Raw genomic sequence first — 57671 nt, forward strand, 5'->3', positions numbered from 1 at the left:
GCCTTCGTTTCTTGTAAGTAGTAAGTTCCTGGCTTTAGTTTATCTATAATAATTTGTCCGTTATTATTTGTTGTTAATTCTTTGTGTTCTGGAATTATTTTTTTGTCTTTATCAAGTAGTGTGAAAACGGCACCTTGCAGTGTTACGTTTTTATTCAGGTCATCAGACTTTGTTAAAACTACTTTCCCGACAAATTTCTTATTTGCAAGTGTATATGTTGTAGTCTCTTGTGAACCAAGTTCAACAATTTTCCCTTGTTTTAAATCCCAGCTAATTACATAGCCTTCAGGAGCTTTTGTTTCTTTTAATAAATATTTGTCGCGTTTTAAGTTATTAAACTTAGCGATACCGTCTTTGTCTGTTGTTATTTTACGGATAACAGTTTTCCCTGTACGATCGTATAAAGTAAATTCTGCTCCGGCCAATGGTGCGTTCTTATTGTCGTTATCTACCTTTATAATTTCAAGGTTTCCGCGGCCTTTAGTAGCAGACCCTCCGCCCGAACCGGAAGACATTCGTACTTCAATCGTTTCGGTAGTTTCTGTATTCTTTACAGTTAACTTATTGCCTGTGATTTTAGCTTTATTACTTACTTTTTCTCTATCGTCTGCATTAATAAATGAACGATATTCTAAAATATAAGCTCGATCAATTTTTTTCAAGAAGGCAATTTCGAAATGTTGCTTTCCAGTATTATTGTCTGTTGTGATCGTTAACTTATAATCTGTTCCTTGTTTTAATTCATTTGCTGTATCTTTTGTTAAATTTCCATATGGATCAACAGTTGTAGGATATAAGTGGAATGAATCTTCCACAAGTACTTGATTGTCTGTTGGATCGTCTGTTACAACTGCGTCTGCAATGGTTGATTGGCTTTCGTTAATTGCAATACTCCAATTAATATAGTTGTCGTCTTGCACAGCTTTTTTTGTAACGAAGCTGCCACCTTTATTTACTTGAGCATCACCTTTAAGATTGTTAACAATTTTAGAGCCATCTTTTAACTCCGCCTCGTTGTTGTAGGTACCTTGGATAAGCTCACCATCAAGGCTTGTTTTAAAGATAATATAATAAGGTGAATTAATTGATTGTTTGAAATGAACCTTTAGGGTGTTTTTATTTTTATCTGTAGGTTCTTCAAGTTCATATTTCTCAGTTGGTACAGCATTACCAGGTCTTGCATTATCAGGACTTCCATTTAAAATCATATCGCGCACTTCAATGGATCCTGGTACTAACTTTTGTTTATCTTTTATTTCGTCTATAACATAAGGGTCTTTAATCTCAACATTATTATAATTAAAGCCTATTATCCAAGTAATTTCTTTTGTTTGGGCGTTATAAGACCCGTATTTATATCCATTCGCCTTTGTGAAAGTATCAGGATCAAAATTTGCTTCATCTTTATTTGATTGTGGTTTGGAATCTGCATCTATCCAAGATATGTTACCTGTATTTTTAAAGGAAGTTTTACCACTTTCCAATTTTGTATAATCAAAGTCTGTCGTATATTTTACGACTAATGTCTTTGTCATATTAGACTGATATGTGCCTATAAGGGTAATTTTGAAACCTTTATCCGTCACATCTAAAACGTAGTCAGTCTCAGCTTGAAGAGTATAATCTCCGTCTTTAATTTCTAGTTTGTTATCTTTTAATTGCAATCCACCATGATCAAAGGCATCCGTAATGATCGCGTTGTTTAATGGATAGTTGTTATTATTTACTATAATTGTCCAAGTTGTTGTTTTGTCTTTATAGTTTGTTTCAGCTTTATTATTAGATTTAATAATATTTTGCTGCTTGAAGCCAGCTTCATTTTCTTTACTTGAGCCATTATCTGCTGTAACTGTATTTTTGACTTTTCCATCTTTTATGACGTTATCAGTTGGGTTTGTTTTATAAGTAATTACATAAGCACTGTTAATATCTTCATTAAACTGTAGGTCGAATCCATTTTTCTTTTTACTTACAGTGTAGTTAGTAACAGCTTCTCCTGTTACGAGCTTTCCTTTATCATCATAGGAAGCATTTTTCACGACAATAGAATTTTCATCTAGTACATGTGCATCGTCAAAAACATCTTTTAAAATCGCATCTGCTTTTTTGATACCTCTTTGATCACCATTGTAAGTAATTGTCCATTCAATCGTTTGCGTCTTTGGATCATATTTACTTGTTTTGTTTAAATGCGTACCACGAGAAACCGTTACAGTAGCACTTGTGTTTTGTTGCTTTTGATTATCACTCGTTATCGTAACGTTATTTTGGAATTTTGTTACATTTTCATCAGTGATTTTTGTGGCATATTCGATTTGGTATGCTTTACTGATGTTATCTTTAAAAGCAATCTCCAATTTTGAACTATCTGATGAAGTGATTTTATAATCTGCTGGATCAGCTTCTGCACCACGTGTTGCGTTCCCATTAACATCAACTTCTAAATAATAAACTTTAATAGAATCTTTATTTAAGCTTGTACCTTGTGGGATGTTATCTTTAAAAACAGCATTTTTAAGAGTATCTTTCGTTTTATTCATTTCTACTGTCCAATTAATTTCATTTGTATTAATTGGCCTATCAGGTAACCCCTTTTTATTCGTAGCTGTTTGTACATTAGGCTTAAAGTCAACTGTAATAGAAACATCTTTATCTTTAATTGGGAAAGGAATTTCTTGTGTTGTTGTACCTTTAATTTCAGCTTTATTAAATTCTGTCTTTAATTGTAGATTACCAACAACATCTGGATGTTCTTCAATATAATCGTTGAATGTCATCGTGACTTTTCCATCTTTTGTAACAGTAAAATTACCAATTGGATTGTTTTCACTATCGTATAAAGGACTGTTAATTGTATTGTAAATCTTAAAATGTTTAGGAAGATCAAAAATATAGTAATCTCCGTTTTTCACATTCATTGATTTTAAAAGTTCCCATGTAAACTCAATATTGGCAGGGGAATCTGTACTTGGACGGTTATCCTCTGTAAATGGTTTTCCGTCTTTGTCCGTCAACCTTACACCCGTTAAGATGTTTGTTGTTATTTGCTTTGGACCTGAATTTATATTCTCAGCAGGGTTGCTTGTTGCTTTTTGTTCTGGATTGTCAGTGGCTTGTTTTGCTACTGGGTTTTGCTCCGGATTGTCAGTAGCGGTTTTCGCTGCTAGGTTTTGCTCCGGATTGCCAGTAACAGGTTTAGCTGCTGGGTTTTGCTCCGGATTGTCAGTAACAGGTTTAGCTGCTGGATCTTGCTCTGGATTACTAGTAACAGGTTTAGCTGCTGGATCTTGCTCTAGATTACTAGTATCAAGTTTAGCTGCTGGATCTTGCTCTGGATTACTAGTATCAGGTTTAGCTACTGGATCTTGCACTTGTTTATTAGTATCCTGTTTGGCTTCATCTTCTTTAGAATCTTCTACTTGAACAGGAACTGATATAGGATGAACCATTGTTCCTAAAGGAAAAGTAATTTCAACTGATTTTTCTCCAGTTTTTAAAGTTGGATTAAACACAGTATCAAGTTTGATTTTTCCTTTAGCGCCTTTTAAATTTTCTACTTGATCATTAAACATTAGTTTTAATTTATTATCTTTAGCTGTTATAAAATATTGACCAATATTTTTTTGATCTGCTACTAAATCCCCTTGCAAATCTTTAGATACTTTTAATGCAAGTGGTATTTGAAGTACTGCTGTATCGTTTGCATGTACAACTTGTTGATCCTTTATTGACCAAGCGTATTCAACTTGAATGGTTGATCCTAATTGTATTAAGTTTTTAGGATTTAATGCTTCGTCAATAATATGATTCGTTGCATCTTTCATTTCAACAGTGTCAAATAATGAATTTCCCGTTAAGGATTCCGCTCTCACTTGATTGTATGGAAAACTAGCAAGCTGCGAAAATAGTACGAATACAATTAAACATAGATTGAAGAGTTTTTTCATTGTTCCTCCTTTATGAATCCTTTTATTGCATAAAAATGCTTTGTGAAGAGATTGTTTGTCATGGATCAATGTGCTTTACGTGATGCCTCCTTTACTACGTATACTCTTTAGGAAAGTGTCCATATTCGATGCTTTGTAACGTAAAACAAAATGTATATTCTAATAATATAGAGAATGAATATACAAATTTCGACAAAAAATGTCGAGTGAAATACTGATAAGGAATGATATCAGACCTTTATAGGGTATGACTGTTTGAGTGGATCTTCATAAAATAGGTGTATGCAAAAAATATGCAGTGAGATGCGTACACTATTTTTTGATTCATGCTCTGCAATGTGCAAAGAATCGTTATAAAGGTAAGTTTTACGATATATGCTAACCAAAATAATGTATCCATTGTAAAAAATTCTTTCGTATTGAGGTAGTAATAAAATGTAGCTTGAATTTGGTCAGGATGAAGAAAATATGTACTGTCTAAAAGAGTATACAATTCGTAGATTAAAGCGAAGACAGCGTTTTATGATAAATAGAACGCATTCCTTTAATCGGTGCTATTAAATAAAAAAAAGAAGGTACTCCCTTGATCATCTTTTATGAGAGATAATCATCAATAACCTTCGTTAAAAATTATATACGTAAATGAAAAAGAGTTCAACCGTATTACTTCTTTTCAAAAGAGCATAAAAAAAGAACCGCTTCCTACTAAGAAGCGGTTCTTTTTTATATTTCTGTTAAAATAATCGGTTCACCGCGTGTTACGACAACTGTATGTTCACATTGTGCAACAAGGCTTTTGTCTGGTGTAACGAATGTCCAACCATCATCACCGCGCTCAATAATATGATCAGCTTTCATAGAAATAAATGGTTCTACAGCGATAACAAGGCCGTCTTTTAGAAGCGCATTATCCATTGGATCATAGTAGCTTAAAATGTGGTTTGGAGCTTCGTGTAAGCTAAGACCAATACCGTGACCAGTTAAGTTTTGGATTACATTATATCCATTTTTATGTGCAAAGTTAGAAACAGCACGACCAATTTGATTTTGTTTTGAGCCAGCTTTTACTTTTTTCATTGCTTCCCAAAATGAGTCTACTGCTGCTTGGCAAAGTTTTTCTTTTTCTTCATCGTCGCCAAGAACAAATGAGATACCTGTATCTGCATAATATCCGTCAAGTGCTGCTGATACGTCTACGTTTACTAAATCGCCTTCTTTTAATACGCGATCGCTTGGAATGCCGTGAGCAACTTCTTCGTTTACACTAATGCAAGTTACACCTGGGAATTTATATTCTTTTTCAGGCGCTGAAATAGCACCGTGCTCATCTAATACTTTTTTACCAATTAAATCAAGCTCTTTCGTTGTCATACCTGGCTTCGCTTGCTTTTTCATTTCTTCGCGTGCAAGTGCAACGATGCGGCCGATTTTTCGTAAACCTTCTAAATCTTGTTCATTACGAATAATCATGAAAACCACTGTCCTTCCTCGAATATATGTCTTATCCGATTGTATCATGTTTATTTTTGTACTGCTACTCGCGTGCGGTATGCGGGTTGATTCCTCTCATAAAGAATACATGACAATTGTCATATTGATGTCATGACGCATCATACTGTTTCCTAACTTTTCCAGAGCATACAATGTAAATATAAGAAACGGCGGGGGTGGAGAGATGGAAAAGATTATTGAAGTAAATGGTGTTTCTAAAACATTTAAACATAAAAAAGCAGTAAATAACGTTTCATTTCATGTAAATAAAGGGCAAATAGTAGCATTACTCGGTCCAAATGGTGCGGGGAAAACAACGACAATTTCAATGATGCTCGGATTAAAAGATCCGACAGAGGGGAATGTCTCTATATTTGGAAAGAGTCCGAAGCATAGAGATGTTCGTAATAGCCTTGGTGCGATGCTACAAGAAGTAAGTGTGATTGATAGTATCACGGTAGAAGAGGCAATTGAGTTATTCCGTAGTTATTATACGAATCCTGTAGAGAAAGAAATATTACTGCAGTTGTCAAACTTAGAACCAGAAAGAAAGCAAAGATGTGAGAAATTATCGGGCGGTCAAAAAAGAAGGTTAAATTTTGCGCTGGCACTTGCAGGGAATCCAGACTTGTTATTTTTAGATGAACCAACTGTAGGGATGGACATAACATCTCGAAAAACGTTTTGGGAAACGATTAGAAAATTAGCAAGTGAAGGGAAAACGATTATTTTAACAACACATTATTTAGAAGAAGCGGATGCGCTAGCAGATCGAATTTTATTATTTGCGAACGGAAAGATTATCGCAGATGGCACACCAGATGAGATGAAAGCGACGATTTCCCGAAAAACAATCTCGTTTTATTCGAAAGAGAAAATTCCTAAGAGTTTACTAAAGGAATTACCGCATGTAACAGAAGTACAGTCAAATGAAGGGCGCTTCACTTTAACGACGGAAGATACAGATGCCACTTTACAAGCAATTTATCAGAGGAATCTACCTGTAACAGACGTTTCAGTTGAACGTGGAAGCCTCGATGAAGCATTTGAACAGTTTGTTGCAAATCAGAAGGAGGGAATCGCATGAGAGCATTATGGATGCAATGTAAAATAGAGGTTTTACGTACGTTCCGCAATAAATTATTCATCTTTTTCTCATTATTAATGCCAGTTATGTTTTATTACATCTTTACAAATGTTATTCAAGTCCCGCAAAACGGAGATGCATGGAAAGCACATTATTTAATTTCAATGGCGACTTTCAGTATTGTAGGGACTGCCCTTTTTAGTTTCGGTGTGAGACTTTCTCAGGAAAAAGGGCAAGGATGGACACATTTGTTAAAAATTACACCGCTTCCAGAGGGCGCATATTTAGCAGCTAAAATTATTGCTCAAACAGTAGTGAATGCTTTTTCAATCTTAGTTATTTTTATGGCAGGAATATTAATTAATAATGTTGAGTTAACGATAGGCCAATGGATTGGTGCAGGATTATGGTTATTATTAGGCGTGACACCATTTTTAGCCCTTGGAACAGTAATAGGTTCAATTAAGAAGGCGGATGCAGCAGCTGGATTAGCGAATATTTTAAATATGAGTCTAGCAGTAATTGGCGGGTTATGGATGCCAATTGAAGTATTCCCAAAAGTATTAAGATCTATCGGTGAATGGACACCGACATATCATTTTGGTAGCGGTGCATGGGATATTGTAGCTGGAAAATCAATTGGATGGGAAAATATCGCAGTACTAGGAGGTTATTTCTTTATATTTGTTGTAGTATCAATATATATAAGAAAGAGACAGGAAGCGGTATAAATGATAGAGAAGAAGAGGTTTGAGTTTTTTCCGAAACATATGGGTTTCTTCCCATATATGTGGTTAGTGTATTTATTATTTCCAATTTATAATTTAACACAAGTATCGGGATGGAAGCTTGTAATAGGGATCGGTATGTTGATAGTTTTCATTATCACATACCGTCAACTTTATTTTGTTCAGAGGACGTTCGTGTTGTGGGCGTGTATTCAAATGATACTAACCTGTTTATTTGCCGTATTTTATAATCCTTTCATGATATTCTTTGGCTTTTTTACGGCAAGTGCGATGGGATTTGCGCCAAGTAAGAAGGCATTTCGTGTGTTGTTATGTTTATTAGTTGTAATGCTTGGGGCTTTTATATTTATAAATGTTAATCAACTAACAATCCCGAGTTTAGTGAATATCGTTCCGATGTTTATTTTAATGCTTCTTACGCCATTTGGAATGCGTAATTTTAATCAGAAAAAGATGTTAAAAAATCAACTAAATGAAGCAAACGAACAAATTAAAGACTTAGTAAAACGTGAGGAACGGCAGCGAATTGCAAGAGATCTTCATGACACGTTAGGACACACATTATCTCTTATTACTTTGAAAAGTCAGCTCGTGGAGAAGTTAATTGTGAAAAATCCAGATCGTGCAAGTATGGAAGCGAAGGAAATTACACAAACATCTCGCACCGCTTTAAAACAGCTGAGAGAATTAATTTCTGATATGCGTATGATTACAGTGGAAGAAGAACTTGAGCAAATAAAAGCGATTTTGCAAGCTGCCAATATTGAATTAGAAGTAAAGCAGGAGGCTAATTCTAGCTCGTTATCACCAATTGAACAAAATATTTTAGGTATGTGTTTACGTGAGGCTGTTACGAATGTCGTGAAGCATAGTAAGGCAAAGGCATGTACAGTTTCTATATTAGAATCACAAGGTGAGTTGATTTTGAAAGTAGAAGATAATGGCATCGGTTTAGAGGAGCAAAATCATGATGGAAACGGTATTCGTGGTATGAAGGAGCGGATTTCCCTTATTGATGGAGTAGTTGAACTGGATACGATCAATCCAGGGACACTGTTAACGGTGAAAGTTCCAATTGTAATTAGAACAGGAAAAGATGAGGTGAGGGCATGATTCGAATTATTATTGCAGAAGATCAACGAATGCTTCGTGGTGCATTAGGAGCCCTGCTTGATCTGGAAGATGATATTGAAGTAGTTGGGCAAGCTGCGAATGGTGAAGAAGCGTTAAAATTAATCGAATCGTTAAAGCCAGATATAAGTATTATGGATATTGAAATGCCGATCCAAAGTGGTTTAGATGTTGCTGAAATTTTAAAGAAAGAACAATCATCTTGTAAAGTAATGATTTTAACAACATTTGCGCGTCCTGGTTATTTTGAAAGGGCAATGAAAACTGGTGTTCACGGGTATTTATTAAAGGATAGCCCGAGTGAAGATTTAGCTTCAGCAATTCGAAATGTTATGAAAGGGAAGCGAGAGATTTCGCAGGAGCTAATGTTTGGCTTATGGCAGGAACAAAATCCGCTATCAGATCGTGAAAAAGAAGTGCTGGTACTTGCGAAAGAAGGAAAGACTACAAATGAAATTGCTAAGATGCTCTATCTTTCGCCTGGTACAGTGCGTAATTATATTTCGGAAGTATTAGCAAAACTGGAAGCGAAAAATAGAATTGAGGCAATTACAATTGCGGAAGAAAAGGGATGGATATGAAAAGAAGTTTACCTACGAGTGGTAAACTTCTTTTTTCTTATAAACAAGTATTTCAATAGAAAGTTTCGTCGCAGTCGCATTGCTCAGAATTTGAAGTATATCGCGTAATTTAGATTTTACTTCATTTTTCGACAAAAAATTTGTTATAGTAAGATTAAGTTGTTGGTCTAAATTTTGGACAACTTTACCACTAACAGTTGTAATTACTCCATTTTTATCTACTTTTACAATAAGATCTTGGCCATATACTTTATAATTTTCGTAAGTTTGTGCAAGGCGAACTTCGGTTTGACTTTCTTTTGTTTCTTTATTTGTAGGTTGGGAATCTACATTCATTTCAGTTGTCACTCACTCTTGTTGAGCTTTAGCCTCGTTTATCTCATCTTTTAAATACTTTTTCGCCATATTTTTTTCGTATTATTTTGAGGTTGTGTTAATTTTTTTATCGTTAAACTAGGCTGAGCAATTTCAACTTTTACTTCATTTTTGTCTAATTCTTGGGTGTGAACAGCTTCTGCTGATAAAGGATAAAGAAGACCGAATGTAACGAAAAGCACGAGCAAGTTTTCTATAATTTATCTATAAAACTTCTAATCTATTATTGTATGTGAGATGAATTATATGAAGAATTTGCGGAATTTTATATATATTATGCATTATTTCATATCAAAAATTGTCGAATTCACATTATTGTAGTGGTATGACAACTTGAAAAAATTAGATTGTTATAATGGGACGGTGAGCAAGTATGCACGCAGAAAAACTAGGAAGCGAAATAAAGAAAATTAGGGGAATGAGAGGATTCACACAGAAACAACTCTCCGATAATGTATGTCATCAATCGGAGGTGAGCAGAATTGAGTCGGGCGCGGTATACCCAAGTATGGATATATTGCAAGGTATTGCAGCAAAGTTACAAGTTCCCATTATTCATTTTTATGAGGTACTCATTTATTCTGATATCGAGAGGAAAAAGCAGTTAAAAGATCAAATCATTATGCTTTGTAAGCAAAAGAAATATAAAGAAATATATAATAAAGTATGGAATGAACTGAAAAAGGAAGAATATCATCCTGAGTTTCAGCAGTTTCTTCAATGGCAATATCATGTATCTGCGTATGTGCTAAAGAAGATTGATTATGAATATTGTATTCTGGAGCTAAAAAAGCTACTAAATCAACAGTTAACTGGAATAGACGTGTATCAAAAACTTTATATAGAAAATGCAATTGCAAATATTTATGCTGAAAATGGTTATTTTAAGAAGGGTATGGAGTTATTTGAAGGTATATTAAAGCAATTAGAGGCATTGCCTGAAAATAAAGAGTTTGATGTGAAGGTAAGACATAATCATGCAAAAACATTATACTTAGATAATCAATATGAAGAAGCACTTTATCAAATAAATAAAGCCATTGAAATATCATGTCGAATTAATAGTATGGCATTGATTGGACAGTTATACTATCAAAAAGGTGAATGCTTAGAAAAGCTAGAGTATGATGGGGCAGAGATTGAAGATGCTTATGAAAAAGCTTGCTTCTTTTTCGATATATTAGAAATGCATGCGTATAAAGAAACGCTTATAAAAAAAATGAAGAAATAAAAACGACCTAAAAAATAGATATGCATAATTGCATACGATATGGATAAATTTTCATGATATATTAAAAGAAAAATGTGGGTGATGGAATATGAAAAAACTACTTATTGGTAGTCTATTAACGTTAGCGATGGCATGGGGTATTTCATTAGCAGATACAGCTTTAGAGAAAAGCCAAGTAATTTCTTATAATGATCAAGAGGTACAATTAGCTTCAGATATGCCTTTTGAGTATTAAAAAACAACCGTCTTACTTAGACGGTTGTTTTTTTATGGAGTAACATCCAAACATCTTTACTAGAAACAGGTTTGCTAAAGAGGAATCCTTGAACGTGGTCACAGTTTTGCTCGTGTAAAAACTTCCATTGTTCTTCTGTTTCTACACCTTCCGCAATAACCTCTAAATTTAATTCTTTCGATAGCGTAATAATGGAAGCGATAATCGCTTCTTCTAAAGGGCTATTTGTAATTCCACAAATAAATTCTCGAGCAATTTTTAATGTATTGATTGGATATTTCGTTAAATAAGCTAAAGAACTATAACCAGTTCCAAAGTCATCAATTGAAATTTGAATACCGAGATTTTGAAGTTCTTCTAGTTTAGCAACTACAGAATGATTTTGATTAATTGCGATACTTTCTGTAATCTCAATATCTAGCGCTTCCGGCTTTAGTTCTGTTTCTTCCAAGACTTTTGAAATAGTTGATATTAAATCTGCGTGATTAAATTGAACAACAGATAAATTTACACCAACCTTTAAGTGAGAAAATCCTTGGTTATGCCACTTTTTTGCTTCTAAGCAGGCGGTACGTAAAATCCAATTGCCAAGTTCAATAATAAATCCTGTTTCCTCTGCTAGAGGAATGAATTGGGCAGGCGATACAATTCCGAGTTTTGGATGTTTCCAGCGAATTAATGCCTCAAAACCGATAATTTGTTTTGTTTTTGTATTTACTTGTGGTTGATATTCAAGGAAAAATTCATTTTGTTGTAGAGCTTTTGAAAGTTCACCTTCTAGGAAGTGTATTTCATTTTGCGCAATACTCATTTCTTTTGAGAAGAAAATAAATCTATTTTTCCCATTAGCCTTTGCTCGATACATAGCCATATCTGCATTTTTCATTAATTCGGTTACATCGGTTCCGTAGTCAGGGTACATCGCAATTCCGATACTCGGTGTAACAGAAAGTTCTTCACCTTTAATAAAGTAAGGCTTATTTAAAATAGTTAAAATTTGTTCAGCGATAAAAGAAGCACTTTTTTCAGAGTACATATCGGGTAATAGAATCGTAAATTCATCTCCGCCTTGGCGGGCAACGATATCTTTTGAACGCAAACATCCACGTAATCTTTTTGCTACTTCAATTAATAATAAATCTCCGACATCATGGCCGAGTCTATCATTAATTTTTTTAAATCGATCTAAGTCGAGGAACATAACCGCAACGTCATTAGTGTTGTTTTGAGCTAGATTTAAAATCGTTTTTAAATCTTTTTCGAATTTCCGTCGATTCGGTAGTCCTGTAAGTGCATCATGGAAAGCCATATGCTCTACTTGCTTTTGTTTTTCATATAAAGTTGTAATATCACGTGCTATACCAAACATCCCAACAACTTCTCTATTTATAAAAATAGGGATGAATGTAATGTGAAGGTGATAATAATATCCTTCTTTTTCTTTTGTACGAATTTCTAGAGTTTGTGGTCTACCTTCTTTTGTAATTTGTAAAGATTTCTTCAATAATTCATGATCTTGTGGATCAATGAAGTGTTGAAGAGAATAGCTTGTTACTTCACAATAATAGGCTGTAAATAAACTTTCACAAGCCTTATTAGATTGTTGGAAAATCCCATTCATATTTAAAGAAAAAACAGCATCAGGATGATCTTCGAATAAAGATTTATAACGTTGTTCACTTTTTGATAGGGCAGATACGCCTTCTTCAACTTCACCTTCTAGTTGTGTAGTCAACTGTTCATACGTATCGATTAATACTTGATTATCTTTCCACATGAAAAGTTGTCGTAGGAATAATAAGACTAGTGATAATACTAGACCGATTAGCATGAACTTATCATCCCAAGGCTGAATAACAGCAAAGGAAAAAGTAATGATTATACTAAAATAAGGTAATATAAAGCGTACATAATCGAATCGATAATATTTCGTTTTCGTTTCATGTTGCATTGGTTTATCCAAAATGTACAGTATGGACGATAAACCGATTAGTAAAATCGAAGCAGTATGTATTAAATAAGAGACTTCAGAAGAAGTTCCCATTCCCGCGTTTAATTGGAATAGATGTATATATCCGTACACAAGTATGATAGTAAAGCCAATAATTAATGAGATTCTACTAGAAGAATACCGTTCTCTTCTATATAGGCTAATCACGGCGTAAATTACTAATGATTGTGCAATAAAATACCCAATCAAAATCCACGCTTCCTTCGTTAACATACGAAAGCTTGAAATATCTAAAATAAAGGTTAAGGTAAAATAAATATTCATAATAACAATAAAGATGCTGTCGAATGAAAATTGAGCAAGGCCTCTAATAGAGTAATGTTTTATAAACTTTATAGCAAAGCCAGAAAAGAGCAAAATATATTGTATGATGAAAAAAGGCAATGCCTTATATGAGAATATGACTTGATCATATATAGAAAGTGAATGAAGAAATAAAGTTATCTCCATAGCTAATCCACATATACAAGTGCATAGTACTAGAACCCAAAATAGTTTGTCACCGTGCTTCATCTTCTTAATTGCTTTATATAGGCAATAGCAAGAAAAGAGTGTAGCAAAACAAAATAAGAAGAGAATGCCAATTTCTTTTATATTCAAGCTCTTAGGAATAAGGAATATCCAAAGAGAAAATATAATTATATACATCATGACAAATTGTACATATTTTTTTTGATTAATCATATAATGGCTCCGTTTCAATAAAGTTGAATCACAGGTGGAAAATGCTAATTTAAATAATAGCATATAAAACAGGAGCTTTTTTACTATAAGAAATACTTTTTGAAAAAAATAGCGCAACGTTACAATTTACCATTGTAACGTTGCGCCATTTTTTCTGTTTATCCCTCTTATAGAAGAGATTTCATCTATTAACTGAAGAAGTGCTAAATCCTTTTGTTTACTTTCAATCATAATATCGAAATCATGATCAATTTTTTTTGTAATGTGTAAAAAAGGTTTAATAAACTCTAAATCAATATAATTTGCGTGAGCTCTAAATTCTTTTTCGGATTTAGGAGAAGAAATATGAACTTTAGGAAGGACATTTGTATGTGACCAAGTTTTAAATATCATAGGAAGTAATTCTTCTAGCGGTTCATTACAAAGGTTCGCTATGTGATGATGATAATCGAACACGAAAGGTATTTTTTCTTTTTGACAAATAGCCAAAGTTTCAGAAGTTGTATACGTTTTATCGTCATTTTCAAGAGTCATTTGTCTTTTTATATGGTAAGGGAGTTTTTGTATGTTTTCATGAAAACGTTCGATTGCCTTCTCCTTATTTCCATACGCACCACCTACATGGATATTAATGTAGGAAGAATCTGCAATTCCCATAGCATTTAACACATTATAATGATAGGTCATATCTGTAATAGCATTAGTTGTAATATGTGGTTTGTCGCTTGTAAATAGTGTGAATTGGTTGGGATGAAAACTTACGCGTAAATTGTGTTCTTGAATTAATGCTCCTATTTTACGCCATAGTGGAGCAAATAGTTGAATGTAATCAAATTCAACTTCAGGATGTGTTGCAAGCGGGACGATAGAAGATGATAAACGATATAATGGAATTTCGTGTGCAATATTGTAATGAAGGATGCGTATTGTGTGTTCTAGATTTTGCAGTGTAACATTATATAATTTATCTTCACGCTCTTGTTTTTTTAGCTTTTTCCAGCTTGTAAATGTCATTGTTTTGGCAGGCGAACAGTCCCATAATGCCGTAGCATGTGAGACATATCCAAATCGAATTATCATATGTGATGCACCTCCTTGGCTCTTGAAATTTCTCTATAAAAAGAACGCGAGTATCGTTCCTATCCATTCCTTTCCTCTATCGATAATGGAGAGAGGGCTGACATCTTCAAAGGAAAGTAATGAGGAGCATCCCAAATCTTCCTCGAATTTACGTTTTACTTCTTGTATGAAATGTTTATCGTATAAAAGGCAATTGATTTCATGGTTAATATATATACTTCTCATATCGAAATTAGCAGTTCCGATATCACAAGTATGATCGTCTACTATAATAATTTTTGCGTGGAAAAATCCTTGCTGAAAAGCGTAAATATTACAACCAGCTTGTATTAACTTTCGGCAATATGGGAATTTTGCTTCTCGAACGAGAGCGTGATCAGCCTTTTGTGGAACGAGAATAGTTATTTGAACCCCACGTTTTCGCGCTTTTAATAATGCATTCATAATTTTTTTTCCAGGAATAAAATATGGTGTACCGATAAAGAGTTCTTTTTTCGCGCTTTCGATTAAATGTAAAAATGTATTTTGTAAATAGGCACCATCAGTAGGGATGAAACGATGTAGAATGGTCCCTGGTTGTTGCGTAGGAAAATAAAGAGATGAATCTAATAAATTTTGGTCTGTATCGTCGAGCCAATCATGTAAAAATTGTTTTTGTAAATCTTGTATCCCTTCTCCTGTAAGACGTAAATGATAATCTCGCCATAACCCTAACCTTTGATTATGCCCTAAATATTCCTCGCCAATGTTAAATCCACCAATATAACCAATTTTCCCGTCAATAACTGTAATTTTTCTATGGTTTCTTTGATTTGCAGAAAAGAAAGGAAAAGGAAATTTCACTTTATGACAAAATGAAAAAGAGACACCATGTTTTTGTAGGGAGTAAATCGCTTCTTTTGATAAATAATGACTTCCAAACCGGTCGAGTAAAAGTCTTACTTCAATTCCTTCTTGTGCTTTATCGATAAGTAACTTTAAAAACGTACGACTTATATCATCGTTTTTTACAATGAAAAATAAAACGTGCACATGGTGTTTAGCTTGTTTTATATCAGTAAAGAGAGCATCGTATAGATCATTTCCATATGTATAAAGGCGAAAATCACTTTGACGTAAAGGGAAAGAACGAGAACGTACACGCTTTAAATGAACAATTCTCCCATATGAAAGGTCGATTGTAATCCAGAGAGCGCTGCCTAATAACAAGAGAGATAAGAAAAACATAAGTAAATTCCCTCCTTCACGGTCTTTTCACCATCAATTTTTTACAAATCAAAATTTCACTGTATCCCGCTATTTGCGGGCAGTAAGACGCCCACCTAAAGCAAAGAAGTTGGTTGGGATTTGGGCTGCCCGTAAAAGCCCGATTGATGAGGGCTAATACTCAGTGGGGATGAATAGCCCTCCGCCGATTAAAGTTTCACTTTATAGTTTCACCGAAATAAACAGCTTTATTAAAAAATGTGTTGTTGTATAACAAAAAACTGTTGACTGAATGCTCACTCATTATATAATGGGAATAGGGGATATAATTCAGAAAATTATATATTTTCGAAGATTCTAAAAAAGAAAGAGAGCTTACAAAGAGAGGGGTAGCATAAAATGAATAGCTTACTAATCATTAATTGGCTGGCTGCCATTGCTGTTATTGCTTATGCGGGGTATTTGTTTGTATATCTTATACGAACAAGGATGGCCTACATACAATTAGGAAAAAAGATCGAATTTGACCGTCGTTTTAAAGAGCGTTGGGATCTTCTTAAGGTCAATGTTTTCGGTCAGAAAAAGCTGCTGAAAGATAAAAAGAGCGGCATCATTCACGTTATGTTCTTTTACGGATTTATTCTTGTCCAATTTGGAGCAATTGACTTCGTTTGGAAAGGACTTGCACCAGGATCGCATCTTCCACTTGGACCACTATACCCTGCATTTACATTCTTCCAGGAAATTGTCACACTCGTTATTTTAATTGCAGTCTTTTGGGCTTTTCATAGACGCTATGTTGAAAAGCTTGTTCGTTTGAAACGTAATTTCAAATCAGGTCTTGTTCTTATCTTTATTGGTGGCTTAATGATTTCTGTGCTACTTGGTAATGGGATGGGAATTATATGGCACGGCGAAGAGCTTTCGTGGAGTGAACCAATCGCTTCTGCAATCGCTTACGTTTTCTCAGGGATAAATGAAACCGTAGCCATTTCAGTGTTCTATTTCTCTTGGTGGGTGCATCTATTAATCTTGTTAACGTTTTTAGTTTATGTTCCACAATCAAAACATGCGCATTTAATTGCTGGACCAGTTAACGTATTTTTTGGTCGTCTTTCAAATCCAGGAAAACTTGAAAAAATCGATTTTGAAGATGAAACGCAAGAAACATTCGGTGTTGGTAAAATTGAAGACTTTAGACAAAATCAACTTATCGACTTATATTCCTGCGTCGAATGTGGTCGTTGTACAAATATGTGTCCGGCAACAGGAACAGGGAAAATGTTATCACCGATGGATTTAATTTTAAAACTTCGTGATCATTTAACTGATAAAGGAGCAGCGGTAACATCAAAAGCACCGTGGGTTCCAGTTGTTGCTTTTAATAATACACAAGGAAATCAGTTAGCGATGATGGCAGCTGGAAAAGGACAACAAGAATCAGCGGCTACAGCGCTAGCGTACGACCCAAGTTTAATCGGAGACGTTATTACAGAAGAAGAGATTTGGGCATGTACAACGTGTCGTAACTGTGAGGACCAGTGCCCAGTTATGAATGAGCATGTTGACAAAATTATTGATTTACGCCGCTATCTCGTTTTAACAGAAGGAAAAATGGACGCGGAAGCGCAACGTGCAATGACAAACATTGAGCGTCAAGGTAATCCGTGGGGACTGAACCGTAAAGAGCGTGAAACATGGCGCCAAGGTGACGATGAAGTAACAGTTCCAACTGTAAAGGAGAAATCAAAAGCTGGCGAAGAGTTTGAATACTTATTCTGGGTTGGATCAATGGGTTCGTATGACAATCGCAGTCAGAAGATTGCGATATCATTTGCGAAGCTAATGAACGAAGCAGGCATTTCATTCGCAATTCTTGGTAATAAGGAAAAGAACTCTGGTGATACACCGCGCCGCCTTGGAAATGAATTTGTATTCCAGGAAATGGCGACTAAAAATATTGAAGAATTTGAAAAAGCAGGAGTGAAGAAAATCGTTACGATTGACCCTCATGCTTATAACACTTTTAAAAATGAGTACCCGGACTTTGGCTTACAAGCAGAAGTCTATCATCATACAGAATTACTAGCCCAGTGGGTAAAGGAAGGTCGTTTAAAACCTGTCCATTCTATTGAAGAGACAGTTACGTACCATGATTCCTGTTACTTAGGAAGATACAACGAAGTATACGAAGCGCCGCGCGATATTCTAAAAGCAATTCCAGGTGTAAACCTTGTAGAAATGGCGCGTAACCGTGAAACGGGAATGTGCTGTGGTGCGGGTGGCGGCCTAATGTGGATGGAAGAAACGACAGGTTCTCGTATTAACGTTGCTCGTACAGAACAAGCGCTAGCTGTACAGCCGTCAATTATCGGTACAGGATGCCCGTATTGCTTAACGATGATTAGTGACGGTACGAAAGCGAAAGAAGTTGAAGAAACAGTTCAAACTTTGGACGTAACAGAGATTTTAGAACGCTCAGTTATCGGACAGAAGAAAGAAGCAATGTAGTTTGTAGGAATGCATTCAAATTTAGAAAGAGGTGCAATAATTGCACCTCTTCTAGGCGCAAGGATACCGAGCGAGCGCTCGGTGCTAAAAAAAGAAATGGGGGAAAGAAACATGAGTAAAACAGTTATTTTAAGTGCTGCAAGAACACCGGTTGGAAAATTTGGAGGAACTTTAAAAGACGTGAAAGCAACAGAACTTGGAGGAATCGCAATTAAGGCAGCGCTTGAAAGAGCGAATGTTTCCGCTAGTGATGTTGAAGAAGTTATATTCGGAACGGTTATCCAAGGAGGGCAAGGACAAATTCCATCACGCCAAGCAGCAAGAGCGGCCGGCATTCCTTGGGAAGTGCAGACAGAAACAGTAAATAAAGTTTGTGCATCAGGGCTTCGCGCAGTTACGTTAGCAGATCAAATTATTCGTACTGGTGATCAATCACTGATTGTAGCTGGTGGAATGGAATCGATGAGTAACAGCCCTTACATTTTACGAGGGGCAAGATGGGGATACAGAATGGGTAACAACGAAGTTATCGATTTAAACGTTGCAGACGGTTTAACATGCGCATTTTCAGGTATACACATGGGTGTTTATGGCGGAGAAGTTGCGAAGGAAGATGGAATCTCTCGCGAAGCACAAGATGAATGGGCATATCGTAGCCATCAACGTGCGGTTTCGGCACATAAAGAAGGGCGTTTTGAAGAGGAGATTGTACCAGTAACAATTCAGCAAAGAAAAGGCGATCCTATCGTCGTGGCTAAGGATGAGGCGCCACGCGCGGATACAACGATTGAAAAATTAGCGAAATTAAAGCCTGTATTTGATAAGACGTCAGCGGTGACAGCAGGTAATGCTCCGGGACTAAATGATGGCGGTGCTGCACTTGTATTAATGAGCGAGGACAGAGCGAAGCAAGAAGGAAGAAAACCATTAGCGACAATTTTGGCGCATACGGCGATTGCGGTAGAATCGAAGGATTTCCCAAGAACACCAGGTTATGCAATTAATGAATTGCTGAAAAAGACAGGTAAGACAATTGAAGACATAGATCTATTTGAAATCAATGAGGCATTTGCGGCTGTAGCAATTGCAAGTACAGAAATCGCAGGGATCGATCCGGAAAAATTGAATGTAAATGGAGGTGCTGTAGCAATGGGGCATCCAATTGGAGCGAGCGGAGCACGTATTATCGTTACACTTATCCATGCACTGAAGCAGCGCGGCGGCGGAATTGGAATTGCTTCTATTTGTAGCGGTGGCGGTCAAGGTGATGCAGTGATGATTGAAGTTCACTAATTAAGATTAGAAGATATATAGTTTATTAAGAATTAAGGGGGAAGAAAAAATGAGTGTACAAAAGATTGTTGTAATTGGTGCAGGGCAAATGGGTTCAGGTATCGCACAAGTGTGTGCAATGGCAGGCTATGATGTGAAAGTGCAAGATTTAAAGCAAGAGCAATTAGATAGAGGGCTAGCTGTTATTTCGAAAAATTTAGCCCGCCAAGTAGAAAAAGGCCGTATGAAGGAAGAAGAGAAAGATGCGACTTTAAATCGTCTTACATGGACGCTCGATTTAAATAGTGTCAAAGAAGCTGATCTTATTATTGAAGCAGCTGTTGAAAAAATGGATATTAAAAAGAAAATTTTTGCGAATTTAGATGAAATCGCTCCAGAACACGCAATTTTAGCGACGAATACGTCATCGTTACCAATTACGGAAATTGCAGCGGTAACGAAACGTCCTGAGAAAGTAATCGGCATGCACTTTATGAATCCGGTTCCAGTTATGAAACTCGTTGAAATTATTCGTGGTTTAGCTACAGATGATGCAGTGTATGAAACGATTGAGGATATTACGAAAAAAATCGGGAAAGTGCCAGTTGAAGTAAATGATTTCCCAGGGTTTGTATCGAACCGTATTTTATTACCGATGATTAACGAAGCGATTTATACGTTATACGAAGGAGTAGCGACGAAAGAAGCGATTGATGACGTAATGAAGCTCGGTATGAACCATCCGATGGGACCACTTACGTTAGCTGACTTTATCGGTTTAGATACGTGTTTATACATTATGGAAGTGTTGCATGAAGGATTAGGAGATAGTAAATATCGCCCATGTCCATTATTACGTAAGTATGTGAATGCAGGATGGTTAGGACGTAAAACGGGTCGTGGTTTCTACGTTTACGAATAAAGGCCTCCCTTTATTGAAGTAGTGGTCTTACCAGATTGTTAAAAAGATATATAGCAAACGGAGGCGAAGTACATGAATTTTCATTTTACTGAAGAGCAACAAATGATGAGGAAAATGGTTCGAGATTTTGCACAGAAGGAAATAGCTCCCTTTGTTCCTAGTATGGAACAAGGGGTGTTCCCGAAAGAGATTTTACAAAAGATGGGTGAGCTTGGACTAATGGGTATTCCAGCGCCTGCAAAATATGGCGGGGCAGAAATGGATTTTATTTCTTACATTCTAGCAATTGAGGAAATTTCAAAGGTAAGTGCAACGGTTGGTGTAATTTTAGCTGTACATACGTCAGTTGGAATGAATCCGATTTTATACTTTGGAACAGAAGAACAGAAGCAGAAATATGTTTCTAAATTGGCGACTGGTGAGTATTTAGGCGCATTTGCTCTAACAGAACCGAATGCAGGATCAGATGCAGGTAGTTTGAAATCAAGAGCTGTAAAGAAGGGCGATCACTACATCATTAATGGATCGAAAGTCTTTATTACAAATGGTGGTGAAGCAAGTACATATATCGTCTTCGCGTCTACAAATCCAGAGGCGGGGAAAAGTGGTATTTCAGCATTTATAGTAGAGAAAGATACACCAGGCTTAATCATTGGAAAAGATGAGCATAAGATGGGTCTTCTTGGTTCTCGTACAGTGCAACTTACGTTTGAAGATATGAAAGTGCCGGCCGAGAATTTACTTGGTGAAGAAGGACAAGGATTTAAGGTGGCAATGGCGAATTTAGATGTTGGGCGAATTGGAATCGGAGCGCAAGCATTAGGAATCGCGGAAGCGGCGCTTGCATGTGCGATTGATTATGCGAAAGAGCGTGAGCAATTCGGAAAGCCAATTGCGGCGCAGCAAGGACTCGGATTCAAACTTGCAGATATGGCAACAAGTGTAGAAGCATCGCGATTACTTGTATACAGAGCAGCATCGCTAAGAGCACAAGGATTACCATGCGGTAAAGAGGCTTCTATTGCGAAATTATTTGCTTCTAAGACGGCTGTTGAAGTTGCGATTGAAGCGGTGCAAGTATTTGGTGGTTATGGTTATACGAAAGATTATCCAGTCGAAAGATTTTTCCGTGATGCGAAGATCACGCAAATATATGAAGGAACGAGCGAAATACAAAAGCTTGTAATTAGTCGAGCTTTATAAAAAGGCAGAGGGGGAGATGGGAATGCATTTTAAATTATCAGAAGAACATGAAATGATAAGAAAAATGGTTCGGGATTTTGCAAGGAATGAAGTAGCACCGACAGCAGCTGAACGTGATGAGGAAGAAAGGTTTGATCGCGCTTTATTTGATCAAATGGCAGAGCTTGGTTTAACCGGTATTCCGTGGCCTGAAGAATACGGCGGAATTGGAAGCGATTACTTGGCGTATGTAATTGCCGTTGAAGAATTATCCCGCGTTTGTGCTTCTACAGGTGTAACGTTGTCTGCACATACTTCACTTGCTGGATGGCCAATTTTTAAATTTGGAACGGAAGAGCAAAAACAAAAGTTTTTGCGCCCAATGGCTGAAGGGAAGAAAATTGGTGCATATGGCTTAACAGAACCAAGCTCTGGATCAGATGCTGGTGGAATGAGGACGACTGCAAAACGAGATGGAGACCATTACATTTTAAATGGTTCGAAAATCTTTATTACAAATGGCGGTATTGCTGATATTTATGTTGTTTTTGCATTAACAGATCCTGATTCGAAGCAGCGCGGCACGAGTGCATTTATTGTGGAGAGTGATACGCTAGGATTTTCGGTTGGGAAGAAGGAAAGTAAGCTAGGGATTCGTTCTTCGCCAACAACTGAAATTATATTTGAAGACTGCCGTATTCCTGTAGAGAATTTACTAGGGGAAGAGGGCCAAGGATTTAAAGTTGCGATGCAGACATTAGATGGCGGCCGTAATGGTATTGCGGCACAAGCAGTCGGTATTGCACAATCCGCTTTAGATGCTTCTGTAGAATATGCAAGAGAACGTCATCAGTTTGGGAAGCCAATTGCAGCGCAACAAGGAATTGGCTTTAAACTTGCGGATATGGCAACGGATGTAGAGGCAGCGCGTCTTTTAACATATCAAGCGGCTTGGCTTGAATCTGAAGGGCTTCCGTATGGGAAAGAGTCAGCGATGTCAAAAGTATTTGCAGGTGATACAGCGATGAAGGTAACGACTGAAGCGGTACAAGTATTTGGTGGTTATGGTTATACGAAAGATTATCCAGTAGAGCGTTATATGCGCGATGCAAAGATTACACAAATATATGAGGGAACACAAGAGATTCAAAGGCTTGTAATTTCTCGTATGTTAACGAAGTAGGAACGAAAGCGTAGGTATTTTCCTACGCTTTTTACTTCCAAAAATAATAGAGAGAGGTGAAGGGATGGTTAAACATAATGTACATGCGTCAGTGAAAGATGAAAAATTAGTTGCGTTAAGACGTGAACAAATGATTAAAGGTGCGGTGCAGCTGTTTAAGCAAAAAGGATTCCCACGTACAACAACGAGAGAAATTGCGAAAGCGGCTGGATTTAGTATCGGAACACTTTATGAGTATATTCGCACAAAAGATGATGTATTATATTTAGTTTGTGATAGTATTTATGAACATGTAAAAGAGCGGTTAGAGGAAGTAGTGTGTACAGAGAAGGGAAGTATGGAAAGCTTAAAGATAGCGATAATGAATTATTTTAAAGTGATGGATGAATTGCAAGAAGAAGTATTAATTATGTATCAAGAGGTACGTTTTTTACCGAAAGAATCACTCCCATATGTATTAGAAAAAGAGTTTCAAATGGTCGGGATGTTTGAGGATATTTTAGAGCAGTGTACGGAAAATGGGACATTTACACTAAATAAAAAGGAAATACAGCTTCTTGCACATAATATTTTCATACAAGGACAAATGTGGGGATTTAGACGTTGGGCCCTGCAAAAACTGTATACTCTCGAAGAATATACAGAAATGCAAATTAGGTATGTACTGCAAGGAGCACATATGTCTCCGAAATAAAGAATGGACAAATTATAATTTTATTGCCCGTAAATAGCGGGATAAAAGTTTCCCGTTTTTTTTGTAGCATATTTGTGCGACTTTTGTTTATAATGAATAGTATGGATTTTTTTAAGCAGACCGTTATATATAAGCTTATATTTGAAGAAAGGAAGTGCCGCATAAGTGGGTTTTAAGCAATATTCACCAGAAGAGCTAAAAGAATGTTCAATGATTGAAGTTGTACATAGTGTTTTAGGGAATAAAAGACAAGCAACGACATTCAACGAGTTGGTTCAAGAAATCGCTCAAGTGCTGGGACTATCTCAAGGGCAAGTTAATACGAAACTCGCACAATTTTATACAGATTTAAACATCGATGGACGTTTCATTAATTTAGGAGAAAATCGTTGGGGGCTACGTAGCTGGTACCCATATGAGCAAATTGATGAAGAAATTCTGCCTCAGCCAAAACCGAAGAAGAAACGCAAAGTTGAAGAAGACGGTTTTGACGACTACATTGAAGAAGATGATGTAGAAGAAGAAGCAGAAGAAGTAGAAGAAGATGTAGTAGATTTGGACAAAGTTCTTGAAGACGAAGACGCAGACGATGAAGATGATGATCTTGATGATTTAGAAGAAGATAATGAAGACTTCGCAGAAGAAGAACTTGAGTATGATGAAACTGAAGAAGAAGAAGAGGAAGAGCGGTAGTTCTTGACTTTTCATTATCGTCCATGTAGAATCATTTTTGGGCTCTTTAAAAAAAGACGATAATACTTTTAAAGTGTAAATATAAAAGAAAATTGCTCCCTACTTATTACTTTATGTGATGAGGGGAGCAATTTTCTTTTTTGTTTTTTGTTTAGAAAATAAAAAGAGCCTAACAATAAGATAGATACAGTGTTATCTACATACGTTGCGCTTTGCAACGGTGATTATATAACAACGAAGTAGAAGGGAGTATTTTCATGACTAAGTATATTTTTGTAACAGGCGGTGTAGTATCGTCTTTAGGTAAAGGTATTACAGCAGCATCTCTTGGAAGACTTTTAAAGAATCGTGGTTTAAACGTAACTATTCAAAAGTTTGATCCATACATTAACGTAGACCCAGGGACTATGAGCCCCTACCAACACGGTGAGGTATTCGTAACAGATGATGGTGCAGAAACGGACTTAGACCTAGGTCACTATGAGCGTTTTATCGACATCAACTTAAACAAATACAGCAACGTAACAACAGGTAAAATTTACTCTTCAGTTCTTCAAAAAGAGCGTCGTGGTGAATATTTAGGAGGAACAGTTCAAGTTATTCCTCACATTACTAACGAAATTAAAGAACGTGTATATCGTTCTGGTCGCGAAACAAATGCCGACGTTGTTATTACAGAAATCGGTGGAACTGTTGGTGATATCGAGTCTTTACCATTCTTAGAAGCAATTCGTCAAATTAAGAGCGACATCGGTCGTGACAATGTAATGTACATTCACTGTACGTTAATCCCGTACTTAAAAGCAGCGGGTGAAATGAAAACAAAACCAACGCAACATAGCGTTAAAGAGCTTCGCAGCTTAGGTATTCAACCAAATATTATCGTTGTTCGTACAGAACTACCTGTTTCTCAGGACATGAAAGACAAGCTTGCATTATTCTGTGACATCGATACAAAAGCAGTTATCGAAGCACGCGATGCAGATACTTTATATGCGGTTCCATTATCTCTTCAAGAACAAAACATGGACCAAATCGTTTGTGATCACTTGAAGTTAGACAATCCAGCTGCAGATATGACAGATTGGACTGCGCTAGTTAATAAAGTACGTAACCTTTCTAAGAAAACAAAAATCGCTCTTGTTGGTAAATACGTAGAGCTTCAAGATGCATACATTTCTGTTGTAGAAGCGCTTCGTCATGCAGGTTATTCATTCGACACAGATGTAGAAGTAAAATGGGTAAATGCTGAGCACGTAACAGCAGAGAACGTAAAAGAATTAGTTGGCGACACAGATGGTATCCTTGTACCAGGTGGCTTCGGCGATCGTGGTGTAGAAGGTAAAATCGTTGCAATTCAATATGCTCGTGAAAACAAAGTTCCATTCTTAGGAATTTGCCTAGGTATGCAACTTGCATCAATCGAATTTGCACGTAACGTATTAGGATTAGAAGGAGCTAACTCTTCTGAAATTAATCCTGACACACCTTATGCAATTATCGATTTATTACCAGAACAAAAAGATGTAGAAGATTTAGGTGGTACACTTCGTCTTGGTCTATATCCATGTAAGCTTGCTGAAGAAACAAATGCTTACAATGCTTACAATGAGCCGGTTGTATATGAGCGTCATCGTCATCGTTATGAGTTCAACAATCAATTCCGTCCAGATATGGAAAAAGCAGGATTTGTATTCTCTGGTACAAGCCCAGACGGTCGTCTAGTGGAAATTATTGAATTACAAGACCACCCTTGGTTCGTGGCAGCACAGTTCCATCCAGAACTTGTATCTCGTCCAAACCGTCCACAACCATTGTTCCATGACTTCGTAAGTGCTTCTATTACGAATAAAGAGAGCAAGTAATAAAAAAAAGCGCCTGAAATAGGGCGCTTTTTTTAATATTCATTTAACATTTCATCAATTGTAAATTTCAATCCGTGATAAGCAAATAAAGCTATAATTAAACTTGGGAACCCATAGCGGTTACCTTCATCATCTGGAATAAGACCTTTTAACAGCTTTGTATCAATATGTACATCTGTATATTGTTCCAGTGATTCAACACCTTCTTGAATAGCCGAGATTCCAACGATAGATTGGCCTTCTTCATGAAGTTTTTTCGCGGTTTTTATAATTTCTTCATCTGTCGAAAAACGACTAATAAGAAGTACGCGGTCCGCAGAAGTCACTGCCGCCGGTTCACCGTTTTCTATTAAACGTTTTGCTTGTTTCATTGGTTCGGCGCCAAATAATGCTTCTGAAACAATACCTTCCATTTCGTTTGTACCATGCAAGTAAATGAAGCCGTCGCCAACTAACGCCTGGGCAAGTAGACGAGCGCTATCTTCTATATTCAATTCCTCTTTTTGAGAAATTCGAGAGAAATATCCACTTAATTGAGTCGAGAAAATTTTTAACATGTTGTTGCTCCTTTCTTTCGTGTTAGCTGGTTCTCATTATAGCTTATTTTTTTTGGAAAGGGGAAATAGTAGGGTGGCATAACAAAATAGGAAACGGTAAAATAAGAAAGAATAGGAAGGGATTTGGCAAAGAGTAGCGAAAATAAACCGATAAGATATAAGAAGCTTTAAATCTTGTACTTACACAGAAAGGTTGGGAGTTATGGAAGGGAAAATTTTAATCGTTGATGATCAATATGGCATTCGTGTTTTATTGCATGAAGTGTTCCAAAAAGAAGGTTATCAGACGTTCCAAGCAGCGAATGGATTTCAAGCTTTAGATATCGTGAAAAAAGATAATCCGGATTTAGTAGTGTTAGATATGAAAATCCCAGGTATGGATGGTATAGAGATTTTAAAACATGTAAAAGAAATTGATGAGAGTATTAAAGTGATTTTAATGACTGCTTATGGAGAATTGGATATGATTCAAGAAGCGAAAGATTTAGGAGCTTTAATGCACTTTGCTAAACCGTTTGATATTGATGAGATTCGTCAAGCAGTGAGAGATCAGCTTGCTGTTGAGGCGTAAAAAATGAATTTTTTATAAAAAATATGGAAAAAAGCGTTTACATGGACTATTGAGCAGGTGAATACAGTTGAGTTTTTGAGTACAAGTTGTTATCCTATTGAGTGTAGAAAGAAGTCCGGTATGTAAATATACATATTTTACCTTATTCTGGTCATACTACCAGCGATAAGAATTTATCGGATACAAAAAACGTTTTTTAGGAGGATTCACCATGCCTTTAGTTTCTATGAAAGAAATGCTAAACACAGCACTAGAAGGAAAATACGCAGTTGGTCAATTCAACATGAACAACTTAGAGTGGACTCAAGCTATCTTAGCTGCTGCGGAAGAAGAAAAATCTCCTGTAATCTTAGGTGTATCTGAGGGTGCAGCTCGTCATATGACTGGTTTCAAAACAGTTGTAGCTATGGTTAAAGCTTTAATCGAAGAAATGAACATTTCTGTTCCTGTAGCGATTCACCTTGACCATGGTTCAAGCTTCGAAAAATGTAAAGAAGCAATTGATGCAGGTTTCACATCTGTAATGATTGACGCTTCTCACCACCCATTCGATGAAAACGTTGAAACTACTAAAAAAGTGGTAGAATACGCACACGCTCGTAACGTATCTGTTGAAGCTGAGCTTGGAACAGTTGGCGGACAAGAAGACGACATCATCGCTGAAGGCGTAATTTACGCTGATCCAGCAGAGTGTAAGCACCTTGTTGAAGCAACAGGTATCGATTGCCTAGCTCCAGCTTTAGGTTCTGTACACGGTCCTTACAAAGGTGAGCCTAACTTAGGATTCGCTGAAATGGAACAAGTTCGCGACTTCACTGGCGTACCTTTAGTATTACACGGTGGTACTGGTATCCCAACTGCTGATATCGTAAAAGCTATTTCTTTAGGTACTTCAAAAATTAACGTAAACACTGAGAACCAAATTGAGTTTACAAAAGCTGTTCGTGAAGCATTAAACAAAGACCAAGAAGTTTACGATCCTCGTAAATATATTGGACCTGGCCGCGACGCTATCAAAGCAACTGTTGCTGGTAAAATGCGTGAGTTCGGTTCTAACGGTAAAGCGTAAGAATAAAATTCCGTTTTGGAAACCGTCTAGTCTTTTAGACGGTTTCCTTTCGTTGTATAATGAAAGCGCGAACAAGTCTAAAGATTTTATAAAGTGAATTTTTGGTTTGCGAATATAGAAAATAATGTGCATAGTCCTATTAATAAATGTGGTAAGTATCTGAATTGAGTAATTTGATTCGATGAATAGTTAATCTTCATCTATTTGTATAGCAGGGGAGCTACAGGTGATGGTTTTCTACTTATTGAGTTTCAGGATGGAAAGAGTGATTGAGATTCTTAAGGGGGAATCTTCTACTTCTTATAAAGAAGTAGAAGATAAATACATTCACAAGAAGGGAGCTCAATATGGAAAAGTTGCTAATTGAAGGCGGAAGAGCTTTAAATGGAACGATTCGTGTGAGTGGTGCAAAGAACAGTGCTGTTGCACTAATTCCAGCGACAATTTTAGCAGATACTCCAGTAACTATTGGCGGTGTTCCTAATATTTCGGACGTGAAAATGTTAGGAGACTTACTAGAGGAAATTGGAGGGAAAGTAACTTATGGGCAGGAAGAAGAGATGGTAGTCGATCCTTCTAACATGGTTGCGATGCCTTTACCAAATGGAAAAGTGAAAAAATTGCGCGCCTCTTATTATTTAATGGGTGCAATGCTTGGCCGTTTTAAAAAAGCTGTTATTGGGCTTCCAGGTGGATGTCATTTAGGGCCACGACCGATTGATCAGCATATTAAAGGGTTTGAAGCGTTAGGGGCATATGTTACAAATGAACAAGGTGCCATTTATTTAAGAGCAGACGAACTACGTGGGGCACGTATTTATTTAGATGTTGTTAGTGTAGGAGCTACGATTAATATTATGCTAGCGGCTGTACGAGCGAAAGGTAGAACTGTTATTGAAAATGCAGCGAAAGAACCAGAGATTATTGATGTAGCTACATTGTTAACGAGTATGGGAGCACGTATTAAAGGTGCTGGTACAGACGTAATCCGAATTGATGGTGTGGATTCACTGCACGGTTGTCACCACACTATTATTCCAGACCGTATTGAAGCTGGTACGTATATGATTTTAGGAGCAGCATCAGGAGGAGAAGTAACAGTTGATAATGTTATTCCTCAGCATTTAGAATCCGTTACGGCGAAGCTAAGAGAAGCTGGTGTTCAAATTGAAACGAACGATGACCAAATTACAGTGAACGGCAATAGAAGGTTAAAAGTAGTTGATGTAAAAACGCTTGTATATCCAGGGTTTCCAACAGATTTACAACAGCCGTTTACAACGCTTTTAACAAAAGCGCATGGAACAGGAGTTGTAACTGATACAATTTACAGCGCACGTTTCAAGCATATTGATGAATTACGCCGTATGAACGCGCAAATTAAAGTAGAAGGCCGTTCAGCAATTGTGACTGGACCTGTTTTATTGCAAGGTGCGAAGGTGAAAGCGAGTGACCTACGAGCTGGTGCATCCCTTGTTATTGCGGGTTTAATGGCAGATGGCATTACAGAAGTAACGGGACTTGATCATATTGATCGAGGTTACGAAAATATAGTAGACAAGCTTAAAGGGCTTGGTGCAAACATTTGGCGAGAACAAATGACAAAGCAAGAAATTGAAGAAATGAAGAATGCATAAAGTGAAACTTTAATCAGTATGGGGTATCCCACGCTGATTATTAACCCTCACCAATCGGGATAAGGTGGTGATACTTCCGTTAATGGGGAGCGAAGAATCACTACTAACGGAAGTACACTTTATAGAAAAATAAGGTTCACAAAATACGGCAGAAATATAAAGATTTAAAGGAGAGGGATTATCGTGGAAAGAAGTTTATCTATGGAGTTAGTACGTGTAACAGAGGCTGCAGCATTATCATCAGCGCGTTGGATGGGGCGCGGAAAAAAAGATGAGGCAGATGGTGCAGCAACATCAGCTATGCGTGATGTATTTGATACAATTCCGATGAAAGGTACAGTTGTAATTGGCGAAGGTGAAATGGATGAAGCGCCAATGCTATATATCGGAGAGAAGTTGGGTACAGGATATGGACCACGCGTAGACGTTGCAGTTGATCCTTTAGAAGGGACAAATATCGTAGCAGCTGGCGGATGGAATGCGCTTGCTGTTATTGCAATTGCAGATCACGGCAATTTGTTACATGCTCCTGACATGTACATGGATAAAATAGCGGTTGGCCCAGAAGCAGTTGGTGCAGTTGATATTGACGCACCTATTATCGACAACTTACGTGCAGTGGCGAAAGCGAAAAATAAAGATATCGAAGATGTTGTAGCGACAGTTTTAAACCGTCCACGTCATCAAGCAATTATCGAAGAAATTCGTAAAGCTGGTGCTCGTATTAAATTAATTAACGATGGAGATGTAGCTGGAGCAATCAATACAGCATTTGACCGTACTGGTGTAGATATTCTATTCGGTTCTGGTGGAGCACCTGAAGGTGTATTAGCTGCGGTCGCATTAAAATGCTTAGGTGGAGAAATTCACGGGAAGCTCTTACCTCAAAACGAAGCTGAACTAGCTCGTTGTAAAAGAATGGGTATTGAAGATATCAATCGTATCCTTCGTATGGAAGACTTAGTAAAAGGTGACGATGCAATCTTTGCAGCAACAGGTGTAACAGACGGAGAACTATTACGAGGCGTTCAATTTAAAGGTAGCGTCGGAACAACACAATCACTTGTTATGCGTGCAAAATCAGGCACAGTACGCTTCGTAGACGGACGTCATAGCTTAAATAAAAAACCGAATTTGGTTATTAAATAAAAAGTGCAAGCGGCTCGTTCAGAATCGCAGGGCATTGGAACTCTCGACCTTGAAGCGTTTTTTGCTTCGAGTGAGAGAGTGAAATGCCCGGAGATTCTAGCCGCTGGAACTGGATTAAATAAAAAGCGTAAGCAGCTCGTTCAGAATGGGAGGGGGATGGAGCTTCTGACGTAGAGGCGCTTTTTGCCTCGCAGGAAGAAGTGAAGCCACCGACCATTCTAGCTGCTGAAGCTGGATTAAATAAAAAGCGTAAGCAGCTCGTTCAGAATCGCAGGACACTTCAAGCTCTCGACCTTGAAGCGCTCTTTGCTTCGAGTGAGAGAGCGAAATGCCCGGAGATTCTAGCCGCTAGAACTGGATTAAATACAAGCAGGAATACCTTATCTATTCTGCCTTAAAATCAGGTGAGTAGAAAAAAGAAAGAAATATGAAAAGGCGAAGACAAATTTTCTTGTCTTCGCTTCTTGTATTTGTGTTTCAACGTATTGATTAAAACTAGATAAAAGGGTTACAATAGTGAATATTATCCTACTTGAACTTATTGCCTTTCATTATTATTTATTTGCCTTCCGTATTTTTCCCTTTACCCATGTGAAAAGAGAATAAAGTTAAAGTGTGGTGTCTGAATGAATTTGTCAATTGCAGCATTAGAAAACATGAAATTAAAAGAGTTATACGAGCTTGCGAAGGAATTTAAGATTTCGTATTACAGCAAGTTAACGAAAAAAGAGCTAATCTTCTCTATCTTAAAAGCTCGAGCAGAAAAAGAAGGTTTCTTTTTCATGGAAGGCGTATTAGAAATTATTCAATCAGAAGGATTTGGATTCTTACGTCCTATCAATTATTCTCCAAGCTCAGAAGATATTTATATCTCGGCTTCGCAAATTCGTCGTTTCGATTTACGTAATGGAGATAAGGTTTCTGGTAAAGTACGACCTCCGAAAGAAAATGAGCGCTATTTTGGATTGCTACAAGTTGAAGCTGTAAATGGAGATGATCCAGACTCAGCAAAAGAGCGTGTACATTTCCCTGCATTAACACCGTTATACCCAGATCGCCAAATGAAATTGGAGACGGAAACGAAAAAGTTACCGACACGCATCATGGATTTAATCGCACCAGTTGGATTTGGACAACGTGGTTTAATTGTTGCGCCTCCAAAGGCTGGTAAAACAAGTCTGTTAAAAGAAATTGCACACAGTGTCACAACAAATCATCCGGAAGCAGAATTAATTGTACTTTTAATTGATGAGCGTCCAGAGGAAGTAACAGATATTGAACGTTCTGTTAAAGGTGATGTTGTAAGTTCTACTTTTGATGAAGTGCCAGAGAATCATATTAAAGTAGCTGAGCTTGTATTAGAGCGTGCAATGCGTCTTGTAGAACATAAAAGGGACGTTGTTATTTTAATGGATAGTATTACCCGTTTAGCGCGTGCTTACAACCTTGTTATTCCGCCAAGTGGTAGAACCTTATCGGGTGGTATTGATCCTGCTGCTTTTCATAGACCGAAGCGTTTCTTTGGGGCTGCGCGTAATATCGAAGAGGGCGGTAGCCTAACGATTTTAGCAACAGCGCTTGTTGATACAGGGTCTCGTATGGATGATGTAATTTACGAGGAGTTTAAAGGAACTGGAAATATGGAACTTCACTTAGATCGCTCATTAGCTGAGCGCCGTATCTTCCCAGCGATTGATATTCGTCGCTCTGGTACGCGTAAAGAAGACCTATTAATTCCGAAAGAACATTTAGACAAGCTGTGGGGTATTCGTAAAACAATGCGTGATACACCAGACTTTGTTGAAGGCTTCTTACGTAAACTTCGTCAAACAAAGACAAATGAAGAATTTTTACAAAACATTGTTGCAGACTCAAAAAGGTATGTAACCACTAAGTAAAGGGAAAAGATGGGGACTCGCTTATTTCGTAGTAAGCGAGTTTTTTATGTTTTTAAGGGAATATTAGAGAGAGTAATATATGGAAAAAATTTGTTTTTTGAGATGGAAATCATATTTGGATTGAGAGCTTGAAGTGCCCTACGATTCTGGGCGAGCCGCTTGCGCTTTAAGGTGTATCTAGTTCCATCTCCAGCGGCTAGAATGGTCGGTGGCTTCGCGTCTTCCTACGAGGCAAAAAGCGCCTCTACGTCAGAAGCTCCATCCCCCTCTCATTCTGAACGAGCCGCTTGTGCTTTTAGGTATATCCAGCTCCAGCGGCTAGAATCTCCGGCCATTTCGCTCTCTCGGTCGAAGCAAAAAGCGCTTCTTGGTCGAGAGCTTGAAGTGACCTGGATTCTGAACGAGCCGCTTGCGCTTTTAATTGATATCCAGTTCCAGCGGCTAGAATCTCCGGTCATTTCGCTCTCTCGCTCGAAGCAAAAAGCGCTTCAAGGTCGAGAGCTCCAATGCCCTGCGATTCTGAACGAGCCACTTGTGCTTTTAATTTTAAAAAGACAAAAACAGGTAGTTGCAAAATGGAGTTAGCCTTGTTATAATTTCATCATATGTGTTTCATCAATATAGTTGTGTAAGCAGCTGAAGATGAAAAACTCTGTTTCGAAAATGATTCAGGGCGGAAGGAGATGAAAAGAATGAAAGCAGGAATCCATCCAAATTACAATAAAGTTGTATTTATGGACACGAACACTGGCTTCAAATTCTTAAGCGGGTCTACAAAAGGCTCTAGCGAAACTGTTGAGTGGGAAGATGGTAACACTTATCCATTACTAAAAATTGAGATCAGTTCTGATTCTCACCCATTCTACACTGGACGTCAGAAGTTTGCTACTGCAGACGGACGTGTTGACCGCTTCAATAAGAAATACGGTATTAAGTAATAAAGAACATAAAACAGGCAAGTGTATGTATTCGCTTGTCTGTTTTTTTTGCGAAAATATTAAACCTTTGCCCTACTTTGGATTAGGAAAGTAGATGAAAGGAGAGCTCAATGTACTTAATGAATCAAAATGGTTGGATTGAAGTGATTTGCGGGAGTATGTTTTCTGGAAAATCAGAAGAGCTCATCCGCCGTATACGCCGTACACAATTTGCGAAACAACATGCAATTGTATTTAAACCATGTATTGATAATCGTTATAGTGAAGAAGATGTTGTATCACATAATGGATTAAAGGTTAAAGCAGTTCCTGTTTCAGCTTCAAAAGATATATTTAACCATGTAACAGAAGAAATGGATGTTATTGCAATCGATGAGGTACAATTTTTTGATGGGGACATTGTGGAAGTGGTGCAAGTATTGGCAAATCGTGGCTATCGTGTCATTGTAGCTGGATTAGACCAAGATTTCCGTGGTCTACCATTTGGACAAGTTCCTCAGCTGATGGCGATTGCTGAACATGTAACTAAATTGCAGGCAGTTTGTTCTGAATGTGGATCTCCTGCAAGTCGTACGCAACGTTTAATTGATGGAGAACCAGCGGCATTTGATGATCCAATTATTTTAGTTGGGGCTTCAGAATCGTACGAACCACGTTGTCGTCATTGTCATGCAGTACCTACAAAACAAAGATAAATTAAACTCGCTATGTAGAGCGGGTTTTTTTCGAAAATAGATGAAGATTGGTGGCAAGAATCTCCGGCCATTTCACTCTCTCGCTCGAAGCAAAAGCGCTTCAAGGCCGAGAGTTCCAATGTCCTGCGATTCTGAACAAGCCACCTGCGCTTTTAAATATTATCTAGCTCCAGCGGCAAGAATCTCCGGCCATTTCACTCTCTCGCTCGAAGCAAAAAGCGCTTCAAGGTCGAGAGTTCCAATGTCCTGCGATTCTGAACAAGCCGCTTACGCTTTTAAATATAATTTGCGTTTTTTTGATTAAGTACCATATACTATTTGTATTAGATACTAGGATGTAGAGGTGAATGGTGTGTTAGATCGTTTGCAAGCTGTAGAAAATCGTTATGAGAAGTTGAATGAATTGTTAAGTGACCCAGAGGTTATTAGCGATACAAATAAGCTTCGTGAGTATTCAAAAGAGCAATCTGATATTCAGGACACGGTAGAGGTGTACCGTGAGTATAAAGATGTTCGTGAGCAATTACGAGATGCAAAAGCAATGTTAGAAGATAAGTTAGACGCTGATATGCGTGATATGGTAAAAGAAGAGGTTTCTGAATTAGAAGGACAAGAGAAAACATTATCAGAACGTCTGAAAATTTTACTTGTTCCAAAAGACCCTAATGATGATAAAAACGTTATCGTTGAGGTTCGTGGCGCTGCTGGTGGTGACGAGGCAGCTTTATTTGCTGGTGATTTATATCGTATGTATAGCCGTTATGCTGAGGTGCAAGGTTGGAAAACTGAAATTATCGAAGCGAGCTATACAGAGTTAGGTGGATATAAAGAGATTATCTTTATGATTAATGGTAAAGGTGCTTTCGCGAAGCTGAAATTCGAGAATGGTGCTCACCGTGTACAACGTGTTCCTGAAACGGAATCTGGTGGACGTATTCATACATCTACAGCAACTGTAGCTGTACTACCAGAGGCAGAAGAAGTAGAAATTAATATTCATGAAAAAGATGTTCGTGTTGATACGTTTGCTTCTAGTGGTCCTGGTGGACAAAGCGTTAATACAACGATGTCAGCGGTACGTTTAACGCATTTACCGACTGGTGTAGTTGTATCTTGTCAGGATGAGAAATCACAAATTAAGAATAAAGAAAAAGCGATGAAAGTATTACGCGCACGTGTTTATGATAAATTTAGACAAGAAGCGCAAGCTGAGTATGATCAAAACCGTAAACAAGCTGTTGGTACGGGAGATCGTTCAGAGCGTATTCGTACGTATAACTTCCCGCAAAACCGTGTTACAGACCATCGAATCGGTTTAACGATTCAAAAGCTAGATCAAATCCTACAAGGTAAGTTAGATGATTTCATCAATGCCTTAGTGATGGAAGATCAGGCGCAAAAGATGGAGGCAGCTGAGTAATGCGTGTCTATGAAGCCCTGAAATGGGCTTCTTCTTTTTTACAGGAAAATGGACGAGATGAAAATGCGGGAGAAATTGTCCTTTGTCATGTATTAAAGACAAACAGAACCGGAATGCTCATGAATATGCGTGAAGAAATAACTGCGGAACAAGAGAAAAGTTTTGCAGAATTTATCCACAACCATGTAGAAGGTATTCCGATCCAATATATGCTCGGTTATGAAATGTTTTATGGCCGATCATTCTTTGTAAATGAAGAGGTATTGATACCAAGACCGGAAACAGAGGAACTTATAGTTGGAGTGCTAGAGAGAATTGAGCGCCATTTCGGTAATGAGGAGCTTCACATAGCGGATATTGGAACCGGTAGTGGAGCGATTTCTATTACGCTCGCTTTAGAAAATAAAAATCTTCATGTGTATACAGTAGATATCGCACAGGAGTCGATTGAAGTTGCAAAAGAAAATGCAAAAACTTTAGGGGCGGATGTAACTTTCTATCACGGCGATTTACTGTCTCCGTTTTATGAAACAGGTCAGAAGTTAGATGTTGTTGTTTCCAATCCTCCGTACATACCAGAGGAAGATTGGCGTGGTCTTTCTACTGTTGTGAAGGAGCATGAGCCGAAGCGTGCGCTTGTTGGTGGTGAAGATGGACTAGATTTCTATCGTCGTTTTATGGAAGAATTGCCGAATGTATTACAGAAAAAGGCGATTGTGGCGTTTGAAATTGGTGTAGGGCAAGGTGAAGATGTGAAAGCATTATTACAGCAAACTTTCCCGCGCGCTCAAGTCGAAGTTGTATTTGATATTAATGGAAAAGATCGCATGGTATTTGCAGAGATGGAGTAAGGTTAAAACCTTACTCTATTTTTTTTGAAAAAATTTATATAGATTTTGAATTTAATAGTTTAGAAAGAAGTAACTCTGTCCACACTGTTTCTAGAGGGGACGGTGGAGGAAATGAAAAAACAAGTTATTGCTTATCTTCTTCTATTATTAATTGGTGCACAGTTACTTGTGCAGTTTGGATATATGAAAGCTGATGCGAAAGGGCCTTCTGTTATTCCGAAAGAGGCCGTTCGATTACGAATTTTAGCAAATAGTGATTCAGATAAAGATCAGGCGTTAAAGCGTAAAGTACGCGATGAAGTAAAAGAGCAAATTGATGGATGGGTAGCTGATTTAACGTCATTTGAAGAAGCTCGAAAAGTAATTCAAAATCATATTCCTGAAATTGAAAAGACAGTGGCGAATACGCTGAAAAGAGAAGGAAGTAAAGAGGCGTTTCAAGTGAAATTCGGTAAGAATGTGAAGTTTCCTACAAAGGTATATGGGAATTTTATTTATCCGGCAGGAGAATATGAAGCGGTACTTATTACAATTGGAAAAGGTGAAGGTGCAAACTGGTGGTGTGTATTATTTCCACCGATGTGTTTCTTAGATTTTTCAAGTGGTACAGCTGTAAGGAAAGAAGAACATGTTGTGAAGGCTGAATCTCCTGAGGAGGGGGAAGTTAAGGAGCAAGATGAGGAAGTAGTGGATGTACCAGAGAAGAAAGAGGGTAAAGTGAAAGAAACGAAGGTTGTAAAGCAGGAAGTCGCAAAAAAAGTAACAGATTCTGAAAAGAAAGTAGTAAAACACGAAACACAAGTAGAAGAACAGCCTGTAAAAAAAGTAGAAACAAAAACTGTGGAAAAAGTGGAGAAACCTGTGGAGCAAAAACAAGAAAAGCAAAATGAGTATGTAACAGTAGAAGAGGAAGAGAAACCAGAGGTTAAATTATTTATCGTCGAAGCTTTTACATCTTTATTCTCTAAATAGTGCTATTAATAAATCCTTCCTCATATATATCAATGAGGAGGGATTTACTATGAAGAACGTGTATTTTGCTACGAAAGCAGATGTAGAAAGATTACATTCTTTTTTCGGACAAGCTAATAAAAAAGATGATAAAATAAATGAGTTGTACGCACAATTTATGATCTTGGAAGAGGCGGGAGAAATACGAGCGGTAATTGGATATGAACAAAGTGGAGAAAATGCACTTATCCGTTCTTGTTTATTCACACCTAATGTGGATAAACAGACTTTCTTATATTTTTTCGAGATGTTTTTGCAGTATATGAAAGAAAAAGATATTCGACAATTGTACTTACTCACAAATCATCCACAATCTGTGACCATCTTTCAGTTTTTTAACTTTGTCATTATAGAGAAAGAGGAAGTGCCAGAGGAAATTCGACAGTTAGAACACTTTTGTAAAAATATAAAAGAGCTAAATGCAATAATACTAAATTGTCAGCTATTCACAAAGTTATCCACGGATTAACAAGGTTTATCCACATTTTGTGGATAAACCTTGTTTGTCTTTTGGATAAATCTCATAGTAAACTAAAAATAGACAAGTATTTCATGGTAGAAAAGGACGTGGGAAAAAATGCATACAAATATGTGGGTTGTGGATAATGTTGTGGAAAGAAAAAAATATTATCCACAATTAAAAGAAGCAGCGAGATTATTAAGAGAAAATGAAGCGGTGGCCTTCCCAACGGAAACGGTTTATGGGTTAGGAGCAAACGCAATGGATGATGAAGCGATAGCGAAAATTTTTGAAGCGAAAGGGAGACCGAGCGATAATCCACTGATTGTCCACATAGGAACAAAATCTCAGTTAGATGGTATCGTAAAAGAAATTCCGCCGGTTGCAGAAAAGTTAATGGAGCATTTTTGGCCAGGACCATTAACAATCATTTTACCGAGAAAAAAAGGGATTTCAGAGAGGGTTACGGCAGGACTTAATACAGTCGGAGTGAGGATGCCGGATCATCCAGTAGCGCTCGCCCTTATTGAAGAGGCAAACGTGCCTGTTGCGGCACCGAGTGCGAATCGTTCAGGACGCCCAAGTCCAACGTTAGCTTCTCATGTGTATGAAGATTTAAATGGGAAAATTGCTGGTATTGTTGATGGCGGGGCGACAGGAGTAGGTGTTGAATCAACTGTAATTGATTGTACGAGCGAAGTTCCGACGATTTTACGTCCTGGTGGGATTACGCAGGAACAATTGGAAGCAGTAATAGGAAATGTTTCTTTAGATCCAGCTTTAAAGGATGAGAAAGAAAAACCGAAATCGCCTGGAATGAAATATACACATTATGCACCGAAAGCGCCACTTAGTATTGTTGAAGGATCCCGTGAGTTTATTCAACGTATTGTAGATGAGAAAAAGAAAGAAGGATTTAAAGTAGGTGTATTAACGACCGAAGAGTATCAACATGTGTATAGTGCAGATGTTGTATTGTCTTGTGGTGTGCGAAGCGATTTAGCCAGCGTTGCGACTAAGTTATATGATGTGCTTAGAACGTTTGATGCAAGTGAAGTAGATGTTATTTTTAGTGAATCATTCCCGAATGAAGGCATAGGAAATGCAATTATGAATCGTTTAACAAAAGCTGCGGGACATCATATTATCACTGAATGATAATGTACCTTTAGCAAACAGAATATTTTTCCTCGGATAAGCATATTGTGAAGTAGCACGTCCGAGGGGGGATATGAATGACACTTGAACAATTAATACCTTTAATAATTATGGCATTTGCCCTGGGGATGGATGCATTTTCAGTGAGCCTCGGTATGGGGATGGTAACATTAAAGTTAAGACAAATCCTTTATATAGGTATGACGATTGGGATATTTCATATTATTATGCCATTTATCGGAATGGTACTAGGACGTTTTCTATCAGAGAAGTATGGGGATGTCGCGAATTTTGCAGGAGCTATTTTATTAATTGGGCTAGGGTTCTATATTGTATATTCGTCTATTTTAGAAAGTGAAGAGACTAGAACTGCTCCAATTGGAATTAGTTTATTTGTATTTGCATTTGGTGTCAGTATAGATAGTTTTTCAGTAGGTCTTAGTCTTGGAATTTACGGAGCAGAGACAATTATTACGATATTATTGTTCGGACTAATAAGTATGTTACTGGCGTGGATGGGTTTATTGCTCGGTAGGCATGCCAAAAATATGCTTGGTACATATGGTGAAATAGTAGGTGGTATCATTCTGGTTGGATTTGGATTATATCTCCTTTTTCCTATATAATTTTATATAGGAGGGAATTATGAACAAGTTATTGGAATGGTATGTTAAGTTTTTAACCTTCTTTCCTAGATGGCTAAGAAGGCTAATAATCTGGGGTATTATTTTGCAAATTTCGATGTTAGGTTGGATTAAGTTAATTCGTGAATGGTGAGATCGTTCCTTTCTGTGCATAGTTTCGTTTGTACTATATTGATCACACTAAAAAATTACAAATATAGAAAGGATGAGATGGATGACGAGATTGAAGCAAGTTTTTGGTATTATTATTAGTTTTTTTGTTTTTTGGTTCAGTATGCTCGGTGTACAAATGTTTGCTGAGTTTTTAGATATTGAGTCATTGAAGTTTGTTGCAGGAAAATCGGAGGCGGCGCGTACTTTTTATTCTCCGTACCCGTTTTTAATTGTTTTCCTTATTACGTTACTTTCCTTATATTTCTTTGTAATAAAGCTTGGTAGATCTAAAAAAGAGAAATTCCCGGCATTAGAGGAGAAGAACGAAGAATTACGATAAAAAATCCCCCGCTTTCAGCGGGGGGTATGTTTGAGTGCAGGAGCTGAGCGAGCCGCTTGCGCTTTTAAATATATCCAGCTCCAGCGGCTAGAATCTCCGGTCATTTCACTCTCTCGCTCGAAGCAAAAAGCGCTTCAAGGTCGAGAGTTCCAATGCCCTGCGATTCTGAACGAGCCGCTTCCGCCTTTAAATGGGCCTCACTAATTCAAATTGTTCTCCTAGTTTTGCGTAGTTGTGTCCTGCTAGGCGGCTTATTGGTTTTAGTTCTTCGGCGTGAATTCGGCCGTTTTCGTATAAGTGCTCTGCGACGTGGAAGCGAACGACGCGGCCGATTAGTAGGTCACAAGCTGGCGAGTCGTCGGTTCCGCCGAGCGGTATAGCGCGTTCTAATATGCATTCCATTCGAATGTTTGCTTCTTTCACCCCTGGTACAGAAATGACCTCGCTGTCGATCGGTGTTAGTTTTGCTAATTCGATTTCACTTTCATCGGGTGGTAGGTTGGCAGCTGTTTCATTGATCGCTTCTACGTAAGACTCATCAGAAATATGTACGACAAATTCCCCTTTTTCGATTGCGTTTCGGGAAGTGTCTTTTGGTTTTCCTTCTTTTCGTTGTACTGAAACCGAGATAAGTGGTGGATTGGCAGCGACGATATTGAAATAACTATATGGCGCACCGTTCAATACACCATCTTTAGTTACAGAAGTAACGAATGCAACAGGACGTGGAATAATACTTCCTGTTAGTAATTTGTAATTATCTTTTTCGGTTTGTTCGTTTGGATTAATGGATAACATGTTGTAATCCCCTTTCTAAATATGAATACTTATTGTTCCTTTACAAGATATCAATGGGAATCTCCTGCTGAAAATAATATTTTTTTGATGATGTAAAAAAAAGAGATTACCTCGATTGTACTGAAGTAATCTCTTTTTTGGTAAATATCTTGAAATAGAGATAAATATTAAAGTAAAACGTAAGCACCAGGGCCAATTAAAGCTACACCAACAGCAACAGCGATTAACATTAAATTATACTCATATCCGTTTTGTGTTACCCAGTAACCATTTTTTCCGTGAACAGTGAAGATTGCCATTAACATTGTTCCAACGATAAATAATGAACCAACTGCAATGAAGATACCTGATGCAAATAAGAAACCACCTAGTAATTCAGTTGCGCCAGCCATAAATGCCATGAATACACCAGGGCGTAAACCGATTGATTCCATCCAGCCACCTGTTCCTTTTAAACCGTAACCGCCGAACCACCCAAATAATTTTTGAGCGCCATGACCCATGAATGTAATACCTATAATAAGACGAATAATAAGAAGACCGAAATCCATCATTTAAAAAACCTCCTAAAAGTTATTAACTTACCTTATGTAAGTAATAATAAAATAGTTACTTACTTTAGTCAAGTGGATTTCGAAAAAAGTTTGAATTAAATTTTACAAATTAACAACAAAAAACAAAATGTAGTAAAGACCTCTAGACAAGTTGGGTAAAAAAAGAGAAAATATAAGTAGAAGTTAACTTCTCATTGTTATTCAGACAATCAGAATTGACTGGAATTTTGTGAGGCGCTACAATAAGAGTCTAGTAGTAATGGCATAATTTATTTCGAAAGCGTTTTTACAGTATAACATTCGAAGTATGAAGTCTTACGTGTATTTCGATCTTGAATAGAGATTGCCCTATAAACTTTTAGGTAAATTATAAGGAGGACTATCCTATGTTTAAAAAATTATTCGGTTTTGGTTCAAAAACAAATGAAGAAACAATCGTAGCTCCATTAACTGGAGCAGTGAAAAATATTGAAGAAGTACCAGATCCAGTATTCGCTGGTCGTATGATGGGTGACGGTGTTGCGATCGATCCTACTGAAGGTGTAGTTGTATCTCCAGTTGATGGTGAAATCGTACAATTATTCCACACGAAACATGCTATTGGAATTAAAGCGAAAAACGGTACAGAAATTTTAATCCACGTTGGATTAGAAACTGTAAAAATGGAAGGTGAAGGTTTCGAAGCTCACGTTTCTGAAGGACAAGCTGTAAAAGCTGGAGATAAATTAATCTCATTCGACTTAGAATTAATTCGTGAAAAAGCGAAAAGCACAATTACTCCAATCGTTATTACAAACACAGATGCAGCTGAGTCTATTAAGACAACTGTAGGTGTAACAGCTACAAAAGGTTCAACAGAAGTAATGAAAGTTACAATGAAATAATTATTGTATGAAAGGAATCTGTTTCGTATGAAATGGATTCCTTATTTCGTTTTGTAGTGTGTTCATTATGTATGGTGAAATACTTTGGGCACTTGGAAATAGGGTTTCACATATATGTGGATAAGGCGCATTTTTCTTAGAAAAAATATAAGAGAAATGCGCCTTTCGTATATTCACATTTCTTTTGTTCTATTCTAATGTACGCTATGATAAATGGTAGGAAACAGAAAAAAGGGGTGGGTTTAGATGAAACGGGTGTTATTTGTTTGCACTGGAAATACATGCCGTAGTCCGATGGCTGAGGCTTTGCTTCGCCATTATGGAGAAGGTAAATTTGAAGTGCAATCTGCTGGTGTTTTCGCCTATCCTGGAAGCGATGCGTCGGTACATGCAAAGGAAGCTTTAGCTGAAAAAGGAATTGTAATCGATCATGCCGCGCAGCAGGTAAACGATACTTTGGTTGATTGGGCGGATATTGTAGTAACAATGACGGAAAACCATAAGCAAATTGTACTTGGGCATTATCCGAGTGTTGAAAAGAAATTGGATACATTATATGGATTAACTGAGGGTATAAGTAAGGATATTTCAGATCCATTTGGCGGATCGCTTTCTATTTATAAAGAAACGTTAGAAGAGATGGAAAAACTTGTACAAACTTTACTGGAAAAACATTCAGAAGGTTGATGTTTCGTGTATAATACGATATTGGAGATCACTTTGTTGCATTAAGGTAGCGAGTGTGAAATGAAGATAATTGATTGAAACTTTGGAGGGGTAAAAATGAAAGTAGTAGTAGCATCTGATCACGGCGGTATGAATATCCGTAAAGAACTTGTAAGTTTATTAGAAGAGTTAAATATTGAATATATTGATTTAGGTTGTGAATGTGAAGCTGGTTCTGTTGATTACCCTGATTTTGCGTTTCCGGCAGCAGAAATGGTCGCGAATGGTGAAGTAGATCGTGGCATTTTAGTTTGCGGGACAGGCATTGGTATGTCAATCGCAGCAAACAAAGTAAATGGTATTCGTTGTGCATTAGTTCATGATACTTTCAGTGCGAAAGCAACGAGAGAGCATAATGACACTAACATGTTAGCAATGGGCGAGCGTGTAATTGGAGCTGGTCTAGCGCGTGATATCGCGAAAATTTGGCTAACAACTGACTATGAAGGTGGCCGTCACGAAAACCGCGTAGGAAAAATTAAAACGTACGAAACAAAGTAATAGATTCTAACTATAAGTAGTATGAAATATAATTTGGTGAACCAACCTGTGAAAGGAAGAGGCGTAATGACAGAGATCGTAAAGGTAAGAGAACAGCTGCAAATGTCGCTTTCTGATTTCCAAGAACAAGCCACGCTGCAAAGAGGCCAAATTTTTGTAGTGGGGTGTAGCACGAGCGAAGTGCTAGGTGAAAGAATTGGAACATCAGGAACGATGGAAGTGGCAGAGGCGATTTTTTCTGAATTAAAACAATTTCAAGAGAGAACAGGTATTGAATTGGCGTTTCAATGTTGTGAGCATTTAAATCGTGCTTTAGTAGTTGAGAGAGATGTAGCGATGAAATATCAATTTGAAATTGTAACAGTTACGCCTGTTAGATCAGCAGGTGGTGCATTAGCGACGTATGCGTATCACAATTTTAAAGATCCGGTAGTAATTGAGTTTATTAAAGCAGATGCAGGAATGGATATCGGCGATACATTTATCGGTATGCATTTAAAGCATGTAGCTGTACCGGTTCGTACAAGTGTGAAGGAAATAGGAAGTGCGCATGTAACGATGGCGAAAACACGTGGGAAACTAATAGGTGGAGCACGTGCCGTTTATGCGGCAAATGAAGAAGCTATTCCGTGCCGTTAAACATGAAAAATTATAAAGTCTTATAACAGCTGTATATCGAAAGGTAAAAGGTATGTGGTCTGACTTTATAATAGAAGAAAGAAAAGACCAATTTTGGTCTTTTTTTTTCTTTTATGATATAGAAAGTCATGTTAGAATGTAGTTGAAAACATGAAGGTTCGAAAGAATTACAACCTGAATTTTCGTTTTTTCTGAATAAATGAGAAAAAACTATTGGGAATTGATGTAATTCGTTCAGAAAAGGGGGATTTTGGTGAATCATTTAAAACGTCAAGATGAAAAGGTATTTGCTGCAATTGAGGCAGAACTAGGAAGACAGCGTTCAAAGATCGAGTTAATTGCTTCGGAAAACTTCGTAAGTGAAGCAGTAATGGAGGCGCAAGGTTCTGTTCTAACGAATAAGTATGCTGAAGGATATCCTGGAAAACGTTACTATGGTGGTTGTGAACACGTAGACGTAGTAGAAGATATCGCACGTGATCGCGCGAAAGAAATTTTTGGCGCAGAGCATGTAAATGTTCAACCACATTCTGGTGCACAAGCGAACATGGCAGTATACTTCACGATTTTAGAGCAAGGCGATACAGTACTTGGCATGAATTTATCTCATGGTGGTCACTTAACACACGGAAGCCCTGTTAACTTCAGTGGAGTACAATATAATTTCGTAGAATATGGCGTGGATGCTGAATCTCACCGTATTAATTACGATGATGTATTAGCAAAAGCGAAAGAACATAAACCAAAATTAATCGTTGCAGGTGCAAGTGCATATCCTCGTGTTATCGATTTCAAACGATTCCGTGAGATTGCAGATGAAGTGGGTGCATACTTTATGGTTGATATGGCACATATCGCTGGTTTAGTAGCTGCTGGTTTACATCCAAACCCAGTACCACATGCACATTTCGTTACAACGACAACACATAAAACATTACGTGGTCCACGTGGTGGTATGATTTTATGTGAAGAGCAATTTGCAAAACAAATTGATAAATCAATCTTCCCGGGTATTCAAGGTGGCCCACTTATGCACGTAATTGCTGCAAAAGCTGTTGCATTTGGTGAGACACTACAAGATGATTTTAAAACATATGCACAAAATATCATTAATAATGCGAATCGTTTAGCTGAAGGCCTTCAAAAGGAAGGACTTACACTTGTTTCTGGCGGAACAGACAATCATTTAATCTTAATTGATGTTCGTAACTTAGAAATTACAGGTAAAGTAGCAGAGCACGTATTAGATGAAGTTGGTATTACAGTGAACAAAAATACAATTCCATTTGAAACAGCAAGCCCATTTGTAACAAGCGGCGTACGTATCGGTACAGCAGCTGTAACATCTCGTGGTTTCGGTTTAGAAGAAATGGATGAAATTGCGGCACTTATTGCTTATACATTAAAAAATCATGAGAATGAAGTTGCATTAGAAGAAGCAAGTAAGCGTGTAGAAGCGTTAACGAGCAAATTTCCAATGTATACAAGTCTATAATAGATTGAAAAAGACTGCTGAAACGTAATTGTTTTGGCAGTCTTTTTTGTGGACATATATTATTTTTAAAGTATGTATACAAATGATGAATAAATTTTGGCGATATAATGAAGGATACAGCCCCCATAATTGGTAAAGATACTAGATAGATTCATTCTAATTCACGATTTTACCAAATTTGCCCTTGAATATTAGTAGCGTTTTCTTTACAATCGTAAATAGTGTAAAAAAGCGTGTAAACGCATGAATATCATCTAAAGGAGAGATTCACATGGGAAAACTGTATGTATTTGATCACCCGTTAATTCAACATAAGATTACATATATTCGCGATAAGAATACAGGTACGAAAGATTTTCGTGAATTAGTGGACGAAGTAGCAAGCTTAATGGCTTTCGAAATTACTCGCGACCTTCCACTTCAAGACATTGAAATTGAAACACCTGTAAGCAAAGCGACAACAAAAGTGATCGCTGGTAAAAAACTTGGTTTAATTCCGATTTTACGTGCAGGTTTAGGAATGGTTGATGGAATTCTGAAATTAATTCCAGCAGCAAAAGTAGGACACGTTGGTCTATACCGTGATCCTAAAACATTGCAACCGGTAGAATACTATGTGAAACTTCCAACGGATGTAGAAGAGCGTGACTTTATCGTACTAGATCCGATGCTAGCAACAGGTGGTTCTGCGGCTGAAGCAATTAATTCTCTGAAAAAGCGCGGTGCAAAGCAAATTAAATTAATGTGTATCGTAGCTGCTCCAGAAGGAGTAAAAGTAGTGCAGGAAGAGCATCCTGATGTTGATATTTATGTAGCGGCATTAGATGAGAAGTTAAATGACCATGGTTATGTAGTTCCAGGTCTTGGTGATGCTGGTGACCGTTTATTCGGAACGAAGTAAGACAACAGACGAGAGGGGGATTCCCCGCTCGTTTTTTTTCACCCTCAGCGCACGGGGGAGGGGGAGATAAATATACAGGGTATATACAACATAAGTTATATACACATCACATATAATATAGAAGTCTTACGTCTCGGGGACACTATATTATGGAAGGAAAGCGCTATATCTTAAAAATATAATAGTGACAAACTTGTGAACATTTTCTTCTATTATAAAGAGAAAACTGTTAGAAATTGCATATCTCTAACCAGTATTTAGAAGGGGAACGTTTTCATTTTTGGGAGGAAATGCCTAATACTCAAATTTTTTGATTTTTTACGATTTCTCGTTGACACTGTTAATACCCTATTGTATGCTAACAACGGGGATAGATGGTAGGGCTTTCAGTGACAAAAATGCATCTATTCCGTGACGAAAATGTAAACTTTTTATTTTGTATAGAATTTATGCAGAAAAATGAGTTATTATTAACACATCGTGAATGAGGGTTACATATTGGAGGGATGAATCCTTGCAAAAAAACGATCGCAGCCATATAAAAGCGTATGCTTTAATGTCAGGAATACTTGCTCAGTTAGTTGGTTCTATTCTTATTGGAATCTTTGGTGGGCAATGGATTGATAATAAGGTTGGAACGTTTCCGTTGTTTCTTATTATAGGGTTATTACTCGGGTTAGGAACAGGGGTATACGCAATGATTCGACTCATTCAACATTACTATTCGGGAGAGCAATGATGATAGACGTACATGGACTTGTCCAACGACAAAAGAAATATATGTACTACTTGCTTGCGCTTCTAGTGCTAGGATGGGGAATTACCTCTTACAAGGATGTATTTCTTGGGCTGATTATCGGAACGATTTTCAGTTTTCTTAGTTTGCGCATCATTGCACGTAGAACAGACAAGCTATTAGATCGCGTAACAAATGGAGAAAACGTGAAGTTTAAGGCGACAGCGGTAAGTACATATTCAAGATTCGCCACGATTGGGTTATTAATTTTATTTGCAGCCAAATATCAAGAGTTAATTGCGATGTGGGGCTTAGGTGTAGGATTGCTGACAGGATACCTTGTCATGATCATAGATTTTCTTTATTTAGAGTATACGAGCAGGGAAGAGAGGTGAATTACTAGTGGAACACGGTAAATTAGTTGAATTTCTAGGTTTAACGTTCGATTTGTCATCAGTTATGATGGTTACTGTAGCAGCAGTTATTGTTTTCTTAATCGCTGTTATCGGAACTCGCAGCTTAGCGCTTCGCCCAACCGGAATGCAAAACTTCATGGAATGGGTGTTTGACTTCGTGAAAGGGATTATCAATAGTACGATGGACTGGAAAACAGGTGGACGATTCTTAACGCTTGGCGTTACGCTTATCATGTTTATCATCGTATCGAACTTCCTTGGTTTACCATTCATGTATTCAACAGTTGAGGCTGGCGAACATATTGCATGGTGGAGATCACCAACGTCTGATCCAGCAGTTGCATTAACATTAGCCGTGATGGTAGTTACCCTCACCCATTACTATGGAATTAAGATGAAGGGTACGAAAGAATATGCTAAAGGTTATTTCCAACCTATGAAATTCTTATTCCCATTAAAGGTTATTGAGGAGTTTGCTAACACATTAACGTTAGGTCTTCGTTTATTTGGTAACATTTACGCAGGTGAAATCTTATTAGGATTACTTGCTAAGTTAGGTGGGGCATCATTCTTAGGAGCATTAGGTGCACTTGTACCGATGTTAGCATGGATGGGATTCAGCGTATTCGTTGGTTCAATCCAGTCATTTATTTTCGTAATGTTAACGATGGTTTATATGGCTCATAAAGTAAGCCATGACCATTAATATAATTTAAGTAAGAAAAAATTTATTTTTTTATAATACAAAGGAGGACAAATTAAATGAGTTTAGGTGTAATCGCAGCTGCAATTGCAATTGGTTTATCAGCATTAGGTGCAGGTATTGGTAACGGTCTTATCGTATCACGTACAATCGAAGGTGTTGCTCGTCAACCAGAATTAAAAGGCGCACTTCAAACAATTATGTTCATCGGGGTTGCATTAGTTGAGGCACTTCCAATTATCGGTGTAGTTATTGCTTTCATCGTAATGAACAAATAAGGGAGACTCCCCTTACATAGATGGCGAAGAGTGTTTTTTGAACTTTCTTCGCCATTGCTTTATGAACTAAACGTATGTCTTTTTTTTTCATATGATCAATTTAGATATTTTGAAGGGAGTGAATCCTTGTGCCAACTTTATTATTAGGGGCTTCCATTCCATTTGGAACGATTGCTTATACATTGTTCATTTTCTTACTTCTATTAGTAATGCTACGCAAATTTGCGTGGGGTCCTTTAATGGGAATTATGAAAGAACGTGAAGAGCATGTTACTAATGAAATCGACGCTGCAGAAAGAAGTAACACTGAAGCGAAGAAGTTAGTAGAAGAACAACGTGAAATGTTAAAACAATCGCGTGTTGAAGCACAAGAGTTAATCGAAAGAGCGAAAAAACAAGCTGTAGATCAAAAAGATGTTATTGTTGCTGCTGCGAAAGAAGAAGCAGAATCAATTAAAACATCTGCTGTACAAGAAATTCAACGCGAAAAAGAGCAAGCGATTGCTGCTTTACAAGAACAAGTCGCTTCTTTATCTGTTCAAATTGCTTCTAAAGTAATTGAAAAAGAGTTAAAAGAAGAAGATCAAGTGAAGTTAATTCGCGATTATATTAAAGAAGTAGGAGAAGCGCGATGAGCAATGGGATTGTAGCAAAACGTTATGCTGTCGCTCTTTTCAAAATTGCAAAAGAAAAACACGTATTAGAAATGTTTGAAGAGGAATTACGCCTTGTACAAAACGTTTATGTAAAGAACGGAGAACTACATAGCTTTTTAACGCAACCGAACATTTCAAAAGAGCAGAAGAAAACGTTTCTTGCAAACGTATTCGCATCTGTTTCTGAATCTATTTTAAATACGTTATATATTTTAATTGATAACAAGCGTATTGATATTCTACCTGAAATTGCAGATGAATATGTTGTTCTTGCTAATGAAGAACGTAACGTAGCGGATGCAACTGTATATTCTATTCGTCTTCTATCAGAAGACGAAAAACTTAACATTGCAGAAGCATTTGCAAAAAAAACAGGAAAAGATGCAATTCGCGTGAAAAATGTTGTAGATGAAGATTTACTAGGCGGCATTAAAGTACGTATTGGAAATCGCATTTACGACGGAAGCTTACAAGGAAAATTAGCACGTATTCAGCGTGAATTAATGAAGAATAGATAGGGGTGAAGCACATGAGCATCAGAGCTGAAGAAATTAGCGCACTGATAAAGCAACAAATCGAGAACTATCAGTCTGAAATCGAAGTTAGTGATGTTGGTACAGTTATCCAAGTTGGTGACGGTATTGCGCGTGCTCATGGTCTTGATAACGTTATGGCTGGTGAACTTGTAGAGTTCTCTAACGGCGTTATGGGACTAGCACAAAACTTAGAGGAAAACAACGTAGGTATCATTATCTTAGGACCTTACACAGAAATCCGTGAAGGTGACGAAGTTCGTCGTACTGGTCGCATCATGCAAGTACCAGTAGGAAAAGAACTAATCGGTCGTGTTGTAAACCCATTAGGTCAACCAGTTGATGGTTTAGGCCCAATCAATACAACAAACACTCGTCCAATCGAAAGTCCAGCACCAGGTGTAATGGATCGTAAATCTGTTCATGAGCCACTTCAAACAGGTATTAAAGCGATCGATGCTCTTGTACCAATTGGCCGTGGTCAACGTGAGTTAATCATCGGTGACCGTCAAACAGGTAAAACAGCAGTTGCACTTGATACAATCATTAACCAAAAAGATGAAGATATGGTTTGTATCTATGTAGCTATCGGACAAAAAGAATCAACTGTACGTAACGTAGTAGAAACACTACGTAAGCACGGTGCATTAGATTACACAATCGTTGTAACTGCATCAGCTTCTCAACCAGCTCCATTATTATACCTAGCTCCTTACGCTGGTGTAACAATGGGTGAAGAGTTCATGTACAATGGTAAACACGTATTAGTAGTATATGATGACTTATCAAAACAAGCAGCGGCTTACCGTGAGCTTTCATTACTATTACGTCGTCCTCCAGGTCGTGAAGCATATCCAGGGGATGTATTCTACTTACATTCTCGCTTATTAGAGCGTGCAGCAAAATTAAGTGATGCAAGAGGCGGCGGTTCTTTAACTGCACTACCTTTCATCGAAACACAAGCAGGGGACGTATCAGCTTACATCCCAACAAACGTAATTTCTATTACGGATGGACAAATCTTCTTACAATCTGACCTATTCTTCTCTGGCGTACGTCCAGCGATCGATGCGGGTACTTCTGTATCTCGTGTTGGTGGATCTGCTCAGATTAAAGCGATGAGTAAAGTATCAGGTACACTTCGTCTTGACCTTGCATCTTACCGTGAGTTAGAAGCGTTCGCTCAGTTCGGTTCTGACCTTGATAAAGCAACACAAGCGAAACTAAACCGTGGTGCTCGTACAGTTGAGGTATTAAAACAAGGATTACACAAACCGTTACGTGTAGAGAAACAAGTTATCATTCTTTACGCTTTAACACGTGGATTCCTAGATGATATCCCAGTAGTAGATATCACTCGTTTCGAAGAAGAATTCCATGCTTGGTTAGATTCAAATGCAACTGACTTATTAAGCGAAATTCGCACAACTAAGAAACTTGCGGATGACGACAAATTTGCAGCAGCAATTAACGGATTTAAAAAAGTATTCGTAGCTTCTGAATAATAAATAAAAGCGGAAGCGGCTCGTTTTGAATGTGAGGGGGATGGAGCTTCTGACGAAGAGGCGGTCTTTGCCTCGTAGGAAGAAGTGAAGCCACCGAGCATTCAAGCCGCTGGAGCTAGATAAATAAAAAGTGAAGTCGACTGTGGCTTAGCTAGATCATATAAAAGGCATCTCAGCTTTTGAGATTGCTGACGGTTATGTAAAGGAAAAGAGTAGGTGCACCTATTCTTTTCCTTCAATCATGAGCAAGAATATCTTGCAACGTAGATTAGGAAGAGGATTCTTACTAATCGTGCCAACTTCCGGAAAAAAGGTGGTGAAAACCTGTGGCATCTTTACGCGATATAAAAGCGAAGATTAACTCGACAAAGAAAACGAGTCAAATTACGAAAGCGATGGAGATGGTATCTGCATCTAAGTTAAACCGTGCAGAGCAAAATGCTAAATCTTTCGTTCCGTATATGGAAAAGATTCAAGAAGTAGTAGCGAGCATTGCGCAAGGAAGTAAAGGGATTAATCATCCAATGCTAAATGCGCGTCCTGTAAAGCGTACAGGATACATCGTTATTACATCTGATCGCGGACTAGCAGGTGGTTATAACAGTAACGTATTACGTACAGTAAGTAACGTAATTCGTGAACGTCATAATATGGATTCAAACCAATATTCAATTATTGTGCTTGGACGACTAGGACGTGATTATTTAAAACGTCGCGGCTTTAACATCATTGATGAAGTAGTTGGATTATCTGACCACCCATCATTTACTGATATTAAAGATATTGCTTCTCGAGCAATTGCGATGTTCGCAGATGGTGCTTATGACGAGCTGTATATTTACTACAATCATTATGTAAGTAAAATTTCACAAGAAGTAACGGAAAATAAAATTTTACCGCTTACGGATGTGGCGTCTGATAAACCGACGACAGCTTATGAATTCGAACCTTCTGAAGAAGAAATTTTAAAAGTATTATTGCCACAATACGCAGAAAGCTTAGTGTACGGTGCATTACTAGACGGTAAAGCAAGTGAGCATGCGGCGCGTATGACAGCAATGAAGAGTGCTACAGACAACGCAATGGAAGTTATCGATTCACTTACACTTTCATTCAACCGTGCACGTCAAGCAGCGATTACGCAAGAAATTACGGAAATCGTTGGTGGAGTAGCGGCGTTAGAATAGTATTAAAAAGCGTAGGCGGTTCGTTCAGAATGAGAGGGGGATGGAGCTTTTGACGTAGAGGCGATTTGTGCCTCGCAGGAAAAAGCGAAGCCACCGAACATTCTAACCGCTGGAGCTAGATTCAATAAAAAGCGTAGGCGGTTCGTCCAGAACAGGAGAGTCGCGTAAGCTATAAACTAATAAAAATTAAAAGCCGACTTCTCTTAGAAAGCTGGCTAATTAAAAGAAAGCTAGGAGGGAACCCGATGAATAAAGGGCGCGTTACGCAAATCATGGGTCCGGTTGTAGACGTTAAGTTTGATGGCGGAAAGCTACCAGAAATCTACAACGCCCTTACGGTAAAACAAAGCAACGAAAACGGAGCAAGCATTAACTTAACATTTGAAGTTGCACTTCATTTAGGTGATGACACAGTTCGTACAGTTGCAATGTCTTCCACAGATGGACTTGTTCGTGGCACAGAAGTAGAAGATACTGGTAAAGCAATCTCTGTACCAGTTGGTGATGCAACACTTGGTCGTGTATTTAACGTATTAGGTGACGCAATTGACTTAGATGGTGATGTTCCTGCGGATGTACGTCGTGATCCAATTCACCGTCAAGCGCCTGCGTTCGAAGAGTTATCTACTAAAGTAGAAATTCTTGAAACTGGTATTAAAGTAGTAGACTTACTTGCTCCTTACATTAAGGGTGGTAAGATCGGTCTATTCGGTGGTGCCGGTGTAGGTAAAACAGTATTAATTCAGGAATTAATTAACAACATCGCACAAGAGCACGGTGGTATCTCTGTATTCGCTGGTGTAGGTGAGCGTACTCGTGAAGGTAACGACTTATACCACGAAATGAGCGATTCTGGCGTAATTAAGAAAACTGCGATGGTATTCGGACAAATGAACGAGCCACCTGGAGCACGTCAACGTGTTGCATTAACAGGCTTAACAATGGCTGAACATTTCCGTGATGAGCAAGGACAAGACGTACTATTGTTCATCGATAACATCTTCCGTTTCACGCAAGCGGGTTCTGAAGTATCTGCCCTTCTTGGTCGTATGCCATCTGCGGTAGGTTACCAGCCAACACTTGCAACAGAAATGGGTCAATTACAAGAGCGTATTACATCTACAAATAAAGGATCTATCACGTCTATCCAAGCGGTATACGTACCAGCCGATGACTATACGGATCCAGCACCAGCTACAACGTTCGCTCACTTAGATGCAACAACAAACTTAGAGCGTCGTTTAACACAAATGGGTATTTACCCAGCCGTAGATCCATTAGCATCTACATCTCGTGCGCTTTCTCCAGAAATCGTAGGAGAAGAGCATTACGGAGTAGCTCGTCAAGTACAGCAAACTTTACAGCGTTATAAAGAGCTTCAAGATATCATCGCTATCTTAGGTATGGATGAGTTATCTGAAGAAGATAAGTTAGTTGTACATCGTGCTCGTCGTATTCAATTCTTCTTATCACAAAACTTCCACGTAGCTGAACAGTTTACAGGTCAAAAAGGTTCTTACGTACCTGTAAAAAATACAGTTAGTGGTTTCAAAGAAATTCTAGAAGGAAAATATGATGACCTTCCAGAAGATGCGTTCCGTCTTGTTGGTAGCATTGAAGAAGTTATTGAAAACGCGAAGAAAATGATGGCGTAAGGCCTTAGGAGGGACGAATTATGAAGACATTTCCAGTCAGTATTGTAACTCCTGATGGACCGGTTTACGAAAAAGAAGTAGAAATGGTAAGCGTAAAAGCAGAGAGTGGGGAAATGGGGATCTTACCAGGTCACATTCCAACTGTTGCACCTCTAAAAATTAGTGCGGTTCGTCTGAAAAATGGTGGGCACACTGATTATGTAGCAGTAAGCGGTGGCTTTATCGAAGTTCGTCCAGATAAAGTAACTGTATTATCATCATCTGCTGAAGAAGCAAACCATATCGATATCCATCGTGCAAATGAATCGAAACGTCGCGCTGAGCAACGTATGCAAGATAAACAAGCGCATGTTGACTTTAGACGTGCAGAAATGGCCTTGCAGCGTGCTGTGAACCGTTTAAACGTTTCTGATATGAAGTAAAAAAATCCGTAAGGGCTCTTGCCTTTACGGATTTTTTGTTGTGGATATAAATAAAAAGAGGAAAAAAACGCCTCTCTTTAGGTAGGAGAGAGCATCTAGCCGTGCATAGAAGCGGTCAGAGCCTTTTTCTGCCCGATGCCAAGTGTGAAAATCAAGAAATAAAAAGAACTGCAGATTATCTTTTTGTTATATATAGCTATAAATTTAGGTGGGAAAAAAACGCCTCCCTTTAGGTAGGAGAGAGCATCTAGCCATGCATGGCTGTGCTTTATTTAAATGTCGAAACTGAAACCCAATTTAATATATGGAATAGACTAACAAAATTGGTATAATTATATTATTGTTTGTATAAGTAGAGAATATATAACAATTTATATTTCATAAAGGAGATGAACAAATGATCGGTGAAATGAAACGAGAAGCATTGTACTCTTTAAAGGGAAAATGGGGACTAGGTGTTGGATCAACGATTTTACATATTATTTTAAGTTATGTTGTTTCAATGGCTGCAATGCTTATACTTTTAATTCCAGGAATTATTATATTTTTCTTATTTGCTGGTTTAACAGGATCACTTGAAGAGGAAGTAATATCAGTCGGGGCAGGTATTACATTTGGAATTTTTTATTGCATAATGATCATTTTGAGTAATGCATCTTATGGTATTACATCATACGGTTATACGAATGTGTTGCTACAAATTAGTAAACGAGAAGATGCTAGAGTAGATTATTTATTTGAAGGATTTCGTGGCTTTAAAAGAATGATGAAAACAATGTGGGCTATGCTTGCGATTTTGTTATATACAGGTACGTGGATTCCGATGTTGTTACTAGGTGTATTCGCGTTTTTTGGTGAGGAAGGGAATGTATCGTTAACAATTGCTTTCTTTGTACTATTAGCTATTTCGATTGTTGTAATGATTGTGATGTATTTTTCTTATGCGATGACGTATTATGTTATGGTTGAAAATCCAGATTATAGCGTTTCACAGGCGATGAAAGAAAGTAAGAACTTTATGAAGGGGCATAAACTAGATTTATTTCTTTTATGGCTTAGCTTCATAGGATGGGCTATTTTAGCAATTCTTACTCTTGGAATAGGATTTCTTTGGCTTAGTCCATATGTAGGTACAACGACAGCACATTTTTATCGCTATATTGCAAAAGGTGAATTGCAGTAGGGACGTGCTATACTAATAGAATTATTACGTATAGGAGGTTAAGTATGATTAGTGATTTAAAAGGAGAAGCGCTAGATTCACTGGAAGGAAAATGGGGCTTAGCTGTTGGGGCAACATTACTTATTTCGATTCTTACTTCAGCTTTTAGTTTTAGTATTCAGTTCCTTCTCTCTCAGGTTTGGGAGTGGAAAGAAGTGAACAGCTCACTTTCAATAGATGTTATTACAATATTGCTGGTGGGGCCTTTAACGCTAGGGGGTTATTGTTTAGCACTACATATAATTCGTGAAAAAGAAGCGCGTATTGGGCATATATTTAGATGGTTTACAGAAGGAAGTAAGTTTATAAAGTCATTTTTATTATATATAGTAGTAAACATTTATATTTTCTTATGGTGTTTACTATTTATTATTCCAGGCATTATTAAATCATTTTCTTATGCGATGACGTATTTTATTATAAATGATCATCCTGAGTATTCAATAAATCAAGCTATTACAGAAAGTCGTCGTATGATGGCTGGACATAAGATGGAGTATTTCATTTTATGTTTAAGTTTTATTGGTTGGTTTATATTAAGTTGTATTACATTAGGGATTGGATTTTTATGGTTGATTCCGTATTTTTATACAACGACAGCAGCTTTTTACGAAGAGATTGCAGAAGAATATTACGAAAAAAGAATTCCGACACTTTAAAAAACACCCCGTGTGAACTATTGGTTCATACGGGGTGTTTTTTGTAGAAATTTTATAAACTGTTTACTTGTTAGAGGTTTACTGAAATAGTAACCTTGCATGTATTTACAGTTGTTTTTTTGCAGAAACTTAAGCTGTTTTTCTGTTTCAATTCCTTCAGCAACGACAGAGAGATTTAAAGTATTTGCAAGGGAAAGGATAGTGGAAACGATGGCTCTTTCTTCAGGCCGATGATCGGCTAGTTGTGTAAATTCTTTTGGTACTTTTAATGTATCGATAGGGAAAATTGATAAATAAGCAAGAGAAGAGTAGCCGGTACCGAAGTCATCAATGGACGTTTGAATACCATATTCTTTTAATTGCTTTAGTCTCGATAATGTTTCTTTTTCATCAATCATCGCAATTCGTTCTGTTAGTTCAAGTGTTACATCTTTCGGGTCAATCTTAACGTCCTTTAGTATTCGTGAAATATTTTCGATTAATTGATTTTGTTGAAATTCTTTCGCTGATAAATTGACAC

The 57671-nt window shown here is 37.6% G+C and carries 59 protein-coding genes (2 of these 59 running past the window's edge); 48 read left to right on the forward strand and 11 right to left on the reverse strand.

Annotation, left to right across the window (positions count from 1 at the left end):
- Window positions 1–3947, reverse strand: partial view of a SpaA isopeptide-forming pilin-related protein gene (locus MR155_RS18100; RefSeq protein WP_242310782.1) — the beginning only. 6631 nt of this gene lie to the left of the window's left edge; the window shows 3947 of its 10578 coding nt (coding positions 1–3947); its start codon is at window positions 3945–3947; the stop codon falls past the left edge of the window.
- Window positions 3948–4670: 723 nt separating this feature from the next.
- Window positions 4671–5465 carry a type I methionyl aminopeptidase gene (map, locus tag MR155_RS18105; protein WP_061673820.1) on the reverse strand — a complete coding sequence of 265 codons (795 nt, stop codon included), beginning with the start codon at window positions 5463–5465 and terminating at the stop codon, window positions 4671–4673.
- Window positions 5466–5622: 157 nt separating this feature from the next.
- On the opposite strand from map, the gene MR155_RS18110 reads away from it, so the two are divergent.
- From MR155_RS18110 to MR155_RS18125, 4 genes are read left to right on the forward strand one after another with little or no spacing between them, the layout of a single operon-like run.
- Complete coding sequence (locus MR155_RS18110) at window positions 5623–6525, forward strand: ABC transporter ATP-binding protein (RefSeq protein WP_151304983.1); 903 nt, start codon at window positions 5623–5625, stop codon at window positions 6523–6525.
- The gene (locus MR155_RS18115; protein ID WP_113936175.1) at window positions 6522–7256 is read left to right on the forward strand and encodes an ABC transporter permease; all 735 of its coding nucleotides are present in this window, start codon (window positions 6522–6524) and stop codon (window positions 7254–7256) included. Before MR155_RS18110 ends, MR155_RS18115 begins: the two co-directional genes overlap by 4 nt.
- Window positions 7257–8387 (forward strand): sensor histidine kinase, encoded by a 1131-nt coding sequence (locus MR155_RS18120; protein ID WP_242310784.1) that lies wholly within the window; start codon window positions 7257–7259, stop codon window positions 8385–8387.
- Entirely contained in the window at window positions 8384–8986 is a 603-nt protein-coding gene (locus tag MR155_RS18125; protein ID WP_219300806.1) for a response regulator transcription factor, read from the forward strand. Before MR155_RS18120 ends, MR155_RS18125 begins: the two co-directional genes overlap by 4 nt.
- A gap of 12 nt (window positions 8987–8998) precedes the next feature.
- Here the strand turns inward: MR155_RS18125 and MR155_RS18130 are convergent, their stop codons facing one another.
- Window positions 8999–9322, reverse strand: a complete 324-nt coding sequence (locus tag MR155_RS18130; RefSeq protein ID WP_219300808.1) for a bacillolysin — start codon at window positions 9320–9322, stop codon at window positions 8999–9001.
- Between the two features lie 50 nt (window positions 9323–9372).
- Window positions 9373–9543 carry a hypothetical protein gene (locus MR155_RS18135; protein ID WP_229188631.1) on the reverse strand — a complete coding sequence of 57 codons (171 nt, stop codon included), beginning with the start codon at window positions 9541–9543 and terminating at the stop codon, window positions 9373–9375.
- Between the two features lie 191 nt (window positions 9544–9734).
- Between MR155_RS18135 and MR155_RS18140 the strand changes: the two genes are divergently transcribed.
- Together MR155_RS18140 and MR155_RS18145 are read left to right on the forward strand one after the other, a co-directional pair.
- Window positions 9735–10592: a helix-turn-helix domain-containing protein gene (locus tag MR155_RS18140; protein ID WP_113936178.1), complete on the forward strand. Its 858-nt coding sequence runs from the start codon at window positions 9735–9737 to the stop codon at window positions 10590–10592.
- Window positions 10593–10680: 88 nt separating this feature from the next.
- On the forward strand, window positions 10681–10827 hold the full coding sequence (locus tag MR155_RS18145) for a quorum-sensing peptide PapR (protein WP_242310786.1): 147 nt from the start codon (window positions 10681–10683) through the stop codon (window positions 10825–10827).
- Window positions 10828–10843: 16 nt separating this feature from the next.
- On the opposite strand, the gene MR155_RS18150 is transcribed toward MR155_RS18145, so the two are convergent.
- From MR155_RS18150 to cls, 3 genes are all read right to left on the reverse strand, one after another.
- Window positions 10844–13522: a DUF4084 domain-containing protein gene (locus MR155_RS18150; protein WP_242310788.1), complete on the reverse strand. Its 2679-nt coding sequence runs from the start codon at window positions 13520–13522 to the stop codon at window positions 10844–10846.
- Window positions 13523–13648: 126 nt separating this feature from the next.
- Window positions 13649–14602: a UV DNA damage repair endonuclease UvsE gene (gene uvsE, locus MR155_RS18155; protein ID WP_242310790.1), complete on the reverse strand. Its 954-nt coding sequence runs from the start codon at window positions 14600–14602 to the stop codon at window positions 13649–13651.
- A gap of 33 nt (window positions 14603–14635) precedes the next feature.
- Complete coding sequence (cls, locus tag MR155_RS18160; RefSeq protein WP_242310792.1) at window positions 14636–15829, reverse strand: cardiolipin synthase; 1194 nt, start codon at window positions 15827–15829, stop codon at window positions 14636–14638.
- A gap of 378 nt (window positions 15830–16207) precedes the next feature.
- On the opposite strand from cls, the gene MR155_RS18165 reads away from it, so the two are divergent.
- From MR155_RS18165 to pyrG, 8 genes are all read left to right on the forward strand, one after another.
- Entirely contained in the window at window positions 16208–18319 is a 2112-nt protein-coding gene (locus tag MR155_RS18165; RefSeq protein WP_002144705.1) for a (Fe-S)-binding protein, read from the forward strand.
- Between the two features lie 9 nt (window positions 18320–18328).
- Window positions 18329–19612, forward strand: coding sequence for an acetyl-CoA C-acetyltransferase (locus tag MR155_RS18170; protein ID WP_078204707.1), 1284 nt, complete (start codon window positions 18329–18331; stop codon window positions 19610–19612).
- Window positions 19613–19661: 49 nt separating this feature from the next.
- Window positions 19662–20513: a 3-hydroxybutyryl-CoA dehydrogenase gene (locus MR155_RS18175; RefSeq protein ID WP_002089768.1), complete on the forward strand. Its 852-nt coding sequence runs from the start codon at window positions 19662–19664 to the stop codon at window positions 20511–20513.
- A gap of 72 nt (window positions 20514–20585) precedes the next feature.
- Window positions 20586–21716, forward strand: a complete 1131-nt coding sequence (locus MR155_RS18180) for an acyl-CoA dehydrogenase (protein ID WP_113936183.1) — start codon at window positions 20586–20588, stop codon at window positions 21714–21716.
- 22 nt (window positions 21717–21738) lie between these two features.
- Window positions 21739–22878 (forward strand): acyl-CoA dehydrogenase AcdA, encoded by a 1140-nt coding sequence (gene acdA, locus MR155_RS18185; RefSeq protein ID WP_002016320.1) that lies wholly within the window; start codon window positions 21739–21741, stop codon window positions 22876–22878.
- 64 nt (window positions 22879–22942) lie between these two features.
- A complete protein-coding gene (locus tag MR155_RS18190) occupies window positions 22943–23572 on the forward strand; it encodes a TetR/AcrR family transcriptional regulator (protein ID WP_219300818.1) in 630 nt (209 codons plus the stop codon).
- A 165-nt stretch (window positions 23573–23737) separates the two neighbouring features.
- Entirely contained in the window at window positions 23738–24265 is a 528-nt protein-coding gene (gene rpoE, locus MR155_RS18195; RefSeq protein ID WP_002130074.1) for a DNA-directed RNA polymerase subunit delta, read from the forward strand.
- Between the two features lie 257 nt (window positions 24266–24522).
- Window positions 24523–26130, forward strand: a complete 1608-nt coding sequence (gene pyrG, locus MR155_RS18200) for a CTP synthase (protein ID WP_002016314.1) — start codon at window positions 24523–24525, stop codon at window positions 26128–26130.
- Between the two features lie 32 nt (window positions 26131–26162).
- On the opposite strand, the gene MR155_RS18205 is transcribed toward pyrG, so the two are convergent.
- Window positions 26163–26687, reverse strand: a complete 525-nt coding sequence (locus tag MR155_RS18205; RefSeq protein ID WP_219300820.1) for a DUF2529 domain-containing protein — start codon at window positions 26685–26687, stop codon at window positions 26163–26165.
- 202 nt (window positions 26688–26889) lie between these two features.
- Here MR155_RS18205 and spo0F point away from each other — a divergent pair, with 202 nt between their 5' ends.
- From spo0F to MR155_RS18275, 15 genes are all read left to right on the forward strand, one after another.
- Window positions 26890–27258, forward strand: a complete 369-nt coding sequence (gene spo0F, locus MR155_RS18210; protein WP_000398592.1) for a sporulation initiation phosphotransferase Spo0F — start codon at window positions 26890–26892, stop codon at window positions 27256–27258.
- A 211-nt stretch (window positions 27259–27469) separates the two neighbouring features.
- Window positions 27470–28327: a class II fructose-bisphosphate aldolase gene (locus tag MR155_RS18215; RefSeq protein ID WP_002016312.1), complete on the forward strand. Its 858-nt coding sequence runs from the start codon at window positions 27470–27472 to the stop codon at window positions 28325–28327.
- A gap of 347 nt (window positions 28328–28674) precedes the next feature.
- Window positions 28675–29964, forward strand: a complete 1290-nt coding sequence (gene murA, locus MR155_RS18220; protein WP_002034893.1) for a UDP-N-acetylglucosamine 1-carboxyvinyltransferase — start codon at window positions 28675–28677, stop codon at window positions 29962–29964.
- 183 nt (window positions 29965–30147) lie between these two features.
- Window positions 30148–31113, forward strand: coding sequence for a class II fructose-bisphosphatase (gene glpX, locus MR155_RS18225; protein ID WP_002016310.1), 966 nt, complete (start codon window positions 30148–30150; stop codon window positions 31111–31113).
- 626 nt (window positions 31114–31739) lie between these two features.
- Window positions 31740–33011 carry a transcription termination factor Rho gene (rho, locus tag MR155_RS18230; protein ID WP_002016308.1) on the forward strand — a complete coding sequence of 424 codons (1272 nt, stop codon included), beginning with the start codon at window positions 31740–31742 and terminating at the stop codon, window positions 33009–33011.
- A 692-nt stretch (window positions 33012–33703) separates the two neighbouring features.
- Window positions 33704–33949: a type B 50S ribosomal protein L31 gene (locus MR155_RS18235; protein WP_000643447.1), complete on the forward strand. Its 246-nt coding sequence runs from the start codon at window positions 33704–33706 to the stop codon at window positions 33947–33949.
- A 110-nt stretch (window positions 33950–34059) separates the two neighbouring features.
- Window positions 34060–34644: a thymidine kinase gene (locus MR155_RS18240; RefSeq protein WP_002016305.1), complete on the forward strand. Its 585-nt coding sequence runs from the start codon at window positions 34060–34062 to the stop codon at window positions 34642–34644.
- Between the two features lie 352 nt (window positions 34645–34996).
- On the forward strand, window positions 34997–36064 hold the full coding sequence (gene prfA, locus MR155_RS18245; protein ID WP_002139009.1) for a peptide chain release factor 1: 1068 nt from the start codon (window positions 34997–34999) through the stop codon (window positions 36062–36064).
- On the forward strand, window positions 36064–36915 hold the full coding sequence (prmC, locus tag MR155_RS18250; protein ID WP_002143879.1) for a peptide chain release factor N(5)-glutamine methyltransferase: 852 nt from the start codon (window positions 36064–36066) through the stop codon (window positions 36913–36915). Before prfA ends, prmC begins: the two co-directional genes overlap by 1 nt.
- Window positions 36916–37026: 111 nt before the next feature.
- Window positions 37027–37887 carry a stage II sporulation protein R gene (spoIIR, locus tag MR155_RS18255; RefSeq protein WP_242310794.1) on the forward strand — a complete coding sequence of 287 codons (861 nt, stop codon included), beginning with the start codon at window positions 37027–37029 and terminating at the stop codon, window positions 37885–37887.
- A gap of 49 nt (window positions 37888–37936) precedes the next feature.
- Window positions 37937–38395, forward strand: a complete 459-nt coding sequence (locus MR155_RS18260) for a GNAT family N-acetyltransferase (protein ID WP_002016300.1) — start codon at window positions 37937–37939, stop codon at window positions 38393–38395.
- 108 nt (window positions 38396–38503) lie between these two features.
- A complete protein-coding gene (locus MR155_RS18265) occupies window positions 38504–39544 on the forward strand; it encodes an L-threonylcarbamoyladenylate synthase (protein WP_113936187.1) in 1041 nt (346 codons plus the stop codon).
- Window positions 39545–39621: 77 nt separating this feature from the next.
- Window positions 39622–40170 carry a manganese efflux pump MntP gene (locus tag MR155_RS18270; RefSeq protein ID WP_113936188.1) on the forward strand — a complete coding sequence of 183 codons (549 nt, stop codon included), beginning with the start codon at window positions 39622–39624 and terminating at the stop codon, window positions 40168–40170.
- 19 nt (window positions 40171–40189) lie between these two features.
- Complete coding sequence (locus tag MR155_RS31815; RefSeq protein ID WP_001037634.1) at window positions 40190–40321, forward strand: hypothetical protein; 132 nt, start codon at window positions 40190–40192, stop codon at window positions 40319–40321.
- A gap of 81 nt (window positions 40322–40402) precedes the next feature.
- Window positions 40403–40681, forward strand: coding sequence for a DUF3935 domain-containing protein (locus MR155_RS18275; RefSeq protein WP_002034899.1), 279 nt, complete (start codon window positions 40403–40405; stop codon window positions 40679–40681).
- A 186-nt stretch (window positions 40682–40867) separates the two neighbouring features.
- On the opposite strand, the gene MR155_RS18280 is transcribed toward MR155_RS18275, so the two are convergent.
- Together MR155_RS18280 and MR155_RS18285 are read right to left on the reverse strand one after the other, a co-directional pair.
- Window positions 40868–41479, reverse strand: coding sequence for a flavin reductase family protein (locus MR155_RS18280; RefSeq protein ID WP_219300825.1), 612 nt, complete (start codon window positions 41477–41479; stop codon window positions 40868–40870).
- Between the two features lie 167 nt (window positions 41480–41646).
- Window positions 41647–42033 carry a DoxX family protein gene (locus MR155_RS18285; protein WP_219300826.1) on the reverse strand — a complete coding sequence of 129 codons (387 nt, stop codon included), beginning with the start codon at window positions 42031–42033 and terminating at the stop codon, window positions 41647–41649.
- A gap of 386 nt (window positions 42034–42419) precedes the next feature.
- Between MR155_RS18285 and MR155_RS18290 the strand changes: the two genes are divergently transcribed.
- The 19 genes from MR155_RS18290 (at window position 42420) to MR155_RS18380 (ending at window position 57151) form a co-directional block, all read left to right on the forward strand.
- Window positions 42420–42917: a PTS sugar transporter subunit IIA gene (locus tag MR155_RS18290; RefSeq protein ID WP_002016294.1), complete on the forward strand. Its 498-nt coding sequence runs from the start codon at window positions 42420–42422 to the stop codon at window positions 42915–42917.
- Between the two features lie 246 nt (window positions 42918–43163).
- Complete coding sequence (locus tag MR155_RS18295; RefSeq protein WP_113936191.1) at window positions 43164–43604, forward strand: low molecular weight protein arginine phosphatase; 441 nt, start codon at window positions 43164–43166, stop codon at window positions 43602–43604.
- A gap of 96 nt (window positions 43605–43700) precedes the next feature.
- Window positions 43701–44144, forward strand: a complete 444-nt coding sequence (rpiB, locus tag MR155_RS18300; RefSeq protein WP_000869917.1) for a ribose 5-phosphate isomerase B — start codon at window positions 43701–43703, stop codon at window positions 44142–44144.
- 66 nt (window positions 44145–44210) lie between these two features.
- Window positions 44211–44783, forward strand: coding sequence for a TIGR01440 family protein (locus tag MR155_RS18305; protein WP_002089746.1), 573 nt, complete (start codon window positions 44211–44213; stop codon window positions 44781–44783).
- 253 nt (window positions 44784–45036) lie between these two features.
- Window positions 45037–46278: a serine hydroxymethyltransferase gene (glyA, locus tag MR155_RS18310; RefSeq protein WP_242310796.1), complete on the forward strand. Its 1242-nt coding sequence runs from the start codon at window positions 45037–45039 to the stop codon at window positions 46276–46278.
- A gap of 271 nt (window positions 46279–46549) precedes the next feature.
- Window positions 46550–47179 (forward strand): uracil phosphoribosyltransferase, encoded by a 630-nt coding sequence (gene upp, locus MR155_RS18315; protein WP_002139017.1) that lies wholly within the window; start codon window positions 46550–46552, stop codon window positions 47177–47179.
- 374 nt (window positions 47180–47553) lie between these two features.
- Entirely contained in the window at window positions 47554–47667 is a 114-nt protein-coding gene (locus tag MR155_RS18320) for a DUF4024 domain-containing protein (protein ID WP_000232963.1), read from the forward strand.
- Window positions 47668–47693: 26 nt separating this feature from the next.
- Window positions 47694–47918: an AtpZ/AtpI family protein gene (locus MR155_RS18325; RefSeq protein WP_002089742.1), complete on the forward strand. Its 225-nt coding sequence runs from the start codon at window positions 47694–47696 to the stop codon at window positions 47916–47918.
- Entirely contained in the window at window positions 47918–48310 is a 393-nt protein-coding gene (locus tag MR155_RS18330; RefSeq protein WP_002016288.1) for an ATP synthase subunit I, read from the forward strand. Before MR155_RS18325 ends, MR155_RS18330 begins: the two co-directional genes overlap by 1 nt.
- A gap of 7 nt (window positions 48311–48317) precedes the next feature.
- Window positions 48318–49037 carry a F0F1 ATP synthase subunit A gene (atpB, locus tag MR155_RS18335; RefSeq protein WP_002089740.1) on the forward strand — a complete coding sequence of 240 codons (720 nt, stop codon included), beginning with the start codon at window positions 48318–48320 and terminating at the stop codon, window positions 49035–49037.
- Window positions 49038–49093: 56 nt separating this feature from the next.
- Window positions 49094–49312, forward strand: a complete 219-nt coding sequence (gene atpE / locus MR155_RS18340; protein WP_000052064.1) for a F0F1 ATP synthase subunit C — start codon at window positions 49094–49096, stop codon at window positions 49310–49312.
- Between the two features lie 128 nt (window positions 49313–49440).
- A complete protein-coding gene (atpF, locus tag MR155_RS18345; RefSeq protein WP_002113045.1) occupies window positions 49441–49947 on the forward strand; it encodes a F0F1 ATP synthase subunit B in 507 nt (168 codons plus the stop codon).
- Window positions 49944–50486 carry a F0F1 ATP synthase subunit delta gene (gene atpH, locus MR155_RS18350; protein ID WP_002113044.1) on the forward strand — a complete coding sequence of 181 codons (543 nt, stop codon included), beginning with the start codon at window positions 49944–49946 and terminating at the stop codon, window positions 50484–50486. The genes atpF and atpH overlap by 4 nt, the downstream gene beginning before the upstream one ends.
- Window positions 50487–50497: 11 nt before the next feature.
- Entirely contained in the window at window positions 50498–52006 is a 1509-nt protein-coding gene (atpA, locus tag MR155_RS18355) for a F0F1 ATP synthase subunit alpha (protein WP_113936192.1), read from the forward strand.
- A gap of 326 nt (window positions 52007–52332) precedes the next feature.
- Entirely contained in the window at window positions 52333–53193 is an 861-nt protein-coding gene (gene atpG / locus MR155_RS18360) for a F0F1 ATP synthase subunit gamma (RefSeq protein ID WP_002016283.1), read from the forward strand.
- A gap of 245 nt (window positions 53194–53438) precedes the next feature.
- Window positions 53439–54848 carry a F0F1 ATP synthase subunit beta gene (gene atpD, locus MR155_RS18365; RefSeq protein ID WP_002139020.1) on the forward strand — a complete coding sequence of 470 codons (1410 nt, stop codon included), beginning with the start codon at window positions 53439–53441 and terminating at the stop codon, window positions 54846–54848.
- Window positions 54849–54868: 20 nt separating this feature from the next.
- Entirely contained in the window at window positions 54869–55270 is a 402-nt protein-coding gene (atpC, locus tag MR155_RS18370) for a F0F1 ATP synthase subunit epsilon (protein WP_002016279.1), read from the forward strand.
- A 397-nt stretch (window positions 55271–55667) separates the two neighbouring features.
- Window positions 55668–56453, forward strand: a complete 786-nt coding sequence (locus MR155_RS18375) for a DUF975 family protein (RefSeq protein ID WP_242310798.1) — start codon at window positions 55668–55670, stop codon at window positions 56451–56453.
- Between the two features lie 44 nt (window positions 56454–56497).
- Entirely contained in the window at window positions 56498–57151 is a 654-nt protein-coding gene (locus MR155_RS18380) for a DUF975 family protein (RefSeq protein WP_002166408.1), read from the forward strand.
- A gap of 17 nt (window positions 57152–57168) precedes the next feature.
- Here the strand turns inward: MR155_RS18380 and MR155_RS18385 are convergent, their stop codons facing one another.
- Window positions 57169–57671 carry the end of a putative bifunctional diguanylate cyclase/phosphodiesterase gene (locus tag MR155_RS18385; RefSeq protein WP_242310800.1) on the reverse strand. 2227 nt of this gene lie beyond the right edge of the window, so 503 of the gene's 2730 nt are visible here — the last part of the coding sequence; the start codon falls outside the window, past its right edge — the gene reads right to left on this strand; the stop codon is at window positions 57169–57171.

Source organism: Bacillus cereus group sp. BfR-BA-01331, assembly GCF_022663915.1.
GTDB classification, from domain to species: domain Bacteria; phylum Bacillota; class Bacilli; order Bacillales; family Bacillaceae_G; genus Bacillus_A; species Bacillus_A mycoides.

What these genes read in the sequence shown, in the direction of transcription:
- map (WP_061673820.1), bottom strand. Translation starts at nt 5,465, where the DNA reads ATGATACAATCGGATAAGACATATATTCGAGGAAGGACAGTGGTTTTC.
- MR155_RS18110 (WP_151304983.1), top strand. Translation starts at nt 5,623, where the DNA reads ATGGAAAAGATTATTGAAGTAAATGGTGTTTCTAAAACATTTAAACAT.
- MR155_RS18115 (WP_113936175.1), top strand. Translation starts at nt 6,522, where the DNA reads ATGAGAGCATTATGGATGCAATGTAAAATAGAGGTTTTACGTACGTTC.
- MR155_RS18120 (WP_242310784.1), top strand. Translation starts at nt 7,257, where the DNA reads ATGATAGAGAAGAAGAGGTTTGAGTTTTTTCCGAAACATATGGGTTTC.
- MR155_RS18125 (WP_219300806.1), top strand. Translation starts at nt 8,384, where the DNA reads ATGATTCGAATTATTATTGCAGAAGATCAACGAATGCTTCGTGGTGCA.
- MR155_RS18130 (WP_219300808.1), bottom strand. Translation starts at nt 9,322, where the DNA reads ATGAATGTAGATTCCCAACCTACAAATAAAGAAACAAAAGAAAGTCAA.
- MR155_RS18140 (WP_113936178.1), top strand. Translation starts at nt 9,735, where the DNA reads ATGCACGCAGAAAAACTAGGAAGCGAAATAAAGAAAATTAGGGGAATG.
- MR155_RS18145 (WP_242310786.1), top strand. Translation starts at nt 10,681, where the DNA reads ATGAAAAAACTACTTATTGGTAGTCTATTAACGTTAGCGATGGCATGG.
- MR155_RS18150 (WP_242310788.1), bottom strand. Translation starts at nt 13,522, where the DNA reads ATGATTAATCAAAAAAAATATGTACAATTTGTCATGATGTATATAATT.
- uvsE (WP_242310790.1), bottom strand. Translation starts at nt 14,602, where the DNA reads ATGATAATTCGATTTGGATATGTCTCACATGCTACGGCATTATGGGAC.
- cls (WP_242310792.1), bottom strand. Translation starts at nt 15,829, where the DNA reads ATGTTTTTCTTATCTCTCTTGTTATTAGGCAGCGCTCTCTGGATTACA.
- MR155_RS18165 (WP_002144705.1), top strand. Translation starts at nt 16,208, where the DNA reads ATGAATAGCTTACTAATCATTAATTGGCTGGCTGCCATTGCTGTTATT.
- MR155_RS18170 (WP_078204707.1), top strand. Translation starts at nt 18,329, where the DNA reads ATGCATTCAAATTTAGAAAGAGGTGCAATAATTGCACCTCTTCTAGGC.
- MR155_RS18175 (WP_002089768.1), top strand. Translation starts at nt 19,662, where the DNA reads ATGAGTGTACAAAAGATTGTTGTAATTGGTGCAGGGCAAATGGGTTCA.
- MR155_RS18180 (WP_113936183.1), top strand. Translation starts at nt 20,586, where the DNA reads ATGAATTTTCATTTTACTGAAGAGCAACAAATGATGAGGAAAATGGTT.
- acdA (WP_002016320.1), top strand. Translation starts at nt 21,739, where the DNA reads ATGCATTTTAAATTATCAGAAGAACATGAAATGATAAGAAAAATGGTT.
- MR155_RS18190 (WP_219300818.1), top strand. Translation starts at nt 22,943, where the DNA reads ATGGTTAAACATAATGTACATGCGTCAGTGAAAGATGAAAAATTAGTT.
- pyrG (WP_002016314.1), top strand. Translation starts at nt 24,523, where the DNA reads ATGACTAAGTATATTTTTGTAACAGGCGGTGTAGTATCGTCTTTAGGT.
- MR155_RS18205 (WP_219300820.1), bottom strand. Translation starts at nt 26,687, where the DNA reads ATGTTAAAAATTTTCTCGACTCAATTAAGTGGATATTTCTCTCGAATT.
- spo0F (WP_000398592.1), top strand. Translation starts at nt 26,890, where the DNA reads ATGGAAGGGAAAATTTTAATCGTTGATGATCAATATGGCATTCGTGTT.
- MR155_RS18215 (WP_002016312.1), top strand. Translation starts at nt 27,470, where the DNA reads ATGCCTTTAGTTTCTATGAAAGAAATGCTAAACACAGCACTAGAAGGA.
- murA (WP_002034893.1), top strand. Translation starts at nt 28,675, where the DNA reads ATGGAAAAGTTGCTAATTGAAGGCGGAAGAGCTTTAAATGGAACGATT.
- rho (WP_002016308.1), top strand. Translation starts at nt 31,740, where the DNA reads ATGAATTTGTCAATTGCAGCATTAGAAAACATGAAATTAAAAGAGTTA.
- MR155_RS18235 (WP_000643447.1), top strand. Translation starts at nt 33,704, where the DNA reads ATGAAAGCAGGAATCCATCCAAATTACAATAAAGTTGTATTTATGGAC.
- MR155_RS18240 (WP_002016305.1), top strand. Translation starts at nt 34,060, where the DNA reads ATGTACTTAATGAATCAAAATGGTTGGATTGAAGTGATTTGCGGGAGT.
- prmC (WP_002143879.1), top strand. Translation starts at nt 36,064, where the DNA reads ATGCGTGTCTATGAAGCCCTGAAATGGGCTTCTTCTTTTTTACAGGAA.
- spoIIR (WP_242310794.1), top strand. Translation starts at nt 37,027, where the DNA reads ATGAAAAAACAAGTTATTGCTTATCTTCTTCTATTATTAATTGGTGCA.
- MR155_RS18260 (WP_002016300.1), top strand. Translation starts at nt 37,937, where the DNA reads ATGAAGAACGTGTATTTTGCTACGAAAGCAGATGTAGAAAGATTACAT.
- MR155_RS18265 (WP_113936187.1), top strand. Translation starts at nt 38,504, where the DNA reads ATGCATACAAATATGTGGGTTGTGGATAATGTTGTGGAAAGAAAAAAA.
- MR155_RS18270 (WP_113936188.1), top strand. Translation starts at nt 39,622, where the DNA reads ATGACACTTGAACAATTAATACCTTTAATAATTATGGCATTTGCCCTG.
- MR155_RS31815 (WP_001037634.1), top strand. Translation starts at nt 40,190, where the DNA reads ATGAACAAGTTATTGGAATGGTATGTTAAGTTTTTAACCTTCTTTCCT.
- MR155_RS18275 (WP_002034899.1), top strand. Translation starts at nt 40,403, where the DNA reads ATGACGAGATTGAAGCAAGTTTTTGGTATTATTATTAGTTTTTTTGTT.
- MR155_RS18280 (WP_219300825.1), bottom strand. Translation starts at nt 41,479, where the DNA reads ATGTTATCCATTAATCCAAACGAACAAACCGAAAAAGATAATTACAAA.
- MR155_RS18285 (WP_219300826.1), bottom strand. Translation starts at nt 42,033, where the DNA reads ATGATGGATTTCGGTCTTCTTATTATTCGTCTTATTATAGGTATTACA.
- MR155_RS18290 (WP_002016294.1), top strand. Translation starts at nt 42,420, where the DNA reads ATGTTTAAAAAATTATTCGGTTTTGGTTCAAAAACAAATGAAGAAACA.
- MR155_RS18295 (WP_113936191.1), top strand. Translation starts at nt 43,164, where the DNA reads ATGAAACGGGTGTTATTTGTTTGCACTGGAAATACATGCCGTAGTCCG.
- rpiB (WP_000869917.1), top strand. Translation starts at nt 43,701, where the DNA reads ATGAAAGTAGTAGTAGCATCTGATCACGGCGGTATGAATATCCGTAAA.
- MR155_RS18305 (WP_002089746.1), top strand. Translation starts at nt 44,211, where the DNA reads ATGACAGAGATCGTAAAGGTAAGAGAACAGCTGCAAATGTCGCTTTCT.
- upp (WP_002139017.1), top strand. Translation starts at nt 46,550, where the DNA reads ATGGGAAAACTGTATGTATTTGATCACCCGTTAATTCAACATAAGATT.
- MR155_RS18320 (WP_000232963.1), top strand. Translation starts at nt 47,554, where the DNA reads ATGGTAGGGCTTTCAGTGACAAAAATGCATCTATTCCGTGACGAAAAT.
- MR155_RS18330 (WP_002016288.1), top strand. Translation starts at nt 47,918, where the DNA reads ATGATAGACGTACATGGACTTGTCCAACGACAAAAGAAATATATGTAC.
- atpE (WP_000052064.1), top strand. Translation starts at nt 49,094, where the DNA reads ATGAGTTTAGGTGTAATCGCAGCTGCAATTGCAATTGGTTTATCAGCA.
- atpH (WP_002113044.1), top strand. Translation starts at nt 49,944, where the DNA reads ATGAGCAATGGGATTGTAGCAAAACGTTATGCTGTCGCTCTTTTCAAA.
- atpA (WP_113936192.1), top strand. Translation starts at nt 50,498, where the DNA reads ATGAGCATCAGAGCTGAAGAAATTAGCGCACTGATAAAGCAACAAATC.
- atpD (WP_002139020.1), top strand. Translation starts at nt 53,439, where the DNA reads ATGAATAAAGGGCGCGTTACGCAAATCATGGGTCCGGTTGTAGACGTT.
- atpC (WP_002016279.1), top strand. Translation starts at nt 54,869, where the DNA reads ATGAAGACATTTCCAGTCAGTATTGTAACTCCTGATGGACCGGTTTAC.
- MR155_RS18375 (WP_242310798.1), top strand. Translation starts at nt 55,668, where the DNA reads ATGATCGGTGAAATGAAACGAGAAGCATTGTACTCTTTAAAGGGAAAA.
- MR155_RS18380 (WP_002166408.1), top strand. Translation starts at nt 56,498, where the DNA reads ATGATTAGTGATTTAAAAGGAGAAGCGCTAGATTCACTGGAAGGAAAA.